The sequence below is a fragment of the Bradyrhizobium sp. 1200_D9_N1_1 genome, from assembly GCF_052075915.1.
Taxonomy (GTDB): Bacteria; Pseudomonadota; Alphaproteobacteria; order Rhizobiales; family Xanthobacteraceae; genus Bradyrhizobium; species Bradyrhizobium diazoefficiens.
In genome coordinates this window covers 282,827-336,825 of sequence record NZ_CP197226.1, presented here as the reverse complement: position 1 = coordinate 336,825, position 53,999 = coordinate 282,827, and the positions used below count along the sequence as shown (strand labels likewise).

The window sequence follows — 53,999 nt, the reverse complement described above, 5'->3', positions numbered from 1 at the left end:
ATCGTCCTCGACGATCAGGACATCGGCGGGGACGTCGGACGAGCCGTCCGGGGAAGCAGGTATCATGATCCTGGCTATCGAGGGCTGCATGTTCTTACCGATCAAGGACAGCCGCATTCCGACGCCTGCGCCCAGCGCATCGGAGGGTTCCCGGAACGAAACTCACCACAGAACAGTTTTGACGTCTGTCCACTTGTGCACACGCCAGCGATCGAGACTCGCTCGTGCTGAAAGGAGAGCAGGGATTTACGATGGACGCGCGTATCGGGAAGGCGACGGAGGTCGGCAGCCGGCCGGCCAACAATCTGCTGCGACGCTTGAGTCCGGCCGACTATGCGCTGCTCGCGCCACACGTCATCGTTGACGATGCCGCGGCCAACGAGCTGCTCTACAGTCCCGGCGACGATGTCCAGGTCGTGCACTTTCCGTGCGGGCCGTCGCTTGCGACCTTTCTCGTTCCCAACGAAGACGGCCGCGACGTCGAGACCATCCTGGTCGGCCGCGAAGGCGCGGTCGGCGGCATCGTCAGCGAGGGATTTCTGCCGGCCTACACCCGCATCTGCGTGAAATTCGGCGGGCCGTTTGCGCGCATCCACGTCGGCAAATTGGAGGCGGCCAAGCTGCGCTCGCCCACGCTGCGCAACATCTTCGCCCGCTATGCCGACTGCATGCTGGCGCAGATCTTCCAGTCCACGGCCTGCAACGCCATCCACTCGATCGAGCAGCGCACGGCGAAATGGATCCTGGCGGCGATGGAGCGGACCGGCGACGAGAGCAGCGTGCCGCTGACGCATGAGCAGCTTGCGACGCTGCTCGGGGTGGGGCGCAGCTATGCGAGCCGCGTGCTCCAGTCGTTCAGGGCCGACGGCATCCTCGACACGCGGCGCGGCTCGATCCTGGTCCGCGACCGCGACCGCCTGCGCCTGCGCGCCTGCCTCTGCAACGAGGCGGTGAAGAACCATTTCGAGGAAGTGCTGCGCGGCGTCTACCCGACGGAGGAGGCGAGCAGCACGGGCTGACCCTCTCCGGCGCGCTCCCGATCCCCCTGACCTCCCGCTCCATGCAGAGCAATCGCATGTGGATTTCACGAGGATTGTCCGCGGGCTTGCTTCGCCTCTCCCGCTTGCGGGAGAGGCCGACGCGCCCCGGGCGATGCGAAGCATCGTCCCGAGCGCGGCGGGTGAGGGCTCTCACCACGCAGGGACGTCCTCCGCAATCCCAGGCAATCCCGACGCGGAGACACCCCACCCCAGCCCTCCCCCGCAAGCGGGAGAGGGAGCCGAGCGCCGGTGCCGCCGCATCGTGCACACCACATGCGATAGCCCTGCGCTCCATGAAAGGATGCCGACGTGCGACACCGCACGTCCGCCGTGCTATACCCGCTCCGCATGAGCGGGGCGTTCCTTCACACTGTCTTCGATGTTGCGGCGTGGCTGGCGGCGGGGGCGGCGGTTTACTGGCTGTCGCGACAAGGCTTGCGGTTTCCGGCGCAATCCTTCGAGCTGCCCTACATCGCCGCGCTGGTGTTCGGCGCCGGCCTTGGCGCCTATCTGTTCGGGTCCGCCAATCTGTGGCTGTCGGGCGAAAGCGGCATTGCGCGCTCGGTCGAGGGCGCGCTTGCCGGCGGCATCGTGGCGGTCGAGCTCTACAAATGGACCGCAGGCATCGCCCTGCGCACGGGCGCGCGGTTTGCGCTGCCGCTGGCCCTCGGCATCGCAATCGGACGGCTCGGCTGCTATTTCGCGGGCCTCGACGATTTCACCTACGGCACGCCGACGGCATTGCCCTGGGGCCATGATTTCGGCGACGGCATTCTCCGCCATCCCGCGCAGCTCTACGAGAGCGCCGCGATGGGCGTGTTCGCGCTGCTCTATGTGCTGGCGGTCTTGAACCGGAACGCATTCGCGATCACCAATGGTTTCTACCTGGTTCTGCTCTACTATGGAGCGCAGCGCTTCCTGTGGGAATTCCTCAAGCCCTATGGCACGCTGATCGGCCCCCTCACGCTGTTTCACCTGCTGTCGCTGTCCATCCTCCTCTACGCCGCAATCATGCTGGCGACGGCGCCCAAAGCGAGACCTGTGCATGAATGCGCCGTTGCGTAAGTCGCGTCCCTACATCTTCTGGGGCCAGACCCAGTCCCTCTGCGAGACCTGCCTGAAGCTGGTGCCGACCAAGATCCAGATCCTCGACAACGAGGTCTGGTACGAAAAGCGGTGCAAGGAGCATGGCGTTCAGTCGACGCTCGTGTCCACCGACGCGGCCTATTGGCGTTTGTGCAAGGATTTCATCAAGCCTGGCGACCGCCCGCTGCAATTCCAGCACCGCACCGAATTCGGCTGCCCCTATGATTGCGGCCTCTGCCCGGATCACGAGCAGCATTCCTGCCTCGCGCTGATCGAGATCACCGAGCACTGCAATCTCACCTGCCCGGTCTGCTTCGCCGAATCCGCGCCGGCGCGAACCAAATTCACCCCGCTCGCGACCGTGGAGAAGATGCTCGACGCGCTGGTTGCCAGCGAGGGCGAGCCCGACCTCGTGCAGATTTCCGGCGGCGAGCCGACGCTGCATCCGGACTTCTTCAAGATCCTGGACGCCGTGCGCGCCCGCCCGATCCGCCATGTCATGATCAACACCAACGGCCTGCGCATCGCCCGCGAAAGGGATTTCGTGGCGCGGCTCGCCGAGAACAAGCGCGGGCTGGAGGTCTATCTCCAGTTCGATTCGCTGCAGCGCGACGCGTTGATCAACCTGCGCGGGGCGGATTTGCGAAAAATCCGCCAGCAGGCGCTGGAGAATCTCGATCATTACGGCGTGTCGACCACGCTGGTGGCGACCATCAAGCGCCGTGTCAATGATGCCGAGATCGGCGACATCGTGCGTCACGCGCTGACCTGGAAATGCGTGCGCGGCGTCACGCTGCAGCCTGTTCAGGATGCCGGCCGCAACGAGAATTTCGATGAGAAAACCGACCGCATCATGCTTTCGGAGATTCGCAACCGCGTGGTCGAGACCGGCGTGTTCGGCGACAAGGACATGATCCCGCTGCCCTGTAACCCCGAGAGCATCTCGATCGGCTACGGTCTGCGCACCGGCGAGAAGGTGCTGCCGCTGACCTCGCTGATCCCGCAGGAGCAGCTGGTTGCGGTGATGCCCAACACCATCAGCCCGGAGAAATATCCGATGCTGCGGGAGAAATTCGTCGATTTGTTCTCACTGTCGTCGGGCCCGCTCAACACCTCCGAGCGCGTTTGCGAGCTCTTGTGCTGCCTGCCGAGCTTCGAGGTGCCGGAAGGACTTTCTTACGAGAACGTGTTCCGCGTCACGATCGTGCAGTTTCTCGACCGCTTCAATTTCTGCGTCGGCAACGTCAAGCGGTCCTGCATCCATTTCGTCACGGAGCAGGGCGCGATCATTCCGTTCGACACCTACAATCTGTTCTATCGCAACGGAAAGATCGACGGCATCCGCGCTGCGCTGGCCGGCGAGACCTATCGCGAGGCACGCCAGAGCGAGGAGGTGCCGCGATGAGCGACACCGGCACGCCTCCTCCGACTCCGACGCCGCAAGGGGACGCGCCTCCGATGGCGCCGCCACGGCGCGACGGGCGCCTGACCGCTTTCATGGTGATCGCCGGCGTGGTGCTGCTTTTCCCCGGCCTGTGCTTCCTGGCATTCGGCGGCCAAGGTGCCCCCTTTGTCCTGATTGGATTGGTCCCGGTCGGAATTGCGATCTTCCTGTTCATCCGCGCGGCGAGCCCGCCTAAGCCCTGACAAGAGTGTCGCCTCCTCATGAGCAACATCGCCCCCCCGCCCCCGCCTCCTCCGGCCGCCCCGCCGCAGCGCGGCGGCTGCCTGACCGCGCTCATGGCGATCTCCGGGGTCATCCTGCTGCTTCCGGGTCTCTGCGCACTCCTGTTCGGCGGAATCTCCATATCCGAGGGGGGCAAGATCGATTCCGACATCGCCCCGCTGGTCTTCCTGGGGCTGGTCGTCGGCATCGGAGGCGTCGTCCTGATCTGGGCGGCGATCAAGGGGCGAAAGGCCCCCGCCCATCCCGGAACCCAGCCCTAAGCTCCGGGAATTCCCGGACAAAATTCAGTCAACCAACCGGCAAAGAACACATTGTTTTTTGGCGGTTTTTGCATATATTGCGCCGCAACGCGCAGGGTGCCCGGTCGATAGACCGGGCTTCCCTTTTTGGGCGGAAAGCGCCCGTTTCCAGTCTTCCAGCGTTGTTTCGAGAAGAGGTCCCGGTCTGGCCGGCGAGATCGCGCTTAACCCATTGTTCGAACGCAAAGAAGCTCACTCATGAACCTCCGCAACGTCGCCATCATCGCTCACGTCGACCACGGCAAGACGACCCTCGTCGACAAACTCCTCCAGCAGTCCGGCACGTTCCGCGAGAACCAGAAGGTGACCGATCGCGCCATGGACTCCAACGATCTGGAGCGTGAGCGCGGCATTACCATTCTGGCCAAGGCGGCCTCGGTGCAGTGGAAGGACACCCGGGTCAACATCGTCGACACCCCCGGCCACGCCGATTTCGGCGGCGAGGTCGAGCGCATCCTCAACATGGTGGACGGCGCGCTGGTGCTGGTGGACGCCGCTGAAGGCCCGTTGCCGCAGACCAAGTTCGTGGTCTCCAAGGCGCTGAAGGTCGGCCTCAAGCCGATCGTCGTCATCAACAAGGTCGACCGCCCCGACGCGCGCCCGACCGAAGTCATCAACGAGGTGTTCGACCTGTTCGCGGCGCTCGACGCCAGCGAGGAGCAGCTCGACTTCCCGATCCTCTACGGGTCGGCCAAGCAGGGCTGGATGGCAGAGACTCCCGAGGGTCCGAAGGACAAGGGCATGGAGCCGCTGTTCGACCTGATCCTGCGCCATGTCGCGCCGCCCACGGTTGAAGAGGGCCCGTTCCGCATGATCGGCACGATCCTCGAAGCCAATCCCTATCTCGGCCGCATCATCACCGGCCGCATCTCCTCGGGCACGTTGAAACCCAACCAGCAGGTCAAGGTGCTGAACGCCGAGGGCAAGCTGGTGGAAACCGGCCGCATTACCAAGATCCTGGCGTTCCGCGGCCTCGAGCGCACGCCGCTGGATGAGGCCGAAGCCGGCGACATCGTCGCCATTGCCGGTCTCACCAAGGGCACCGTCGCCGACACCTTCTGCGATCCGAGCGTGGAGGTGCCGCTGCCGGCGCAGCCGATCGATCCGCCGACCGTGTCGATGTCGTTCATCGTCAACAATTCCCCGCTCGCCGGCACCGAAGGCGACAAGGTGACGAGCCGCATGATCCGCGACCGTCTGCTGCGCGAGGCTGAAGGCAACGTCGCGCTGCGCGTCGTCGAAGCCTCGGACAAGGACGCGATGGAGGTGTCCGGCCGCGGCGAATTGCAGCTCGCGATCCTGATCGAGACCATGCGCCGCGAGGGCTTTGAGCTCTCGGTGTCGCGTCCGCGCGTCGTGTTCCAGAAGGATGAGGCCACCGGCGCCACCATGGAGCCGATCGAGGAAGTCGTGATCGACGTCGACGAGGAGCACTCCGGCGTCGTCGTGCAGAAGATGAGCGAGCGCAAGGCCGAGCTGATCGAGATGAAGCCGTCCGGCGGCAACCGCCTGCGCCTTGTGTTCTACGCGCCGACCCGCGGCCTGATCGGCTACCAGGGCGAGCTGCTCACCGACACCCGCGGCACCGCGATCATGAACCGCCTGTTCCACGGCTACGCCCCGTACAAGGGCGAGATCCAGGGCCGCCGCAACGGCGTGCTGATCTCCAACGACCAGGGCGAGGCCGTGGCCTACGCCATGTTCAAGCTGGAAGACCGCGGCCCGATGATGATCGAGCCGGGCTGGAAGGTCTACAAGGGCATGATCGTCGGCGAGCACACCCGCGACAACGATCTCGAGATCAACGTGCTCAAGGGCAAGCAGCTCACCAACATCCGCACGACGTCGAAGGACGAAGCCGTGCGCCTGACCCCGCCGATCCGCATGACCCTGGAAAAGGCGCTCGCCTATATCGAGGACGACGAGCTCGTCGAGGTCACCCCGAAGTCGATCCGCCTGCGCAAGAAGCACCTCGACCCGAACGAGCGCAAGCGCGCGGAGAAGTCCAAGGAAGCGGTGGCGTAAGCTACCGCACGCCGTTGTGCCGTAGGGTGGGCAAAGCGTAGCGTGCCCACCACTTGAAGTCCCGGTCGGCAATGGTGGGCACGGCGCAAGAGCGCCTTTGCCCACCCTACGGAGCGTCACTCCCGCCTCTGGAATACTGGATCACCCGCTCCAGTGCGCAAGCGCGCACAGGGCGGGTGATGACAGCTGACTTGTGGCGGCTTCAGCACATCCAGCGAACGTGCTAGAGCCCGCCCATGAGCTCCCTTCCCTCCTCCGTTGATGTCGCGATCATCGGCGCCGGTGCTGCCGGGCTCGGCGCGGCGCACGCGCTGGCGGGTTCCGGCCTCTCCGCCATCGTGCTGGAGGCCCGCGACCGGCTCGGCGGCCGGGCGTGGACCGTGCAGGCCTCGCCCGAGGTGACGTTCGACGTCGGCTGCGGCTGGCTGCATTCGGCGGACCAAAACTCCTTCGTCGCAATCGCAAGGCAGCTCGATTTCGAGGTCAACAAGGACCTGCCGCCCTGGCGCGAGCGCGCCTTCGGCAACGCGTTTCCGCAAAGCCAGCGCGACGAGTTCATGCAGGCGATGGACGCGTTCTACGAGCGCCTCTGGCAGGCCGCGCAAAAGGGCAAGGACGAGCCCGCGAGCCTGAGCCTCGAGCCCGGCAATCGCTGGAATCCCATGATCGACGCGATCTCGACCTATATCAACGGCTGCGAACTCAAGGACATGTCGACGCTGGACTGGGACGCCTATGAGGACACCAACCTCAACTGGCGCATTCGCCGCGGCTATGGCGCCCTGGTTGTGGCCTATGGCGCGCCCTGCCCGGTGGCGCTGAACTGTATGGTCACGCTGATCGATCATTCCGGCCCGCGCATTCGTATCGAGACGTCGCAGGGCACGCTGACCGCCGGCAAGGTGATCGTCACCGTGCCGACCAATCTGATCGCCGATGAGGCGATCCGCTTCTCGCCACAGCTCCCGGCCAAGGTCGATGCCGCCGCCGGCCTGCCGCTCGGCGTCGACGACAAGGTGACGCTGGCGCTTAGCGATGCCGAGGCGTTCCCTAGGGAAGGCAACCTGCGCGGCGCCACCATGCGCACCGCGATGGGCACCTACCACATCCGCCCGTTCGGCCAGCCCTGCATCGAAGGCTTTTTTGGCGGCAGCTTCGCAAGAGAACTGGAAGACGCCGGCGACGGCGCCATCGCCGCGCAGAGCATCGACGAGATCGCCAGCTTCCTCGGCAACGACATCCGCCACAAGCTGAAGCCGCTGTGCGAATCGCGCTGGGCGCATGATCCTTTCGCGCGAGGGTCGTATTCGCACGCGCTGCCCGGACATGCCGGCGACCGTGCGGTGCTGGCCGCACCGGTGGATGGCCGGTTGTTCTTCGCCGGAGAGGCGACGTCGCCGACCTTCTTCACCACGGCGCATGGGGCGCGGGACAGCGGGGAACGGGCGGCGAAGGAAGTGCTGGCGGCTCTGCGCAAGCACTAACCTTTAAATATCTTGTCTCTGTGAAACTTCAGAAAGAGAGCATTTGGGTAGAATGCCGTATCGTTTGGAAGATTGATCGTTCGACTGTGATTGAGAAGCCGCAGGGCGTCGTCCGGAACGTGATTTTCTGCAGTTAGGATTTTGTAATCATCTCCTATCGAGATGAGACCTCGATCAAACATCCAGTGTACCGTGCCGGACAACGCTAACCCATTGCGAACCGAGTCCGGTCCTTTCTCTGCGACGGGTTGAATGTGCGCGGCCTGGACCTCAGGGCGACCACCTCCATTGATAAGTCGAAGTCCCGTCATCGCGCATCGGTTCTCGTACGCCGCACGAACGTTGTACATGAATGACCTCTCGCGAAATGGCCGCGAAATTGTCATCTCGATGATCGGACGCTCAAAGGGGACAGTCGGCTCCGATATTTCGAACTGACGCGGCTGGTGGCGGGATGTCTCTTCGCCAAGGATCGGCGCGAACCCAGCCTTCCAAATCTGATCAAACTCAGCATCAGGAATCAGCCGAACAGCACGGCCAAAGGCGCCCTTGTTGGTACTTCCATCTGATTTTCTTAGAGCGCTTTCGTAGTAGTGACCGCCTTCGACGAAAGGGACCGGTCGATCAAAGTCCAAATAGTCATCTACGAGAGCGTAGTAGTGATCTGCTTGGTCCTTGTCTTCGACGAGATCCACCACGCGAGCGACCCCGAAGTACGACTGTCGTCCACCGAAACTCGACAGTTCGACTGTCGTTCGCCTGGGCTCGTAGTAAAGAATATAATCACCGACCGCCTGCCGAACCTGATTGAGATAGGTACGAGGGAAATGGTAGCGGACCTCAGGCAGGTCTTTGTACCCCGGAGTTACTTTTGTTGTGAGGACTGCCTTTGACATTCCTTGGACTTATCGCTCCCGAGGCTTAGCCTCTTATAGCCTGACGTTAGAGTTATCACTCAATCACCCGCGCCCGCAAATCGGCATCTGGCACGAAGCAGGTATTGTACTTTCCGAAGATGCGATAGCGGTTGCGCGCGATGAGGCTGTAGATCGGGTCTCGCAGCGGCCTCGGCACAGCAAACAATACGCTCACCCAGCTCCAGCCGGGGAGCAACGACAACACAGTCAGCGCGGCATCCGACTTCATGAACACCTCGCCGCCGTGAACGACGGCGTTGGTGTCGGGATCCCCAGCGTCGATCCCGAATGTGCGTGCGAGCCGCGCCCCGTAGTCCGACTGGATCGGCGTGAAACGAAAGCGCTTCGCCGTGTCGCGCTTGGCGACGAAGCGCACCCAGCGCGAGCAGAAGATGCAGACGCCGTCGAACAGGATCACATCGTCGTCGGGCCATTTTGGCATCAGCGATTGTCCAGCATCAGCAGCGCAACCAGCATCAGCACGATCGCAGGCCCCGTCTTGACCAGCGCGCCGAGCGGCTCGATCCAGAGATCGGGCGTCAGGATCGCCGCGCCGAGCATATAGCCGAGCGAGGCGACAATGCCCGCGACCAAGCCGACCGCAGCCGTACGTCGGAACGCGATCAGCACGCCGATGCTCATGTCCATCAGGCTGGTGCCGATGGTGATGGGATCGACCAGCGCAGGCGCAAAATTGTGCGCGCTCAAAATGCCGGCGGCGGCGCGGTAGGACACGAACAGCGCGATGAAGCCGGAGACGACCCAGAACGCGGCCAGGCTCGCGAAGATCAGCGCCTTGACCAGGAACAGCCGCGCGAACCATTTGTCCTGGATGGTGGCGGGATGACGTCCGATCACTTCAGCCAGCGTTTTCGGCACGATGCCCGTGGCGGCGATCCAGGCCGAGGGATCACCGCTCACGCCGCGGCGCAGCTCGGCTATGGCGGTGGAGCGCATCGGCGGCATCCAGCCGAGATAATTGGCGAGATCGCCGATTTTCGCGCCGAGATCGAGCATCAAGGTCGGCATCGCGATGCGCGGCCAACCGGCCGTGCCGAATGCGAACCGAAACTGCTTGATGATTCCGGCCATGGTGACCGGCTCCGATAGCATCAGGTCCCAGCACACTGATATCACGGATGCATCGTCGATATCACGCGCGGCGAGCCAGGCGATGGTCGCCGAGATGTCCTCGACCGCGACGGGCTGGAACGGCGTCGCCATCTCCGCACCCGGCAAGTCGAGCGGGAAGGCGGCGAGCGCGCGCAGCATGGCGCTGCCGCCATAGGCTGACGGCGCGACCACGAAGCCGGGCCGCAGGATGGCATGGGCGATGCCGGAGGCCGCGATCAATCGCTCGGCCTCGCGTTTGGTCGTCGCGAAGGCGGTGCGGTCGGCTTCGGCCATTCCCGGAATCGAGATGTGCACCAGCCGGATCGCGCTGTCGCCGATCGCCTGAAGCAGACGCGCGACGAAATCCCGGTGCACGGCGCTTGTGTCGCTGCCGGGCCCATCCTGGAGCACGCCGAGGCAATTCACGACGACATCCACGGCCTGCTCGCGCAGCAGGCGCGTCAGCGCGGCCGCATCGAGCGATAGGATTGGAAGCTCGATATCGAGCGCGCCCATCTTCTGCGCCGGCGACAGGCTGCGCGCCACGCCGACGGCGCGAAAGCCCCGCGCGCGCAGATCGTCGGTGACGAAGCGGCCGATCAGGCCGGAGGCGCCGAGCACCAGGATGGTTCGCTGGTTCATCATTCCCTCAAAACGGCTTGGCGACCATCAGCCAGAGGATGAGCATCGTCGCGCCGAAGCCGGGGAAGCCGAACGCGAACCAGCGGCGGAACAGGACGAAGTAACGCTCCGGCAGCGCGGCGCGCTGCTCGGAAGCCTTGCGCGCGAGATCGCGCATCTCGATCTGCATGAAGACGACAGGGATCCAGAACAGGCCCGCGATGGCATAGAGCGCGAGCGACGCGAGCAGCCAGCGCTCCGTGAACGACGTGGCCGAGAGCATCATCAGCAGGCCACCGCTGACCGGCTGCAAGATCACGGCCGACAGCGTGAAGATCGCGTCGGCAATCACCACCACCGAGGCGGTGCGCGCAATGAAGTCTGCATCGTGCGTGCGATGCGCCATCAGCATGAAGAAGGCGATGCCGGTTCCGGTGCCGAGGATGACGATGGCGCCGAGCACGTGCAGGTATTTGACCAGGAAATATAACGTCATGGTTTCTTCTTCAGCGCACGCTCGAGCTCGCTGCCGGCGGCTTTGACGCCGGCTTCGGTCTCGATCATCCAGTGCCCCTCGCTGCCCACCCCGGGCAGTGCGCGGAAATCGACCTTGCCGCCACCGCCGCGAAATGCATCTGCCAGCGACTTCGAAAATACCGGCGGAAAATAGCTGTCATTGCTCGCAACGAGCCATGTGACGGGAATGCGCGCCGCCTTGCCGAATTCAGCGGCGGCCGCGAGAAGCGCATGGGGCGCGCAGATCCGGTTCGGTTCGTCATTGGCATGGCCGCCGCGCCCCGGCGCAATTACTGTGATCGCCGAGATCGTCTTGGGCTCGGCATTGGCGAGCGCCAGCGCGCCCCAGCCGCCGGCGGAATGGCCGATCACGATCGCGGCATCCTTGCGGATGAAATCCTGCTTTCGCAAATGGTCCAGTGCCAGCGAAATTTCTTCGGCGGTCGCACGACCCGCGCGCGCGTAATCCGCTTCGTCACAGCCGCCCTGGTCTTCGACATAGCGGCCGCCGGTTGCACCGTGGCCGAGCCGTTCCGGCACCAGCACGGCAAAGCCGCGCGCGACGAGGAACGCTGTGAGCGCGCGGTATTCCGGCTGCGGCATTTGTGCACGACGCAGGCCATTCTGCGTCGAAGCATGCGCGATGACCGCGAGTCGAAATGGACCGGCACCGAACGGGCGAAACAGCAGCGCATGCGCGGCAATGTCCGTATCCGGCGACGGCACACGCCACTCCTGCCGGCGAAACGGCTCGCCTTCCTCGCCCGATGCAGCGAACGTGACCTGGGCGCACAGAGGCGGCGCGGTCAGCAAGGCCAGCAGAGGCAGGAGCGCGAAGATGTTGAAGAGCCGCATGAATTGCCGGAGTCGAACACGGACAACGAAGGCCAGACTAACGGGAACGAATCATCCTGGGCGGACTTTCTGCGTTGCCATCGCCATTCATTGGTTGCTGCAACCGAGTTTTGCACCGACGCATGGCAGTTCGTTGCCGTTCAGGGCAGCGCCTTGTCCTCTTTCGGTACAACACAGTTGAAATACTGATGCAGAAAGTCCACAGGTTAACCGATAATTAACGATAGGTCTTGCCGCCGACGCGGCGACTTGGTTTGATCGTCTCCATGAGCACAACCCTGATCGAGGTCCGGCCGGCCAAAGCTGCAGATGCAACTGCGGTGGCGTCAACCCATGACGAAGCCTGGCGCTCGGCCTATCAGGGCATCATTCCCGGCGCCGAGCTGGAGAAGCTGATCAACCGCCGCGGTCCGCAGTGGTGGGACAGCGCGATCCGCAAGGGCAGCCGCGTCAGCGTGCTGGTGTTCGGCGACAAGATCGCAGGCTATGCCAATTACGGCCGTAACCGTGCCCGCAGCCTGCACTTCGACGGCGAGATCTACGAGCTCTATCTGCGCCCCGAATTCCAGGGCCTCGGCTTTGGCCGTCGCCTGTTCGCCGCCGCTCGCCGCGACCTGATGCAGAGCGGGCTGAAGAGCATGGTCGTGTGGGCGCTCTCGGACAACGATCCGGCGACCGAGTTCTACCGGGCCCTGGGCGGCCGCATGGTGGCGCGTTCTTCGGAACGATTCGGGCCGAAGTCGCTCGACAAGGTTGCCTTCGCTTGGACCAATTGAGCTGCTGAAAGTCTAGCCGGCAGCGTTTCCCATCCGTCGATACCGTTGCCGCTTGAGCCGGTGTTCGCCGGATTCATTATTTCAAAAAAACACGATGGATTGGGGGGCCAAGCCCGCGTATGACAGCGCCAAAATCGCTGCCGGGCGCGATTTAACCTCGGCAACAACGGAGCCTTGAATGCGTATCGATGCTATCTCGATCGGGAAAAACGTCCCACAGGACGTCAATGTCATCATCGAAGTCCCCGTGGGCGGCGAACCGATCAAATACGAGATGGACAAGGAGGCCGGCACGCTGGTGGTCGACCGCTTCCTGTACACGCCGATGCGTTACCCCGGTAACTACGGCTTCATCCCGCACACGTTGTCGGACGACGGTGACCCCTGCGACGTGCTGATCATCAACACCCGCGCCATCATCCCCGGCGCCGTCATGAGCGTACGCCCGGTCGGCGTGCTGTTCATGGAAGACGAAGCCGGCGGCGACGAGAAGATCCTGGCGGTGCCGTCGTCGAAGCTGACGCAGCGCTACGACAAGGTGAAGTCGTACTCCGACCTGCCCGACATCACGCTGCAGCAGATCCAGCACTTCTTCGAGCACTACAAGGATCTCGAGAAGGGCAAGTGGGTGAAGATCCTGCGCTGGGGCGGCCCGGAGGACGCGCACAAGCTGATCCTCGAGGGCATCGAGCGCGAGAAGAAGAAGAAGGGCTGAGCTTCTGTGTCCCGGACGCGGCGCGGCATGAAATGACGCGACGCTGAGCCGGGACCCATGCCGCCACTGGGCCCCGGCTCAGCAGCGCCCCGCTGAAGAAGCGCTGCGCTGCGTCCGGGGCACGAGAGTTTACCTACACCGCCGGCTTCGGCAGCCCGGCGATTGCGCAGGCCGCGCGCAGCGTGTTCACGAGCAGGCACGCCACCGTCATCTGGCCGACGCCGCCGGGCACCGGCGTGATGGCACCGGCAACGCCGAGCGCTTCCTGATAGGCGACGTCGCCGACAAGGCGCGTCTTGCCGTCCTCCTTTGGAATCCGGCTGATGCCGATGTCGATCACGGTCGCGCCGGGCTTCAGCCAGTCGCCGCGCACCATCTCCGGCTTGCCGACGGCGGCGTAGACGAGATCGGCGCGCTTCACGAGGCCCGGCAAATCGCGCGAGCGCGAATGCGCGATGGTCACCGTGGCGTTCTCGTTCAGCAGCAATTGCACCAGCGGCCGGCCGACCAGGTTGGAGCGGCCGATGACGATGGCGTTCAAGCCCTCGAGCGAGGGATGGACGCTCTTGGTCAAAATGATGGAGCCGAGCGGCGTGCAGGGCGACAGCGCTTCGAAACCGCCAGCGAGACGACCGGCATTGTTCGGATGCAGGCCGTCGACATCCTTGGCGGGATCGATGGCGTTGATGACGGCCTCGGTGTTGAGGCCCTTCGGCAGCGGCAGCTGGACAAGAATACCGTGCACGGCGGGATCGCGGTTGAGCTTTGCGACGACGGCCAGCAAGTCCGCTTGCGAGACGTCAGCCGGCAGCTTGTGCTCGAAGGAGGCCATGCCGGCCGCCTGCGTCTGGGTGCCCTTGGAGCGGACATAGACCTCGCTCGCCGGGTCGTTGCCGACCAGGACCACCGCAAGGCCCGGCACCAGATTGTGCTCGCGCTTGACGCGGGCAACCTCGTCGGCCACGCGCGCCCGGAGGTCCGCGGCAATGACTTTTCCATCGATGATCTTGGCCGTCATGTCAGTTCCCTCGGTCTTTCGATTTGGCGGATGCGAGTTGGCGCAAGGTCTCGCCGAGCCGAGCCGGATCGCCGTCGACCGCGATCTGCTTCAGCCGCGAGGTCGCTCCGGACAGGAGTCTTACGCTGGCCTTGGGGACACCAAGCGATTTCGCCAGCAGGACCAAAACGGCCTTGTTGGCCTCGCCGCCATCGGCGATCGCGCGCACCCGCACCTTGAGCACGCTGCGGCCATCGGCCAGCTGCTCGATCCCGTCGATGTCGTCGCGGCCGCCGCGCGGCGTCACCCGCAGCGCGATGCTGATTCCTGCAGCCGAGTAACGCCAGGGTTCCTTGAAGGCCTCTTTCGCGACCAAGGCGCTCCTGCCTGCTTAGATGACGTTCGGGTAGATGTAATACAGGATCACCCGCTCGATGAACATGATGAGCAGGATCAGGATGATCGGCGAGATGTCGAGCCCGCCGAGGCTGGGCAGGAAATTGCGAATCGGCGCCAGCACCGGCTCGGTGATCCGGTAGAGGAACTCCGCAACCGCCGAAACGAACTGGTTGCGGGTGTTCACCACGTTGAAAGCGATCAGCCAGGACAGGATCGCGGAGGCGATCAGCAGCCAGACGTAGAGGTCGAGCACGATGATGACGATGTCGAGAACGGCACGCATGGCTTTTGAAGACTCTGGCTTTTGAAAACTCTGGCTGCGGTCGGGATTGACGCCTTTTGCTAGATATCGGTTCCCCCCGGCCCAAACAAGGGAAGTTCGGACGCAGGAATGGCTAAAACCGGGTTACGCCCGTCCTTGACTTGACCTTGGCAGGGACTTAAATGGCGCCCGGTTGTCGGCCGCGTTTACCAGGGCGGCCAACAAACGGGGCCATAGCTCAGCTGGGAGAGCGCGTCGTTCGCAATGACGAGGTCGGCGGTTCGATCCCGCCTGGCTCCACCAGCCTTCGCAGGCTGCGCCTGCTTCGGCTCGGCAAGCCCGCTCGTAGCGAAGGCTGCCACGCCATAGCCCACGGGGCGACGGCGGGCTCCATCCGAAGACCTCTCCCCCCTACCTCCCCGTAAACCTCGGCGGCCGCTTTTCCATGAAGCTTGCCACGCCCTCCCGGAAATCGCTGCCGCCGAGCGCCACCATCATCTCCCGGTTGGCCTCGATCGTTGCCTCGGCCAGCGTCTGGAACGGCACCTCGTAGAGCTGGCGCTTGATCACGGCCATCGCGCTCGGCGAGACGAAGTCGGCGAGGTCGCGCGCATAGGCGTAGGTTTCCTCGCGGAGCTTCTCCGGCGAGCACAGACGGTTGACCAGCCCGATCCGCAGCGCCTCGTCGCTCGAAACACGGCGCGCCGAGAGCAACAGATCCATCGCATTGGCATGGCCGACGATGCGCGGCAGCATCCAGCTGATGCCGTGCTCGGCGATGAGCCCGCGCCGCGCGAAGGCGGTGGTGAACACGGTGTTGTCGGCGGCAAAGCGCAGGTCGCAATAGAGCGCGTGGACGAGGCCGATGCCCGCGGTCGCGCCGTTGAGCATAGCGATGACGGGCTTGCCGATCGACGGATAGAAGCCGTAGCGCGTCTGCCAGTCGGGCCGGCGATTCATGTCGAAGGGCGGCAGGCTCGATGCGCGCCTGACGTCATCGGGGTCGAGCCCTTTCAGCGCATCCATGTCGGCGCCGGCGCAGAAGGCGCGGCCCGCGCCGGTGAGCACGATGACGCGGACATTGTCGTCGGCGCTTGATGCTTCCATCGCATGGCGCACGTCGCGCTCCATTGTCGGCGTCCACGCGTTCATGCGGTCCGGGCGATTGAGCGTGATGGTCGCGACCTTGTCGCGCACCTCATAGAGAATGTGTTCATAGGCCATGACGCTCTCCCTTTGTCTGCCGGCACGCGTTCGCGCGCGCTCGTTGTCAGCGAGCCTAGCATATCCAGGGATGAGGCAAGGGCTTGCGCGAAGGCGCGATCACTCGGCGGCTTGCGCCAGCAGCGGCCGGCGCGCCAGCCAGCCATTGATGAAGTGATCGAGCCAGGCGCGTTCCGCGGCATCGTACACGGCACGGTCCGCGAAATGATGATGCCGCTCGCGCGCACCGGGCGCGCTGAACCCGTCATAGCCGCGCGTGGTCCAGCGATGCATCATGGCGTAGGTCACGTCAGGATGAAACTGCACTCCGAAGGCATGGCCCGCGCGGAACGCCTGCACCGGAAAATCGTCGCCTTCCGCAAGCAGCTCAGTGCCGGCCGGCAGCTCGAAACCCTCGCGGTGCCAGTGATAGACCTGCGCCGGCCAGGCCGGACAGAGCGCGTGGCCCGCGGCCGTCGGGCGGATCGGGTAGTAGCCGATCTGAGTCAGTGCCTCCGCATGCGGCGCGACGCGGGCGCCGAGCTGCATCGCCAGCATCTGCGCACCGAGACAGATGCCGAGGAACGGCCGCTGTTCGCGAAGCGGAATTTCGATCCAGTCGATCTCGCGGCGGATGTAGTCGTCGGGATCGTTGGCGCTCATGGGGCCGCCGAAGACCACGGCGCCGGCATGCTGATCGAGCGTCTCCGGAAGCGGATCGCCAAAGCGGGGACGGCGGATGTCGAGACGATGGCCGAGCGCGCGCAGCGCATTGCCGACCCGGCCGGGCGTCGAGGATTCCTGGTGCAGGACAATCAGAACCGGCAACCGGGCTTCGGGACGAGCAGCAGATGCGCCAAGGGCCCTTCTCTTCGGGAAGGGCACCAATTCCGCGCCACCAAACCTGTCCGTCCGGAACGACATTGCCTTTCCAAATGCTATCGGTTCAGACCGCCAGCATAGCTAAGCGATGGTTAACATCGTGTGAGTTTGCGCACACACGACACCGATCAGGAAAGCAAGCTCCGGGCCACGACAGGCTTCGAGCGTTCTTCAGCGTCTCTGCCGCTGGAATCGACTGGTGGCGGACAGGATGAAGCCGCGCGGGAAGAAACGCAGCGCGAACGGCACAATCTTGATGCCGAGACCCGGCAGCACTGCCCGTTTATTTGCCATCAGCCCACGATAGGCCTCCCGTGCAACATCGGAGGCAGGAACATTGAGAAGGGCCGTATTGTGTCCGGATCCGACGCCGGCGCGCGCCTGGAATTCGGTAGGCACCGGACCCGGGCAAAGTACGGTGACGCGGACGCCGCGCGGCGCGAGCTCCGCCCGCAAGGCCTCGGTGAGAGAAATCACATAGGCCTTGGACGCGTAATAGACCGCCATGCCGGGGCCGGGCAGAAAGCCGGCGACCGAGCCGACATTGAGAAGACCGCCCTTGTTCCTGATGAGCTGATCGGCAAATCGCAGCGACAGATCGGTCAGGGCCCGGACGTTGACGTCGACGATGCCAACCTGCTCGTCGCGATCGCACTCGATGGCATCGCCGAACACGCCGAAGCCGGCATTGTTGACGAGATGGTCGAGCTCGACATCTTCGGCGGCGAGCGCGGCCGCGATCTTCTCGCCGGCATCAGCTTCCTGGAGGTCGCAGGCGATTACGATCGGCTTCTTGCCGCCCTTGGCGGCGAGTTCGTTCGCGAGCGCCTCGAGCCGGTCCGCACGCCGCGCCGTCAGCGCCAGACGGTGTCCATTCGCGGCGAACACCCGCGCCAGCTCCGTGCCGATGCCCGCCGAGGCACCGGTGATCAACGTTACCCGCTCAGTCACGATCGAAGTCTCTTGAATTGAAGTTTTTAGTCCCGCAATGGCGGAACGAGAGCATAGGCCGTACGCGACAGGCAAGCGGCGCTGACAGCATGGCCGCCTGACCGGACATCAGGGAGACCAGAAAACCCGGGGATTTACGGATGAATCCGGGATAACCGCAGCCGGGGGCTACATTAAAGTTTCGTCATGTAGCCTGTACAACCGGCAATCCGCCGTGTTGGACGAAATCAGCCGCCTACGGCGCCGTCCTTCACCTGGTTACCGGCACGGTCCGCCACGGCATGCTTCAGGTCGATCCGGTCGCGCTGGGAAATCCCGAGCAGGTCGGAGGCGCGCCAGACCACGTTGTCCTCGAACTCGGAGACCTGGCCGTCGGCATAGACCAGCTCCCACATCATCTGGACGATGCGCTTGCGGCCCGCTTCGTCGAGCGAGCGCATGATGACGCTGGTGAAGTGATAGAGATCGACCGCCTCACCCTCGACCTGGGTCGCATCGGCGATCAAACGATCGGCAGTGCCGCGATCGAGCCCAAAATGGCTTTCGATCAGGCTGTGCAGCTTGCGCTGCTCGGTCGCCGTCGGCTGGCCGTCCAGCGAGACCACGTGAACCAGCAACGCGGTCGCCGCAAGCCGATAATCGCTGTCGCCGAATGCGCGATCCCCGGCATGGGGAGCAACAATGTCGGCGATGAATTGACGCAGGCCGTCGAGCATGGGGTCCTACCGAAAACGATGACGCCGCGGGGGCGCGGCGTTACCAGCATTATATGTGCGGGAAACTCAACCGGCGCAACGTGCGTCAGTTCCCCGCGCTGCATTACGTTTCGGCAATCTGTTCGCTGTCATTCCGGGGCGCGCGAAGCGCGAACCCGGAATCTCGCGCTACAATCTCGAGATTCCGGGTCTGGCCCTTCGGGCCATCCCGGAATGACGGCGGCTTACGGTATCTCGTACACCACCATCTTGTCGGCGATGCCGCGCAATGCGGCCTGCTTCTGAATCGGCTTGATTTCACGCTGCTTCAGCACTTCCGCCACGGCTGGCGCGTCCAGCACTGACCCGGTGATGTGCATCTCCTGCGCGGTCGACAGGCTCTGCACGCGCGCGGCGATGTTGACGGTCTGGCCGAAATAATCCTGCCGCTCGTTGAGCATCACCGCGAGGCACGGACCTTCATGGATGCCGATCTTGACGATGAGATCGGCGGTGCCGCGCTGCTTGTTGAGCACGTCCATCGCCGCACGCATCCGCAGGCCCGCGACGATCGCGTGCTCGGGACGGACGAAGGTCGCCATCACGGCGTCGCCGATGGTCTTCACCACCGCGCCCTTCTCGGAGGAGATGATCTCGAGCAGCGCATGGAAATGCGCGCGCACGAGATCGAAGGCGGCGAGATCGCCGACCCGCTCGTAGAGCGCGGTCGATCCTTTCAGATCCGTGAACAGAAATGTCAGGGACGTGATCTGGAGCCGCTGATCGACACTGAGATTGTCCGCCTTGAACACATCGCGGAACGTCTGGTTCGACAGCATCCGCTTGGCGGTGAGGAACGGCTTGCGCTTGCCGATGAGGTGATGAAGCGCCTCGGCCGCGATGAACACCGACGGCAGCACGCGTACGCCGGCCTGGTTCTCCAGCGACAGCCGCAGCGGACCCGGCCGCATGGTCGTGGTGCCCGTCGGCGCCTGCACCCTGTTGTACATGATGGCGAGCTGCTGGCGGTCCTTGGTCGGCTCGCCCTGGACGTCGATGAAATGCGCGGCGTGCGTCACCGGCTCGAAGATGATGATGAAGTCGTTCGGCAGTTGCAGCGACATGGTCGCCTTCTCGCCGGCAGGCAGCTCCATCGTATCCAGTGTGACCTCGTTGGCCAGCGTCGCAAACGACTCCTTGTTGAAGTCGACGCCGGAGCTCCAGAACACCTGCTTGAAATACTCCCATACCGGAAGCGTATCCGGGTCGTGCGCCGCGATGCGCCGGACGCGCGGGTTCACGGTGAAGGAGACCTCGACCTGGTCGTCGACGGAGGCCTTGTAACCGCAGGCACAGAGCGCACAGTGATAGTCGTCGGGCTTGAGCGCCTTCAGCGTCGCGTGAGCGCCAAGCACACCGCCGCAGCCCGGACACAGCACGTTCCAGCCGAGATCGAACAGCCCGAGCCGCGCCGAATGCAGGAAGGCGGAGATCGCGCGCTCTTCGTCGACACCATGCTGCCTGGCGAAATCGAGGACATTGACCCGGTTGAGCTCGTGATCCTCGCCGTCCTCGATGAGGCGCGCAATCTCATCGACCGCCTTCGGATCGGCGGTCTGCTTCAGAACGGAAAACTGGGCCTGGATGTCGCTCATGGCGTAACTCTATCTAGGGTGGATCACGCCATCGGCCAGGCGAGCGCCTGTCACCGACGCGTGATTCGGAACATGGGTGAGCGGTCCGGCTGGGTCGTGACGACGCCATGCGGGATCACGGGAACCGTATCGACCAGCTCGACGCGAAACGCACCGATCAGCCGGGCCAGCGCCAGCACGGATTCGGCTTGCGCAAACGGCGCGCCGACGCACACGCGCGGACCCGCGCCGAACGGCAAATAGGCAAAACGGTCGGGTGCTTCGGTCGACATGAAACGCTTTGGAACGAACGCGTTCGGCTGATCCCACAGCTTTTCGTGCCGGTGCAGCAGCCAGGGCGCGATCATGATGATGTCGCCCCTGCCGATCTCGATTCCGGCCGCATTGTCCTTCGCGCGCGCGGCACGCGCGATCAGGAAGGCGGGCGGATAGAGCCGCATGGTTTCTTCGATCACCGCGCGGGTGAATTTCTGGCGATCGATGTCGGCCATGCTGTCGAGATGTTCGCCGCGGGTCTCGGAGGCCACCTCCTCCTGCGTATCAGGATCGAGCGCGAGCAGATAGAGCGCCCAGAACAGCGCGGTCGCCGTGGTCTCGTGGCCGGCGAGAATCATGGTCGCGACTTCGTCGATGAGTTGCTCGTCCGAAAAGCCCTTGCCCGTTTCAGGATCGCGCGCCTCGTCCATGAGATCGAACAGGTCGCGCGGCGGCGCGCCGTCCTTTTTCCCGGCGGCGCGCCGCTCTGCGATCAGCATCGCGACGAATTCGGTCCAGCGCTTGCGGAAACGGGCGCGGGCAAAATCCATCGGGCTCGGCCAGGACACCGGCAGCAGCATGTCGAGGAAATAGGGCCGTCCCAGCCGCTCGCCATATTCCACGACGAAGTTGCGCAAGGTGGGGCCATGCCGGTCCATGCCGAACGAGAACATCGTGCGCCCGGCGATCTCGAGCGTCATGCGCTGCATGGTCTCGCGCAGATCGACGGTCTCGCCGCTGCGCGCATCCAGCTTCGCAATGGTCTCGTCGAGCACCGCAGTCATGTGCGGAACGAGATTTGCGGTGGCGCGCGGCGTGAAGGCCGGCGCGAGCGTGCGGCGCTGAAACGTCCAGGCATGACCTTCCGCAATCAGGAGGCCTTCGCCGAGCACGGGACGCAGCATGCGAATGCCGGCCGGCGTGCGCGTGTAGTTCTCGTAATTGCTGAGCAGGACATGCCGGATCGCGTCCGGGCGGTTCAGGATGAAGCTCTTATGGAGGAAGAAGCGGCCCTCGAGAACGTCTTCCTCATAGGCGCGCTGTCCCCACGTTGCGATCATGTTCTGCCTGATCACAGCGACCCGTCCGAGGAACGACATGTCGTCGGGGGCACGCGGCGGCGTCGGGGGGACGATGGGCCGCCGCACGCTGGCGATGTTCATGGCTCTCTCCCGCAGATGTGACGCAGGCAAATAGCTAGTAAGTCAGCTCGGCAACCGCAATCCTGTTCTCGGCGGCAGGCCAGAGGCGTGCCACGATCCGTTCTTCGCCGAACTGGGCCACGATGTTACGCCCGATCTCGCCGGCCGGAAGCCGCAATGTTGCTGTCGCATCCGTGGGTACGCCCGGTTTGACGTCGGCCGGCTCCTTGCCGTCGAGCAGAACCACGTCCCGCGGCAGGCCGAAATAGCCGCGCGGACGTGACATGATCACGACTGCGCCGGCATCCTTGTCCGCCGGCCCGAGCGGGCGCGCGGCACGCAGGTGGACGACGTCGGACGAGCGCGGGAAGGGCGAGCGATAGATATGCGTGGTCGGCGCATCCGGCGACGCGAGGACGAATTCGAGCGGCCAGGAGGGTTCGACCTGCGCCGGCCCCCAGCGGCCGTCAGCACCGGTCTTCGCGCTGTGCACGGCATTGCCGTTGCGCTCACCGGTATCCGGATCGACGCGGAAGATATCGACGGTTGCGCCCGCCACCGGCCGATTGGTGGACACGCCGCCCGGCGTTCCCGTGACGAGGCCACTCAGCCTGACGCTCGGTTCCGGCACGATCGCGATGCGCGCGGGCTCGCGGCCGGCGATGAACTTGTAGATCTCGCGGAAGGCGCGCGGGTGAAACGCCACCTCGCGATGATCGAGCGCACCGAGCACGAGATTGGTGGCCCCCCGCAGCTCCGGCCCCTCGGCGGTGACACCGGTCGGCGTGCCGGGCTTGCCGATGAAGCGGCCGTCGGCTTGCGCGTATTTGTCCATGCCATCGCTGCGCAGGGTGAGGAAAGCCGTGCCCGGCGTCACCTCGCTCTCGCCCCCGTTCAACCCGCGCAGGAAAACGCCGCGGCCGTTGAACTCGTTGTTGGGCTGGTCGTCGCTCGCGAACACGCCGTGATTGGGCGTGCCGCACAGGACAGCGTGGCTGACGTCAGCCACACCGCCGTTCCTGACGACATTGCGGATCGCATAGCCGCCGCGAGAGCTGCCGACCAGTGCCACGCGCGCCGCACCGGTACGGCGCTTCAGCTCGGCGATGGCGGCGGCAAGCTCACGGCGCTGGTCCTCGGTCGAGGAGCGGTTCGCCTGCTCGACCGTGTCGTCGCTCCGCGCATTGGGATCGGTGAAGTTGATCGCCAGCATGCGATCGCGCGCGATGCCATTGGATTCCATCCGCCACATCGTGGTCATCCAGAGCGCGTCGTAGTCGCCATTGCCGTGGACGAACAGGATCGGCGGCACCTCGGCGCCCTGCGCCGCGGGCGCGGTTTGCGCGAAAGCATCCATCCGGACGCTCGCAAGCGCAAAAGGCAATGTGCCGGCACCTTGCAGGATCGTCCGTCGCGACAGCTTCATCTGTTCCTCCCCGGCAAAACCGCCTCTTTGCACCGCTTATAGCGTCCTAACCACTGGACAGCGAAGGACTTTCGCGGGCATCACTGAATCCGCCGGAATCGCCAGGACCACTTCTGCCAGCCCATATGGAAGGGGATATGACCGAGCAGCCGAACCGTCAGAGAATCGCAGCCGACGGCATCGCCGCGCCGCTGCGATACACCGTGTTCCGGCGCATCTGGCTCGCCAGCCTGCTCTCCAATCTCGGCCTGCTGATCCAGGGCGTCGGCGCCGCCTGGGCGATGACGCAGATGGCGGCCTCGGCCGACAAGGTGGCGCTGGTGCAGACCGCGCTGATGCTGCCGATCATGCTGATCTCGATGCCGGCGGGCGCCATCGCCGACATGTATGACCGCCGCATCGTCACCCTGGTCTCGCTCATGATCGCGCTGACCGGCGCGACTGCGCTCACGATCCTGGCCGGGCTCAAGCTGATCACGCCGGAAGCGCTGCTCGCCTTCTGCTTCGTCGTGGGCAGCGGCAACGCGCTGTTCGGCCCGGCCTGGCAATCCTCGGTCAGCGAGCAGGTGCCGCCCGAAGCACTGCCGTCGGCCGTCGCGCTGAACGGCATCAGCTACAACATCGCGCGTAGCTTCGGTCCCGCGGTCGGCGGTGTCATCGTCGCCGCGCTCGGCGCGGTGGCGGCGTTTGCCTGCAACGCGATCCTCTATCTGCCGCTGCTGGTCGTGCTGCTGCTGTGGCGGCGCAGCACCGAGCCCTCGCGCCTGCCCCGCGAGAAGCTCAACCGCGCCATGGTTTCGGGCTTCCGCTACATCACCAATTCGCCGCCGATCAAGATCGTCCTGCTGCGCACGCTGGTGATGGGCCTGATCGGCGGCGCCATCATGGCGCTGATGCCGCTGGTCGCGCGCGACCTCTTGCATGGCGGCGCGCAGACCTACGGCATCATGCTCGGCGCCTTCGGCATGGGCGCGGTCATCGGCGCGCTCAACATCCACGAATTGCGCAAGCGCATGAGCGGCGAGTCCGCGATCCGCGCCTGCACCATCTCGATGGCCTTTGCGATGGCCGCCCTTGCCGTGAGCACAGAACCGGTGCTGACGGCGACCGCGCTGGTGCTGGCCGGCGCGGTCTGGATGGCCGCCGTCGCGCTGTTCAATATCGGCGTGCAGCTCTCGGCACCGCGCTGGGTCGCAGGCCGGTCGCTGGCAGCGTTCCAGGCCTCGATCTCCGGCGGCATCGCGATCGGCGCCTGGGGCTGGGGCCATCTCACCGACTATGCCGGCGTCGAGGTCGCGCTTCTGGTCGCGGCAGGCCTGATGCTGATCTCACCGCTGCTCGGGATCTGGCTCACGATGCCGCGCGTCGGCGCCCGCAACGAGGACGCCGAGGTGCTGGCCGATCCCGAAGTCAGGCTGTCGCTCACCGGCCGCAGCGGACCGCTGGTGGTCGAGATCGAATACCGGGTGTCTCAGGAGAACGCGCGCGCCTTCCACAATGTGATGCAGGACGTGCAGCTCTCAAGGCAGCGCAACGGCGCCTATGGCTGGTCGATCGCGCGCGACATCGCCGACCCCGAATTGTGGACCGAGCGCTATCACTGCCCGACCTGGTTCGACTATCTTCGCCAGCGCAACCGCTCGACCCTATCCGAACGCGCGCTGCATCAGCAGGCGATCGATTTCCACATCGGCCCCGAGCCGGTGCGCGTCCGCCGCATGCTGGAGCGTCCGTTCGGCTCGGTGCGCTGGAAGGAAGAGACGCCGGACCAGGGAGCAAGTGAGGTGCTGCCCGTGGTCGCGACCGCGGCGGGGAGCAGCACGTAGGTTCTGCCGTCGTCCCGGCGAAGGCCGGGACCCATAACCACAGGCAAAAGTTTGGCGAAGACTCGGAGTTGCGACCGAGTCCTGTACAGCTAGTCGCGCTCTATCGATAGATCACGCGGTATGGGTCCCGGCCTTCGCCGGGACGACAAGCACGTTTACTGCCCGTGCTCCGTCAGCACCTTGTCGCAGCCCTTGCTCAGCCGCGTGCGGTTCTGCTTCAGGCAGGCGAGCACAGCCTGGTCGCCATTGTTCATCACGGGGCGGCAGAAGCGCGTGACGTCGCGCGCGCAGGCGTCGTGTCCGGGCTGTTGTTGCGCGGAGGCGCCAGATGCGCACAGGAGCAAGGAAATAACGAAAAGAAATCTGGTCATCGCGTAATGCCTCTTACCCGGAAGATGTGCGGGCGAAGCTAGTGCGACGATCCCGGAGCCGCAACGGCTTTATTGACAGGCTGCATCGCGCCACAGCGTGGCCCCGGCTTGACGCCGGGGCACAACGCGAGGGGAGCTAACCGACGCAACGATCGCTGTGTGCTCTTACTGGTTGCCCTGAGCGTCAGCGACCTTGCGTGACGCGCCCTTGGCGAGGTCCTTGTCCATCACCGCGCGGCAGCCGGCGCTCAGATCCGAGCGATGCTTCATCATGCACGCGGTGATCTTCGGGATGTTGGGGATCTCCGACGAGCACAGGCGGAAGGCATCGCCGGTGCACTGCTGCTGCGCCTCGGCCGAGAAGGCGAAGCTCGAAGTCGTCGAGACGATCGAGACGATGGCGGCGAAGCCCAGAGCCAGGCTGGTGTCGCGGATCTTGCTGCTCAAGGACTTGGAGGTGAGCGACTTGGCCGTAAACGACTTGGTCATTTGAAGCTCCCATTGGCGCCGCTGCAAGCGGAGCCCGTTGTTGATGGGAACTACGATGCTCCAGCAAAACAGTTTCCACTGTGATGACGGTCACGGGGCGCACCCAAACTGTGACATCGGTCACATTGGCGCACCTCGCTGAAAATCCGGCGCAAACGCCGTCGCGTTGGTGTCACGTTAACTGTTCCTTCGCATTAATGGCTCGTCGCGCGGGAAATTCCGCAGGTTTGGTTGCGTAATTGGAAAGAGTAGCGATGCGTAATGCGTTGGGCCTGATGCTGGCCAGTGTAGTTGCGGCGGTCGTGATCGCCGCCGGCGGTTGGTTTTATTATTCCGCGAGCGCCGATCCGGGCGCCCCCAAGACAGTTGCCGCCCGTGCCGCCGACCCGTTGCCGGCACAGACGAAAATCGCCGCCAAGGACGACGTCGCGACCACCGCGGCGATCGCGGCGAAGCCGACGGCCGTTGCCCAGGCATCCGCGCCTACGCCCGCCCCGGTCGCGCCAGTTCAACCGAAGCAGGCCTGCGCCAATCCAAACGCCCTCGGCGTCGCCCGCGTGGTCGAGATCGACACCACCGGCGGTCCCGGCTTCGGCTTCGAGCACTTCAAGCAGTTCGATTTCCTCACCGACAAGGAGGTCGTGCTGACCTTCGACGACGGTCCGTGGCCGGTCAACACACCCGCGGTGCTGAAGGCGCTCGCGGATGAATGCACCAAGGGCCTGTTCTTCTCGGTCGGCAAGCACGCGACCTACCACCCGGAAATCCTGCGCCAGGTTCTGGCCCAGGGCCACACGGTCGGCACGCACACCTGGTCGCATGTCAACCTGAACAGCAAGAAGATGACGGAGCAACAGGTCAAGGACGAGGTCGAAAAGGGCTTTAGCGCAGTGAGGTTCGCGCTCGGCACCAATCCGGCGCCGTTCTTCCGCTTCCCGCAGCTTCAGCACAATCCGGCGATGGTGACCTATTTCGGCACCCGCAACGTCGCGATGTTCTCGACCGACATCGATTCCTTCGACTTCAGGAAGGGCGCGACGCCGGAGAAGATCGTCGAGACCGTGATGGGCAGGCTCGACAAGCTCGGCAAGGGCATCATCCTGATGCACGACTTCCAGAAGCACACCGGCGAAGCCATGCCGGCGCTGCTCGCGCGGCTCAAGGCCGGCGGCTACAAGGTCGTGCAGATGAAGGCCAAGACCACCTTCCAGACGCTGCCGGAATATGACGAAGCGCTGCTGAAGGACCTGAAGGTGCCGACCTCGAGCGCGCGTCCGATCGGAAGCGTGGTGCAGACGGTTTCGCAGTAGCGCGTTCGACCGGATCGAAAACTCTTGCGTGATGGCCGGGCTTGTCCCGGCCATCAACGTTCTTGGGCCTGCGTGGAAAGGTCATGGATGCCCGGGACATCTGGCGCGAACACGCGCCTCGCGTTTGCCTGAGGCGTGACGGCGAGGGTGGGGCGCAAAGACCGCTTACCAATAGATGCCGTGGCGATGCAGCTCGCTGATGATGCGGCCTTCGGTCCAGGTACGCTTGTGCTTCGGCTTGTTGACTTTCGCCGTGGTCTTCGTTGCGGTCGCGGCGGGCGCTGAAGTCGTCGTGGCTACGGCGGGTGCCGCGGCAGGCGCAGGCGCCGAGATCGCCGGCGGACGGTCGACATATTTCGGTGCTTCGGTGACGGGTGCGGCTTCACTCACTTGCGTCGTCACGGCGATTGTCGCCGTCGCTTGCGGCGCCGAGGCCTGTTCGCTCGCCGTGGCCAGCGAGAGGCTGCGTGGACCGGCCGCCTGAGCAGATGCTGAAGCCAGGACCATGGCGGCCACCAGAATGATCTTGCGCATGTGAAATCTCCCCGTGTTGGCGTGACCGGGACGCTATGGGAGATACACGCGACATTATGTGATCACGATCACGCAGGCGACTGGGCGATCCTGAACCCGCGCACTCATGCCGGCTGTACGCGTCGGTTGAGACGCTTGTCTGTGATGATGGGATGAATTCGGGGCGCTGGTGCCGCAAGAGGGATTCGAACCCCCGACCCCGTCATTACGAATGAAATTTAATCCGCTCTGCGAGGCATCGCGAACGGTCGCGTCGCGTCGCACGGAGTTGCAGAATCAGCTTTTTTTGCAGGCTTTCGGCGCGCGCAGGCCCACGTGACCCGCAGCCGCCCATTGCGCCCAAGCGCGTGCGCGAGTACCTAGCTAGGTACGCAAGGTACGGAGCCGCCATGCCGCGACGAACGCTCACAGACCGATTCTGCATCCACGCCAAGGCGGCGGAGGGCGAGGCCCAGACGGACTATTTCGATGAAGGCCGGCCCGGCTTGGCGCTGCGGGTCTCGCGGGCCGGCTCCAAGTCCTGGACTTACCACTTCACCCTTGGCGGCCGGCGCGTGCGGATGACCTTCGGGACCTACCCCGCCACCAGCCTCGCCAAGGCCCACACGCGCGCCGATGAGGCCCGCGCTGCTCTTGAGGAAGGCGGAGACCCCCGGACGGCGCTGGCCAAGCCCGCGAGCCTCAAGGCCATCTGCGACGAATGGGCAGATCGCGAGGGCGCCGGGCTCCGCACCGGGGATGATCGGAAGGCGACGCTAGAGCGGCTGGTCTATCCGGCGCTCGGAGGCCGATCCGTTGGTGACATCCGCCGCAGCGATATCGTTGGGTTGCTGGACGGGATAGAGGATGAGAGCGGCCCGGTGATGGCGGACCAAACTCTCGCGTTCCTCCGCCGCGTCTTCAACTGGCACGCGTCGCGCGATGATGACTTCCGCTCGCCGATCGTCCGGGGGATGGCCCGCACCAAACCCAAGGCTCGCGCTCGCAAGCGCATCCTTGCCGACGATGAAATTCGCGACGTGTGGGGCGCGCTCGACACCGCACCCGATCTCCCGGAGTGCTACGCGCGCTATGTCCGGACGATCCTGCTAACCATCACCCGGCGCACCGAAGCGGCCGGCATGCATTCGACCGAATTCGAGGGCGACAACTGGACCATCCCGGGCGAGCGATACAAGACCAAGCTTGACCATGTCATCCCTCTCACTGCCGCCGTGAAGGCGCTCATCGGAGGGAAGCCCAAAGGCGTCAATGGCAATTCGTGGTTCGTGTTCTCCACCACGCACGGCGCCAAGGCGTTCTCGGGCTTCTCCAAAGCCAAGCGCGCGCTGGATGCTGAGATCGCGCGCCGTCGCGAGGCCGATGGCAGGGACCCGATGCCACGTTGGACCCTGCACGACCTCCGCCGCACGGGCCGCTCGCTTATGTCCCGCGCCAAGGTCCCCGCCGATCACGCGGAACGCTGCCTTGGCCACGTCATTGGCGGGGTCCGCGAGACTTACGACCGATACGAATACCTTGATGAGAAGCGGGCGGCCTTTGCCGCGCTGGCCGGCTTGGTGGACCGGATCGTGAGCGGCCGCCCGCTGGCGCTGAAGCTGGTGCGAGTGACGCGCGAGGCCGAAGCGACGGCTTAGACCGATCACGTTCGGGTGAGGTCTCTAGTGGTGCTCTGGCGAGGGGATTGACTTCGCCATTCCGTTTCCTGCGACCGCATGCAATTGTTCTCGCAGATGCCCTAAGGCAAAAGCAGCCACCATCCGAAGTACGCTTCGGAATTAAGTAGGGCTCACCACCGTAGAATGGAGAGTGCCTATGCACACGCTTGACCAGCGTGGGGCAATTGCTGCCTTGCGCCATGATGAACTGCTAGACCTTCGGGCCGTTCGCGCTTTCTTTGGCGGGCTCGATGCTTCCACCATCTATCGCGGCATAGCCGCAAAGCGCTACCCGGCGCCGATCAAGGTTGGACCGAATGCGTCGCGATGGCTCCGCAGTGAATGCGAGGCGGCGTTAGCTGCCATGATCGCGCGGAGGGCTGCGCAATGAGCGAAACCCTTAAGCGCATCATTAGCGCCGCGATGCCGATCGCTGTGCCACAGCAACGCGAGCTTGTCGTGGTGTCCCCACCACCGCCAACGCTCGCCGACTTGGCAGCCGAGATCAACGCGGACTATGCGGAGATCACAAGGGCCGCGCTGACCGCTGTTGAAAAGGCAATCAACATCGGGAAGCGATTGAACGAAGCAAAGGACAAACTAAACCACGGCGAGTTCGGCGGCTACATCACTAGCAACTTCCCCTTCACGATGCGATGGGGGCAGCAGTGCATGAAGCTAGCGAATCATGAAGCCGAGGTTCGGCAACGGCTTGAGGAATTGCGAAGCATCAGTTCGCATTTGTCTCTCGCTGAAGCGTTCAAGCTGATCGGTTCGCTGAACCCGCGACCAAAGCCAAAGCGCCGAAAGCTAAAGGCTGCAACCTAACCACAATCAACATCCGCCAATGAGGGCGCTGGGGCAATTCGCTCTGGCGCCCTTTTCGTTCGGCGCCACGTGTTCGGCCTTATGCGAAAAACGCCAACGCGATTGACTTATCGCATCTCTGCCTGAATTCTCTTTATCAGAAAATGGAAAGGAGTGCCTATGCTCAAGAAATGCGAACGGTGCGGCGATGACTTCGTGCCATATGTAGGTCGGCAGCGCTTTTGTTGCCGTGAATGTTCGGATGCTTGGTTCGCCGAAGAGCGTAGGACGGCCGTGCGTCGGCTGCGTGAGAGCGAAGGCGATGCCGCGCCTCAATCCTACTTCGCCATGGAGCAAGCTCGCTCCGACGCGAACGCGACACTGATCGGCTCCGCATACACGCCGCCGCTGACCGTGCCACAGTGGTCCCTCGATGCCGCAGCGCTGCCAAAAGAAGAGCCCCTAGGCTGGCGTGTTGACGAGGTGCCCGAGTGCTCCGGAGTGGGGCAGCCCATCGATGAGGCAAGGGAGGCGTAGATGTCAAACTTCGTTTGGCAACTCACGGAGCGCGAGCGTCATCAATTCGAACGGCTGGCACGGCGCTACAGCCTAACTGTCGTGGAGATCATGGGCATCATGAGCGAGTTGGCGACCGAGGGCTTTGACCCGGTTGAGGCCGAAGGGAAAGCGTTTGAGTTCACCAGTTCGCACCTGATCGGCCCCGACTATTTCGAACATCGCAACGTGCCCGAACCCGACGCGAATGTGGATTTGTTCGTCGCTTGGGATCAAACCAAGTTCGATGCAGACATCGGGCGGTATCTCCTCGACAACCATCCGTCGAAAGCGACCGCTGCGAGCGTCTTCAAGAACACGCTCGCTTGGTTTCGATTTTGGGCGGTGCGGTGGCCGATCCCCGAAGGACGGGCTCGGTTCAAGGGCCTGGCTGACGCTCTGAGCGCACGCCTCTTCCGCGTCATCGACGGAGGGAATGCGCGATGATGTTCCAACTTCTCGGTGATTGGCCCGTGCAAGGCGGCGCCGTTGTGGTCCCGGTTGGCGCTGTGATTGACGGAACCCCGGCCGTGGCTGCTGGCGGCGCGGGCTACGCTGTGAACGATTCAGTGACCCTCACTAATGGCGTGGTGCTGATCGTAGCGGCGGCCTTCAAGGGCGCCGTCACCGCGTGGAAAGTCATCGACCCCGGTCAGATGATCGCTCGCCCGGCCTCGGCGCCCCCGGTGGCACAGGCCAAAACCACCGGAGCAGGCGCGGGCGCCACTGCCATCTTCCCGCAGTGGAATGGCGTGCCGCTTCCTATGCCCATGCCGCTCAATGCGAAGTGCCTCGACCAAGAGGCCTATGACGCAATGGTGCGCTGGTACGAGCCCGAGAGCGACCAGCTCGTGCGAGTTCTCCACTTTTCCCCGAACGTCAAACCTAAAGGAGCAATCAATGGCTGACGTGAAGCAAGCAACGACTGAAGCAACGAAGATCAACGATCGACTGCGTACCGCGCCGCTGGGCCGCGAGCCCGCCGCAGTGGTGACGACGCAACCGCTGCGAACGGTCACGACCGTCTATCACAGCGGTTCGCAAAGCCAACATGGCGACCAGCCGAAGGGAGGCCGCAACAATGGCTAAGCGCAGTGGTGGTGGGGGCGGCGGCCCCGGCATGAATAAGAACGTCTCGGTAGGCGTTCGCGCGGGTAAACCTGCGAAGGGCGTCGCGCCGTGCGGCACCATCGGCCTGCAACGCGTGACCACTAGCAGCTACCGCGAGCCCAAGGTGGGGCAGCCCATATCGGTCCCGCTCGGAAACGAACTCTCAACGAACGTCGGCAAGGGCGGCCCGGGCGCCGGCCGCTCGGTCCACCCGACCGGCTCGCAGAGCGCAACGCCCAAAGCATCCTCAACCACAACCCCGGCCGGCTGGCCCTGGACGAAAGGAGACTGAATCATGTGGGAATATGACACGAACGAATGGCGCAAGGACCTCCAGCGCGGAGTGAGCGATCAGACCATCCGCGATATCGTGGCGGACGGTCGCCGGCCCAATCCCAATCAGCTTTCGAGCCCAGTGCAACAGGACGCGGGGACCTCGCGCGCAGCGACGGGCCAAGACATCCGCGATTGGCGGCCGCCCGGATTGGCCGTGGCCGACCGGATCATTGATCGGTTCGCGCCGCCAAGTGCAGCGGAGCTTGAGGCCCGGGAGCGCAGAGCGCGGGCCACGCAGGCGGCCAATCGAATCCCGCTGGTGCCGGAGGCCAAGCGATGACCCCCGAGCGGAAAGCCGAAGTGGAGGCGCTGCTAGATGACATCCTCGGGCCAGAGCCGAAGCCCCAACCGCCAAAGCCGATGGTGGTGGTTGATGCTGGCGCCGTGGTTCGTGATGCTGATGTTGTCGTGTCACCCCGTGACGTGAATGCGGAGCGCCGGGGCGGGGATACTGGCGTAGTGGTGCGAAGGCCCGGGCCGCTGGCCGAACCACCGCTGCCCCCGATGCGCCCGGGTGAAGTCCGGATCGATCTCGGAGCAGCCCAACGCCAGTGGGAAATCAATCGCGCTGATCGGCTCACGGATAGTGCGCGGCGACGCCAGCTTGACCCGTGTAACCTTGGAATCTGGGGACCTCACGATGACTGAGAGTGCAGCGGCCAAGGTGTGGCAGCGAGACGTGGAGCGCGTGGTTGGGGCGCTCCGCGATGCCGGGCCGGAGGAACAGCGGCTTGCCCTTGATCGGCTGGGCAAGCGGTATGGGCCAGAGGCCAGAGTGGCGGCGGCGGAGGGGCTGGCGCCAAAGCGCGCCCCGGCGCCCGAGCCGATAGCGAAGCCTGAGCCACCCCCGCAGCCGCAGCCCGAAGTGAAGGCCCGGCCAGCCGATGCTTCGCCAGTGCTCAACCCCAGCGCCCCATACGACAACGCGAGTGAGTTTATTCATCGGACCGCGCTGGTGGATGGCCATTGCACGGTGTGGTTCTGGCAAGACGTGTTCTATCGTTGGAGCGGCCGGGTGTATGAGCCGGTGCCGCATGAAGTGATGCGGCAACAGGTTTACCGATTCCTCGATGGCGCTCGGCGGCGATCGGGGGAGCAGTTGTTGCGCTTTCAACCGACCCCGCGCCACGTGAACGAAACGATTGATGCGCTCAAGAGCCAGCTTGCGCTCGGGCTCGAATGTCACCCGCCGATGTGGCTGGAGCGTCGCGAAAGCGCAAAGGATTGGGTGGTGTTTCAGAACGGCATCGTGAACATGCTCACCGAAGAGGTTCGGCCGCTGACCCCGGATCTTTGGGTGCACAATGCGCTCGGCTTCAATTGGGACCCAGATGCGGAGTGCCCTGCATGGGAAACGTTCCTCGCCGAAGTATTCCCCGACGATCCCGAGAGCGTTGACTTCGCCGAGCAGTGGATGGGCTACAACATGACCGATGAAACGCGCTTCCAAAAGGGCGCGATGTTCATCGGCGAGAAGCGAAGCGGCAAGGGCACCATTGCACACGTGATGCAGCACCTTGTCGGCGATGCGAGCTACGTCGGCCTCAGCTTCGCGAATTGGACCCGTGGCGAGAACTCGCAGCAGTCGCTGATTGGCAAGCGGGTGGGAGTGTTTCCGGATGTTCGGTTGCCGAAGGGCCGCGCGTTCGGCAAGAGCTATGACCCGGGCGGGCTTAGCCACGCCAGCGCAGAGCTATTGCTCAACATCATCGGTGAGGACTCAATCACCATTGGCCGGAAATATCTGGGGCCATGGCAAGGCACGTTGCCGATTAAGCTCACGCTGATCAGCAACGAAGTCCCCAACCTCAACGATCCGGGCGGGGTACTGCCATCGCGATTCATCAAGCTGCATTTCCCGGTAAGCTTCTTCGGCCGAGAGGACCCCGACTTGCGGGTCAAGCTCCGGGGCGAATTGTCCGGTATCGCGGTTCGTTGCGTGCGGGCCTATGGCGACCTTTGCCGCAATCGCCGCTTCATCCAACCCGCCGCGTCGCGGGTGCTTGAACTCGACTTGCTCGCCGCTAGCGATCCCTTCACCGCGTTCGTGCTCGAAGCATTCGAGGTGGATCACTCGGGAATGGTGGTGAAGACCAAGGCCTACGCACTCTTTCAAAGCTGGTGCGCCCGCAACGATCGGCAGGACGTGCTCCGCAGCGTGAGCGATAAGAAATTCGGCGAGCGGCTGAAGGGCGTTGAGGGCTTCGGCCACGTGACCGGCTGGCGCCAGACCGGCTCCAGCCCGCGCGTGTGGCTCGGTCTCCGGCCGAAGGCCCCGAAGAAAGACGAAGAGTGACCACGTTGTTCCACCTTTTCCAGCGAATTCCACCTTTTGAGTGGCACTGGCCAACAATCCCCCGGTGATAGGACCTATGGAGTCAAGAGTTGGTAATTTGATGGAATTGCTGGAACTGATGGAAGTAAATGGAAAAGGTGGAACGTGATGTCTAACGTTGATGATGACGATCCCGACCCGGGGCACCGATATCGGTTCAAGCCGGTGCTAGACTGGCCGGTGGTGGAGGTGATGGAGGACACGGCGCCCGAGGTGGAGGGCAACACCTCGCTCGACTTCCTCCAAGCCGTCTATCGCTGTGCCGATCAACCGATGCATCGCCGGATGCGGGCCGCCGTGGCCGCACTGCCATTCGAACATCCCAAGCTAGCTGTCACTGCCGTAGTGAATGGCGAGGGCTTCGGGGCCAAGCTAGAAGCCGCCCGAGCGCGCGCTGCTAATGTAGTCTCATTCCGAAATGTAGAGGTTTTGAAAGAAAAGGATTGAAGCGCCAAAATATGCGGCTTGAATATACTGTCGCAGCACTGGCATTTAGCGACATCGGGGGGTGACATGGATCAGAGCCGCCTATTTGAAACGTATCAGGCGAATAAGCAGCGAACTATTGGCTTGTCGAAGGTGGAGGCAAGTTGGTTTTCGAAACTAAAGGCATCAAAAATCGGGTTAAGTGTAGTCGCCCTGGCAGCCATACTTACGGGCATTGCCGCCTTCACAGAAACGCTGGACAAAATCGCAACTTCGACGCACCTAAAGCCTGATGCCCTTCAAATAGCGAAAGCTGATGAAAAGGAGAAATTTTCAAGAGAGCTCACGAAAGCAATTTGGTACCGGCTTCATTTATCTCGCACCGTGCTAATTGCCTTGACTAACCCTGATGTTCCAGAAGCAGAAAAAACCAAAATTTGGGATCGCTATCAGACTACTTTTGACGAATGGAATCGCGATTTCATGGTCAACATCCTCTCGTTAGGTCAGTACTACTCGCAGTCCAAACGCGCCCAATTTGAGCATTTCTTGGAGCCTAAGTTTGACTTGATAGATCGTTGCCTCCGTGCGCTCCGGCGCTCTTCCGATAATGACGGATGCGGTTCGTTCTACCTAGAGAAGAAAGACGCACTCTATAAAAACGAACTCTATAAGCAAATCTATGAACTCAAAGAGGGCGCATACTGCTTTATCTCGGGTCTGCCCGACAAAAAAGACAATCTGTGCTTCTTTGACAGGACCAGCATAAGCTCTCGGCGAGGATAGTCCGAACGAGTCTCGGGGACCAACTTTCCATTAGGAGCACAGCGTAGCTGAGCCTGCGTCCATACGAGAAAACTACCTATCGCTCATGCGAAGCCTGCTGATTGTCGTGTGACTGACCCCGAACGTCCGGGCGATATCAGTCAACGGCTCCCCAGCCTCCCGCCGTACCAGCGCCTCTCTTCGCTGATCCCGATTGAGCGCCGCAGGTCTGCCCATGTGCACCCCACGGGCCTTCGCTCGCTGGCGCCCCTCGCCAGTACGGGCTTTGATCAACTCGCGCTCGAACTCAGCTAGCCCGCCCAGTACCGTCAGCATCAGCCTCCCGTGGGGCGTAGTGGTATCGGCCCAGGTATCGGCTAGACTCTTGAAGCCCGCGCCAGCCTTGGCGACCGAGTCCAGCACATTGAGTAGGTCCCGCGTACTGCGCGCCAGCCGATCAAGCCGTGTCACCACCAGCACATCGTCGGGACCCAGCACCTTCAGCGCCTGCGCTAGGGCCTTCCTATTGCCCGCGCTCGCACCGCTGATCTTCTCAGAGAACACCTTGACCGCGCCGGCCTCGGCTAGCTGCGCCTCTTGGCCCGCCAGTGTCTGCCCCTCAGTGCTCACCCTCGCATACCCGTAAACCGTCATCCCCGCGCTCCACTTTCGTGCAAGACTTTCGCACAGTGTAACGCATTGACGAATCAACCTCAACGAGATCGTGCGTAAGTCCTAACTTTCGTTCAGGCGGAGCGATTTCGTCCGGAAGCAATTAGTGACCGAAGCCAGCGTGCATGCTTGAGCGCGGCAAGGCGTCGATGCGATGGATCACCCGGGCTAGGGGAGTCACGCCCCCGGGGTAGGCCCAAAAGCAAGGCACGGGACTTCGCCATAGGGCGATCAGACATTGCGTTGAAAATTTCCAAAATTAGTGGTCCCTATAAAAACTCAGGTGGCTAGTCCAGTATTTGCTCGCGCGACTTGGGTCCTTGGTCTTTAATTGAAATACTGAAACGCGTTGCGCGTTTTCCGACTTATGTGAGGATGCGGTGAACCTTGTCGATCAGCTCCGTGAGATTCTGGCAAATGAGAGCATCTTGCCCGACGATCCAAATTCCGCGAAGTCGGGTACAGATCTCTTGGAAATCGTTCGCCCGCTTCTCAACGGCACGTACAGCGACAATTCTCTTAGACAAACGTTTTCTGTATTATCTGCCGATCCTACTTCGCCGATCGCCCGAGCGGAACGTGGCTACGGGTATTATCGCCGGCCCACTAACCAACGCGCCTCTATCGCAGACTCTGTTCAAGCGAGCCCTGAGGCGAAAACTCAAGAAGCAGAGTTAGGTAGAGAAAATCAGCGCGAGGAGAAATTCAGGGCTTTTTATCTGCGGCGATTAAGGTTGGACAACCTATTTCCAGTTCGGATTGATCACGTAACCGCGCTTCGCCAACAAGCCGGCGTAAACAAGTGGAAGTTTCCAGACGCCGTGGTTCTGACTTGGGATGTAGGAGAAAGTTCGGAAACAGGATTTGCCCTCGATCAGGCAGCCCTGGAAGTCAGACGAGGTTTGGGCGAGCAGCCATTTCGACTTACTAGCGTTGAGCTCAAGGTGGACCTTTCTTTGACGACCTTCCGAGAATATTTCTTTCAGTGTGTCAGCAATTCTATGTGGGCACACTCCAGTCTCTTAGCTATTGCTTGTCCTGTTCTGGATGCCTTGCTCGCGAATGAGTTGCGACGGCTTGGCACATCATACGGCGTCGGCATCTCCGCCTTTGATTTCACCCGCGAGCAATTAGATGAGTTGCCTCCAGCGTCCAAAATTGTATCGATGCCGGATAGCGACTTTGAGGCCTTGGCTGCAAAACAGCGTGAAACGACGATAACGTCGGGAGCACTTAGATCGCAGTTAGATTGGGAGCACATCAAGGACTTGAAGGTACAAAGTTACGAGTTCTCGGACATGTTTGCCTGGATTGCCCGCTGCCTCAAGGACGGCAAGGCGTACACCATCGAAAATTATCTCAGTCTTCGCAACATCGAAGCTGCTTCAGGTTGAATTGTTGTCGCCTCCCAGTGTGGGGCGACAAATCTCAGGCAAGTTTGTTTTCCATCCAGCGATGGCAGCTTACTGGAAGATGTATGATGCTCCTTCGCCCGAGCACACCGAACGGAGGCGCGGATGCCAAAGGGGAAACTCACACCAGAAAACGAAGTTATCGCCGCTTATGGCGCCGCTATGGTCGCGGCATTCCAAGTGCTGATCAATTGCCTGGAGGAAAGTGACGCGCTGCTGCCGGGACAGTTTCCTGAGGCTCTTGGGGTCTACATGGAAATGGTGAAGAGCCGTACGGGCGGCGTGAACGACATGACGCTTGCGGTGCTCCACGACATTCGGACGGCTACACTGGATTAGCGGCCTAGGGGATATGGCCAACCCTGGCGCGGGTAGCCGGGGTATAATGCTTTTGATCGCGCGTAAAAATTTCCGAGCTTTGGATGCGGCCGAACACAGTTAAGATCATACGGTAAGGCTCAGACCCTGGGGGCTCAGAATGTTCTATCTAATTGCCGGCCTAGTGCTCCTTCTTGCGGCTTATTGGCTTTGGGGCATGCGCAAGATGGTCCGAATGAACAACGATCCGGCTCAGATTGCGATGGTAAACTTACTCGTACGGGCGGGGGCCGGCGACGAACACGAGCTATTACTCCTCATCAACCGGCAGCAGTGGTCTCGGGTCCAAATAGCCGACCGAGTTGCCCATGCACTTACTCTGGCCGAGAAGCTGCTTCCTCGTGGCGATTATTTTAGCGCAAAGCTTTATGCGGACGCCTTGCAAGATCGCTATGAGGTATTTCAAACTGAGCTGCGTTTGAGTTCTTTGACCAAACTCGCACCTCGGCCAAGCCATCCTCAGGACCAAGGCGTTCGGAATGCGGAGGGTGAGAGATCATTTTCAGCGGTTCAGGATATCCAAAGTCACGTAGCGCAGGCGCCCCCGGTTCGCGAGCGGCTAGGGTTTAGGACGAACGAATTTATCGTTTATCCCGCATATGGGGTGGGCCAAATATTTGCAATCGAACAGCAGGAGATCGCGGGAGCACGGCTTGAGCTATTCGTGATCAACTTTGTGAAGGCCAATATGACTTTACGGGTACCCGTTGAGAAGATTGCAAACGTCGGAATGCGAAAATTGTCTTCTTCTGACACTATCCAACGCGCTTATGCCACGCTCTCCGCGCGACCTTACCTTGCAGAAGGCAGCTGGACGCGATTGGCGAAAGAATATGAAGCCAAGATCAACTCCGGCGACATCATCGCACTGGCCGAAGTGGTGCGTGACTTATATCGGCCCGCGGTGAATCCAGGCCAGAGCGTGTCAGAGAAGCAGCTTTATTCGACCGCGCTCGATCGATTGGCCGGCGAGGTGTCTGTTGTTCAGCACATCACTGGCGAGGACGCCCTTCGGGATATCGAAACGCTTGTGATTGCTGGGGCGTCGCAAAGGCGGACTTGATCTCCATGCGCGAACCTATTGAGCAAAAGTCAGTCTGGGATTTGCTCGCTGTCTGGGAAGCAAATAGAAATCCCGTATCGACAGAGCTTCAAATGTTGGGCATTCGGCAGATGCCGCCTTGGGACCAAATTTGTCGGGTCATGTCATGGCAGCACTATCTCTTGGGAGGAGGATACTTCGGCCGCAAAGAATTTGGGTATTCGGGTGTCTACAGAGTATTCGCTCTCGAAATCAAGGATGACATCTCGAGGCCCGCGACTCTCAACCGCCTCTGCGGTCAAGATCCGAGCGGCACCCTCTACATCGGCGAAGCCGTAGACTTATCCCGCCGCCTCAATCAGCTTAGGCGAACCGCCGAAAATCATCGGGAGCGTTCACACGGCGCCGCGATCATGCTTCGGCAAATCACCGGGTTGGACTATCCGCCCGCCAGGCTTGGAGTCGCAGTTCTGTTCACCGGCTCCCGCACCAGGGAAATAGAACGCGACCTGTTGTGGGCTTACATCAACACGTTTGGCGACACACCGCCACTCAACTACCGGCTTTGAAGGTCGCCAATGGCCGAGCAAGAAATCGAACGAAATCCCAACTGGACTCCCAACGAACTCATTTTGGCACTGGACCTCTATCGACGCTATGAAGGCAACCCGCCCGGTAAAGGCAGCAAAGAGGTTGTGGAGCTTTCGAAGCTCTTGAACAAAATGGGCGCCCAGCTCTCAATTGGACGGGAAGACTTCCGCAACCCCAATGGGGTTTACATGAAGGTTATGAATTTCAGACGCTTCGATCCCGTTTACAAGGCTCAGGGCAAGAAGGGGTTAGAAAGAGGTGGCAAGCTTGAAGCTGTCATCTGGAGCAGCTTCGCCGACGATGAACGTTTGCTCTTTGACACCGCGAGCGCCATTCGCGCAAACGTTGATGCGGGTTTACCCATTGGGCTGTCTCGTGAGTTAAATGAAACGTTTGAAGCGGAAGAAGGTCGCATCCTAACGCGCGTGCATCTATCACGTGAGCGCAACCGCAAGCTCGTTGAACAAAAGAAGCTCGCTGCGATCAAGGCGGCCGGCAAGCTAGCCTGCGAAGTATGCTCATTCGATTTTGAGGCCGCTTACAGCGAGCATGGGACGGGGTTCATCGAAGTTCATCATCTCAAGCCGGTTCACACGCTTCTGCCCGGCCAGAAAACGAAGCTAGACGACCTGGCGCTGCTCTGCGCCAACTGTCATCGCATGATCCACGCCCGCAAACCTTGGCTGACACTTGAGCAGCTGCGGCAAACCTTGCAGCGGTAAGCTGGGTCGTGCTGCCGAATGGTAGCAATTGTTATCGAATCCCCACATCCTGCAACCTCTAGTTAAAAGCGTGTCCGGATCATTTTTGATGCATGGGATGCCCCCCTTGCATCGGCGCCTTGAAATTGGCGAGCGATTTCACGCCCTTCTCTTTCAAATTGGCTCAACCTCGTTGCTAACTTTCCGAGCTGAGCGGTGTCGAACGACACGCGCAGGACGGTCCCCTCGAAGGGCAATATGCTCAGTTCTCGAACCCAATGAGATGCGATGCCTAAGGCGCTGTCACCGCTCATAAGCCAAAAGCTTCCGCCGAACGTTGCGAGGCGGCTAGTCATGTAAAGACCGTACCCGGTGTTTTGCCAGATATCGTGCTTATTGCGGCGGACACCTTTGTACATTCGGCCCGAAACTCCTGGCATTAATGCCAACTTTAGAGCAGCAAGGTCGGAGTCCATTTCCAAGTAAGGGTTACGGGATAGGCTTGCTCGAATTCCCCGCCCTCTATCAAGCAAAGCAAGGTGTACACGACTCTTAGTGGGCCAATGCTGAGCACAGAAGTGCACCTGCCCAAAGCCACTATGCTCAAGCACATTTCTAATCACTTCGCGCAGAGCGTATGTCAGCGCGTCGCAAAGGTCGCCATCTGACTGGCGCGCCAAAATCTGAGACATGCGATTGGCATGCTCCTCAATTACGGTTCCGACGGAGAGCGAACGTTCCTCGGCCTCAAGTTTTAGGTCATCCACCTCCAGGTGCGTGATCGGCAAGTAGTTGGGTCCACCGGGAGCCTGCCCTGGCGCAAGCCCAAAGCTGAAACCTGCAGCACGAAAGAACCCCATCGTGCGTTGGTAGCCAAGATGATCGTGATTGATACAATCAGAGCTGCCAAAGCACTGTTGCGATTGGAAGCGAGAGATGGTGTCTGACACCAGCAACAGCCCAATTGGGTCTGTATGCCCAACGGCTCCAAAGTCAAACACGTAATCAAGATCAGGATCGCGCTGGCTGAGCAGTCGTCGAAAGCGTAGGGCTCTCGGAAGGTTTAAGATCGGCGGCAGCGAAATTCTTGGCATAGTCCGTCCCAGCGGATTGCGCTTCCACGCAACCCGGATGATGGGCCTTCACAGCGTAGAAAATTCCGGAATATGGGCAGCCTGCCTAAAAGCCCTTAGGCGGCGGGCTCGGAGAAATACCGTTTAGAACGCGAATGCAGTGTAAGCGGTGTGTCTCCCACACCTTGTTTGGCGTGAGCTGATCGGCAACATGCGAGCCGTCATATACAGTAAGGTTCGCATATATGGTTGACCATATAGTTGACGCTTCAGAGCCACGGGGCCGGGTGGATATCCAGGTCGGAGCGGGGCGTCGGCGGCGGTGGAGCGCCGTGGTCAAGGGGCGGATCGTGGCGGAGTCATATGCGCCGGGCACAGTTGTGTCCGAGGTGGCGCGCCGGCACGACCTCTCACCGCAACACCTGTTTGCTTGGCGCAAGGCCGCGCGTGCCGGTCTGCTGAGCTTGCCGGCGGAGGATGCACCGCTCTTCGTTCCGGTGGTGTCGGAGCTTCGCCCCGCTGGGATGTGCGTGGAAGCGGCAACGCGGAACGGGATAACGATCAGCATCGAGATTGGCGATGCGGTAGTTCGCGCAGCGGCGGGGGTCGATCCGACCTGGCTGCGCGATGTGCTGCGGGCCGTGAGGGCGACGACATGATCGCGGCTTCGGCGGGCGTGAAGATCATGGTCGCGACGCGGCCGGTCGACTTTCGTAAAGGTGCCGATGGTCTCGCCGCGCTGGTGCGCGAGCAACTCCACCATGATCCGTTCGCGGGAACGATTTTCGTCTTCCGTTCAAAGCGAGCGGACCGTTTGAAGATTTTTGCCTGGGACGGGTCCGGGCTCGTGCTGCTGTGGAAGCGGCTGGAGCATAGCGCGTTCCGCTGGCCGCCGATCAGCGATGGCGTGATGCGTTTGTCTGCCTCACAGCTCGCCGCGCTGATGGACGGCCTGGATTGGTCGCGCCTGCATGCCCGCGACATTGGTCAGCCGAGCGCAACGTCGTGAACCCTGTGACCAATTGAATCATGTCGGCTGCAGTCTTCCACAAGGGCCCGCGAATCAGCTTGAGTACCGGGCGTGAGCGAGACCACGGATCAACTTCCGACCGATATCGAGGCGCTGCAGGCGCTGGTTGCGGCGGCACGCGCGGAGCGCGACGCGGCGATCGCAAAGTGCGACGCGGCGATCATCGAACGCGATCAGGCGCTGTCGCAAATGGATCGCCTTCAGCATCTCTTGCGCCAGCTGCAACGCGCGCAGTTCGGTCGCCGCTCGGAGAAGCTCGACCCTGAGCAGTTGCAACTGGCGATCGAGGACATCGAGCAGGCCATTGCCGGCGATGAAGCGGTCCAGGACAGGAAGGACACGGCAGGCGCACGCCAGCGTGCTGAACGGCGCCGCGCCAGCCGTGGTGCGCTTCCGGCCCATCTGCCGCATATCGACGTCACGATTGCCCCGGAGGATACCAACTGTCCGTGCTGCCGCACGCCTCTGCATGTGATCGGTGAGGAGACCTCACGGCGGCTCGACGTCGTCCCGGCGCAGTTCCGCGTGATCGTCACCCATCGTCCCAAATATGCCTGTCGGGCCTGCACGGATGGCGTGGTTCAGGCGCCGGCACCAGAGCGGCTGATCAAGGGCGGCTTGCCGACCGAGGCGATGGTCGCCCATGTTCTGGTCGCCAAATTTGCCTGGCACCTGCCGCTGTATCGGCAGGCTCAGATGCTGCTGGCGCAGGGTATCGACATCAAGCGCTCGGTTTTGGCGTTCTGGGTGGGCTATGCAGGCGCAGAGCTTCGTCCGCTCTGGCTCAGGCTGCGCGAGATCATTTTGACCGCGAACAAGATCGCGGTGGACGAGACCACAGCGCCTGTGCTCGATCCCGGCCGCGGCCGCACCAAGAAAGGCTTCTTCTGGGCGATCGCGCGCGACGATCGGCCGTGGGGCGGGGCCGATCCGCCGGCAGTGGCCTACACTTATGCGCCTGGTCGCGGCGCCGTCCACGCGCTCAAGCTGCTCGACGGTTATCGCGGCATCGTGCAATGCGACGGCTACACCGTCTACAAGACCATTGCCGACACCGCGCCTGACGCGGCGATCACGCTCGCCTTCTGCTGGGCTCATCTGCGGCGGCGCTTCTTCGACGTTGTCCAGGACGGTCCTGCCCCGATCGCGAGCGAAGCGCTCGAGCGTATTGCCGCTCTCTATGCGATCGAGAAGACGATCAGGGGCCGCAGCGCCGATGAGCGTCGTGCCATCCGCCAGGAGCGCAGCAAGCCGCTGGTGCTGGCGCTCAAGGCCTGGTTCGAGCAGCAACTCACCCGCGTCTCGGGCAAAGCGACAATCGCCGAGCACATCCGTTACGCCTTGAACCACTGGGTTGGCCTGATGCGCTTCCTTGACGACGGCCGCATCGAGCTCGACACAAATATTGTCGAGCGAAGCATCCGTCCTCTTATCCTCAACCGCAAGAACGCACTGTTCGCGGGGCATGATGAGGGCGCGGAGAACTGGGCCTGCATCGCTTCGCTGATTGAGACCTGCAAGCTCTGCGGCGTGGAGCCGCAGGCCTATCTGACCGACGTCCTCACCAGACTCGTCAACCTCTGGCCGGCCTCGCGTCTGGACGAACTCATGCCCTGGGCGTGGAGCGCCGAGCAAGCTAAAAGCCTCGCCGCTTGATGAACTCGCTTCCTGGATCGCGACCGCTCCAGCCGGCCTCGTCGCCACCGGCTCCGTGTGTTCCGACAACGTCAACAACCCGTCGCGCACCGCCTTGCGCCAGGTCGACAAATGCTGCGGCGATAGACCGTGGCGCCGCGCGACGTCCGAGACGACCGCGCCGGGAACAAAGGATTCCGCGACGATCCGTCCCTTGACCTCGCCACCCCAGCGCCGCCGAACCCGTAGCTCCGATGCGTCGACAACACGCTCGATCATATATGCAAACCGTCCTCTTCAAGACGGAACGCATATTGCCGGTCTGCTCAACAGCAACAAGGTGCGGGAGACACGCCGCTTACAATGCAGTCGTAGACAGTCTTCAAGAATTGTTCGCGCGTCGGCCCCTTGCCCTCCAGTGCGAATATGTACTCTGCCATGTTGTAAGCAACTTCGTATTTCGATTTGCCGCCAATCTCTACATTCACGTTATCGGTCATGACCTTCTCACAGTTGTTTAGGCCTCGCTCGACAACTGAGATGAGTCCTGACGTTTGTAAAGAGCTTGCGGACTACGGTGGCAACTTAGTGACGTGATCCCCAATCAATCCCCAAAATTCGACTTCGATGGGTGACACCCAACGGCGGCAGATACTGATCAATAGCCAGCCATGCTGCAGGCAAACGATTCGGAGCGTCGGGCTCCCTTGCCAACATTCGGAGCGCCTTCATCAGGCCATCGAGCCGATCATTCATTCGGCAGCCACCGCGTTATGCCGGTAAATCGTGGGGAACTGCCCTGCAATCCCTTGAAACCGGGGCCTTTCTCCCGGAGAGTCCTAGGGCGAGTCGGCAACCCCGATTCGCATTCGTGGCGGCAGAGCCGGTCAACTGCCAAGTCCGATCCGGCTCCGCTCGCCCGTGGCGATCCACGTCAGTAACCTGACGGGACCAGCAAACGGCTCGTTGGAGAAATCCTTCGGGCCGTTTGTTTTTCGCATTAGGACGATTCGTCCTAAGCCTTCGCGTACACTAGGCGTACAGATTTTTCTGTAAAGCGCTCGTTGTAACCAACTCGGCAACATCCACTGCGGCGCGCGATAATTCAAAATCACTTTGTAAAATCTTCATCGAAATGACTATCGCAATCGCACCCGTTAAGAGCACACGCGTACCTTTAGCGTACCTGTAGAAGCGGCCGCGTTGCATCGATGTAAGCTAAGTGCTTGAAAAGGCTGGTGCCGCAAGAGGGATTCGAACCCCCGACCCCGTCATTACGAATGACGTGCTCTACCGACTGAGCTATTGCGGCGAACCCTGCCGGGCTCGGACGATGCCGGTCCCGATACGCGCGCTCCTGATATCGGGCATGGCCCGAATTGGCAAGAACAAGCCGGGTGCGAAATGCGGCTTAGGCGCCCCAGCGGGACCAGAATCCGCGCCAGCCGCCGGCCTGGGCCTTGGGCGTGCCGATTTGTTCCGTAAATTCATCGCTCGGGCCCTCGTCATCGATCCCGGGATCATCCGGGGCGCGGACGATCGGGATGACGGCGGGGATCGGGACGGGTGCGGGCTTGCCGAGGTCGGCACGGGTCCGGAACACCGGCGTTGCCGCCGCCGGCGATGATTCGGCCGGCTCGGGGGCCGGCGTGACCGGCTCCGCAGACGTCATCGCAGGCTCTTCCTTCGGCTCTTCCTTGGCCGCCGGAGGCGAATTGTCCTGCTCCGCCGGGACCGATGCAGCCGGAGCCGGTTCCATCAGGGTGTCATTCGCAGGCGCCGTCACCCGCTTCGGCGGCGGGGCCGCCAGCATGGCTTCCTCGAAGGCCGAGGATTCGATCAAGTCGCCCTTGTCGGAAGGAAGGCTCGCGACCGGCGTCTGCCACTGGAAGGCGTCGAGGCGGCCGGTGACCGGGGAAACCGGGCGCCAGCGATCGCTGACATAGCCGTCGGCGGTCCAGGCCGGATCGTGGCGAGCGCGCACCGCGCGCAAGGTCCAGGCGCGGGCGCGGCCGCCGTCGCCGTGCTCGGTGCGCTCGATCTCGGCCATCAGCAGTGCGACCCGCTGGGTCGGATCGTTGACATAAGGCGCCAGCACCGCCCGTGCGCGGCTGAATTCGGAGGCATCGATCGCGGCGCGTGCGAGCGCGAGCTGGCCTTCAATATGGCCGGCCTTGTCGGCAGGCGTCTTGGCCGCAAGCGTCTCGACCCGCTGCAAGCGCTGCCGCGCGGAATCGCCGAGCTTCACATGTGCATAGGCCTCGGCGAGATCCGGATGCGGATTGGCGAGCCAGGCGGCCTCGACCAGCTTCATGGCGCGGCGCACCTGATGCGCCTCGCTCTCGAATTTTGCGGCGAGCACGGCGGCCGGCACCAGGGTCGGTGCGAGCTTGATCGCCTCCATCACGCTCTCGCGCGCGACATCGCGGTCCATCGTTTGCAATTCCAGCGCGCGTGCGGTGAGCAGCACGCCGCGCTGGCGACGATAGGCCGGCTTGTCGATCAGCCCCGCGGACAGGTTCGAATCGAGGATCGCCAGCGCGCCGCTCCAGTCGCCGCGCGCGCAGCGGAAGCCGAGCACCGCATGCGAGGCCCAGGTTGACGACGGCGACAGCTTGATCGCTTCCTCCGCGATCATGACGGCGCCGACCGCATCGTCGGCGCGCTGCGCCTCGATGAACAGGCCGCGCAGGCCGAGCAGCCGCGTATCCTCGCGCTCGGCCATGGCACGGAAGGCGCGCTGCGCCTCGTCGCGATTGCCTTCGAGCTGCGCCGACTGCGCATGCAAGAGAAGCGCGAGCGGATCGTTCGGCGCATGCCGCCGCGCCGTCTCGGCATGACGGCGGGCGAGCGCGGTATCGCCATGGCCGATCGCGAGCAGGCCGTGGGTGATGGCGTGGCGGCCGCGCGCGTGGCGCTTTTCGTGACTGCGGCGGCGCAAACGCCCCGGCGTCCGCCAGATCGTCGTCAGGATGCTCCAGACCAGCACGACTGCCGCGGCAAAGAGGCCAAGCAAGAACACGAACCTGGGCAACGTCGTTGAGGCGCGGAAGCCGCCCGCCGTCAGGACGAGATCGCCGGGCTGATCGGCAACCCAGGCCGCGCCGGCCGCCGCCAGCGCAATCAAGACGAGGAAAAGGACGATGCGAAGCATGGCGATCCCTATACGCGCTGATTGTTGCGCGAAGCTTTATTGAGCAGGCTTGACGAGATCCGCCATGGCATCGTCGGCGAATTTGCGGGAGGCGGCGAGCGCGGCATCGCGGGCATTGGCCTTGTCGAGCCAGGCCTGCGCCGGCGCGCGATCGGCATCGGGCAGCGTCTTCAACTCGCGCCGCGCCTCGACGAAATCATTGCGGAGCGCAGCAGCCGTCACCCGCGCCACGATGGCGCCGCGATCATTGCCGACCCCGTCGGTTCGCTCGATGCGGACGAGCTTTGACGCTCCGGCCTGGAGGCGCTCGACGATGCCGCCGCCGCTGGACTGGGCATCCGCCGGCGGCGACAGCTTTGACACGATGTTGAGGAGCTCGCGGCTGAGCGCGACCGGGGTCGGGATGCCCGACGATGCAAAGGTGTCGAGTGGCTTCAGCATCTCGGGCTTGGCCGCCAGCGACCGCGCCGCGGCGAGCTGCGCCTCATAGGGATCGCCATGGCGCACGGCGACGTCGAGCAGGGCCGCCGCCACCACATGGCGCAGCGGCTTGTCGTCCATCGTCCTGGCGTCGGCGATCTTCTCGCCCTGCTGCGCAAGCTCGGCCCGCTCCGTCTTGCCGGCGCGCTCGAGCTGCGCGATGCGGTCGTAGAGCGCGGCAAGATCAGGCGAAGCGGCGCCCGGGGCAGATTTCGCGTCGTTCAGTGCGCTCGCGGTCTTGTCGGACTGTGCGCGCAGATTGGCGATGTCGCTGCGCAGGCTGCCCACGGATTTTTCCAGCGCATCGATCCGCGCCACCATGGCCGGATCGGCGGCGGGCTTGCCAGCCTTGGCTTCAACCGCGGCAACGCGACCGCCCAGAGCATCGACCGTCGCGCTCGTCACTTGTGGCGCGGCAGGCGGCGCCTGCACGGCGGGCCAGCCCAGCATCCAGCCGACCGCGATCACGACGGCCGCCGCCACCGCACCGGAGAGCGGTGCAATGACCCAGGGCGAAACCGGAGGCGACGCGGGAGCGGGCGCAACCGCGGCCTGCGCCTCGGCGCGCTCCGGCTCGGCGTCAGCCTGCTCGGATTTTGCCTGCTCGGGCTCGGTGTGCTCGCTCACCGGCGGAGCCTCGGGCTCGCCCGCCACCTCCTGCGGCTGGGTCGAGACATCGGTCGCCTCGAGGTCGATGGTCGGCGGGGGGCGCTTGGCACGACCGGACTCCGGGGCCAATCCTGCGTCTTCAGGCTTGTCGTCGGCCATCGTGACGGTTCCTCACACTTCCATACCTTGCACAGATCCCTGGCGTAGATCTTGGGCAGACCCGATCGCGTCGGATTCGGCCCGACCTCTTACGCCAAACGGGTCTGCAAAGCACGCTCCAAGGTGTCAAATAAGGCATTTTCGTCCGGTTTCGCGGCCACCAGAACCTGCGACGCACCGGCATCGCGCAGCACGCTTGCGACCGTCTCGGACAGGCAGCATTGCGGGATCGCCAGCGCCGAGATTTCGACGCCTTCGTCCCGCGCTGCATCCAGGAAGGCTCGCGCGCTGCGCCGGGAGTAATGAAGCACCGCCTCGATCCCATGCGCGGCAAAACCCTCGCAGACATCGCGCGGGAGAACCTTGACCGGCGCCATGCGATAGGTGGTCTGCGTCACCACGTTGAAGCCTTCGGTGCCGAGTTCGCCGCCGAGATCGCGCGACAGATCCGCGCCGGCGAGATAAAGCAGCGTGCTTTTCTTTTTCAGCACCTTGTCGCGCGCACTCCGGACGACCGTGTCGCGCAGGGCCGCGGAATCGCCGCCGGCGATAATCACCTCGGCAAAGCCGGCGTCTCGCGCGGCAGTCGCGGTGTGCTCGCCGACCGCGAACAGCGGCAGCTTCAACAGGCCGAGATCCTGCAATTGCGGCGCGACGGCACGGATCGCATTGGCCGATGTGACGATGATGGCGCTATAGTTCGCCTCGCTCTCGTCGTGGAAAGCGACCGGCTCGAATTTGAGCACCGGCGCGAGCAGCACCACGTGTCCCCGCGCGCGCAAATTGTCCGCCGTCGCCTCATTGTCGGGATGCGGCCGTGTGACAAGAATGGACATCGCTCGTGTTCCCGAACCGCGTGACGGTGACGCATTCGCAAAGACGGCCGCGCGTGACGATTGCGCAAGCCGACCCCGGAATGCTACCGGACGTACCAGAACTCTGCTTTCCGGATGAGCGCAAGGGCGCAAATTGGATAACAATTCGCCAATGCTGGTATTGGGCATCGAAACCACCTGCGACGAGACCGCCGCGGCCGTGATCGAGCGCGCGCCCGACGGCATCGGCAAGATCCTGTCCAACATCGTGCGGTCGCAGGTCGATGAGCATGCCCCGTTCGGCGGCGTGGTGCCGGAGATTGCCGCCCGCGCGCATGTCGACCTGCTCGACGGCATCATCGACCGCGCCATGCGCGAGGCCGGCATCGGCTTCGCCCAGCTCAATGGCGTCGCGGCGGCCGCGGGACCGGGCCTGATCGGCGGTGTCATCGTCGGGCTCACCACCGCGAAGGCGATCGCTTTGGTGCACGACACGCCGCTGGTCGCGGTGAACCATCTGGAGGCGCATGCGCTGACGCCACGGCTGACCGACGGAATCGAATTCCCGTACTGCCTGTTCCTCGCCTCCGGCGGCCACACCCAGATCGTCGCGGTCACCGGCGTCGGCCAATATGTGCGGCTCGGCACCACCGTCGACGACGCCATCGGCGAAGCCTTCGACAAGGTCGCGAAGATGCTGGGCCTGCCCTATCCCGGTGGCCCGCAGGTCGAGCGCGCGGCGGCCGGCGGCGATGCCGCGCGCTTCGCCTTTCCGCGGCCGATGCAGGGCAGGCCGGACGCCAACTTCTCCCTGTCGGGATTGAAGACCGCGGTGCGCAACGAAGCGAGCCGGATCGCCGAGATCACGCCGCAGGACATCAGCGATCTCTGCGCAAGCTTCCAGGCCGCCGTGCTGGAGGCGACGGCCGACCGGCTGAATGTCGGCTTGAGACTTTTCCGCGAACAGTTCGGCGCGCCGCGCGCGCTCGTGGCCGCCGGCGGCGTCGCCGCCAATCAGGCGATCCGCGGCGCGCTGCATGACGTCGCTCGGCAGGCCAAGACGCAACTGATCATGCCGCCGCCTGCGCTCTGCACCGACAACGGCGCAATGATCGCCTGGGCCGGCGCCGAGCGCCTCGCGCTGGGAATGACCGACACGATGGAAGCCCAGCCCCGCGCCCGCTGGCTGCTCGACGCGAATGCGACAGCGCCCGCGGGCTACGGCAAGACGCGAGCGGGATTCTAAATGGAGAGGCGTCTCCACGAGCTCCACTTCACCTCGCCCCGCTTGCGGGGAGAGGTCGGATTGCATCGTAGATGCAATCCGGGTGAGGGGGACTCTCCGCGAATCCAGCTGCCACCTCCCTTGCGGAGACTCCCCCTCACCCCAACCCTCTCCCCGCAAGCGGGGAGAGGGAGCGGAGGGAGCGAGCGATGACCGCGTTCCACTCCGTTGCGGTGATCGGAGCGGGCGCCTGGGGCACGGCGCTGGCGATGGTGGCAGCGCGGGCCGGGCGGAGCGTCACGCTCTGGGCGCGCAATGCCGAGCATGCGACGCGCATCGCGTCGACCCGCGACAATCCGCGGCTACCCGGCGTGCGGCTTGCGCCGGACATCGTCGTGACGAGCGAGCTGGCGCTCGCCGCGCGCGCGGACATGCTGCTGATCGCAACGCCGGCGCAGCATCTGCGCGGCGCCGTCAACATGCTGGCCTCGCACATCGCAAGACCGACACCGGTCGTCGCCTGTGCCAAGGGCATCGAGCACGGCACCCATAAATTCATGACCGAGGTGATCGCTGAAGCCGCGCTGCACGCGCAGCCGGCGATCCTGTCGGGCCCGAGCTTTGCCGACGACGTCGCGCGCGGCCTGCCGACGGCGGTGACGCTGGCGGCGAAGGAGGAAGAGCTGGCCAGCAGCCTCGTGCAGGCGTTGGGCTCGCCGACGTTCCGGCCCTATCACTCCACCGACGTCCGCGGCGTCGAGATCGGTGGCGCCGCCAAGAACGTGCTGGCGATCGCTGCCGGCATCGTGGTCGGCCGCAACCTCGGGGCCTCCGCGCTCGCCGCGCTGACCACGCGCGGCTTCAGCGAGCTGGCACGGCTCGGCCGCGCCTGCGGCGCGCGCCCGGAAACGCTCTCGGGCCTCTCCGGCCTTGGCGACCTGCTCCTGAGTTGTTCAACCGCGCAATCGCGCAATTTCGCGCTCGGCATTGCGCTCGGCCGTGGTGAGGCGTCGCCGGCGGGCAAGCTTGCGGAAGGCGCATTCACCGCGCCGGTGCTGGTCGAGCTCGCGGCCGCACGGAACGTCGACATGCCGGTCTCGCAGGCCGTCGCTGCCATCCTCGACAACAAATTGACGATCGACGCAGCGATCGAGGGGCTGCTGACGCGGCCGTTCAAGGCAGAAGAATAACATCTTCCGTCATGCCCGCGCTTGTCGCGGGCATCGACGTCTTGGTATTGAACACGGAAGCAGAGACGTGGATGGTCGGGCATAGGCGAGCGAAAGCGACGCCGTCCTTCGGACGGCTATGCCCGGCCATGACGAACGGATAGGGCGCGCGATGAACTACTGGCTGGTGAAATCCGAACCGTCGGTGTGGTCCTGGGACCAGCAGGTGGCGAAGGGCGCCAAGGGCGAAGCCTGGACGGGGGTGCGCAATTACACCGCGCGCCAGAATCTCGTCGCCATGAAGAAGGGCGACAAGGCGTTCTTCTATCATTCCAACGAGGGCAAGGAGATCGTCGGCATCGCGGAGATCGTCAAGGAGGCCTATCCGGATCCGACCGACAAGACCGAAAAATTCGTCTGCGTCGACATCAAGGCCGACAAGCCCTTGAAGACGCCGGTGACGATGGCCGCGATCAAGGCCGAGAAGAAGCTCGCCGACATGGCGCTGGTGAAATATTCGCGCCTGTCGGTGCAGCCGGTGACGGCGGAGGAGTGGAAGCTCGTCTGCAAGATGGGCGGGATGTAGGAGTTATCCCATCTACGCTGTCCGACTTACGTCTCCGGCAGCGCAAAGACCTCGCATGGCGCGGCAATGCCGCGCAGCGGATGCGATCCGAGCGCAACGAGAGCCATGTCCGTCTCGGCGGCGAGCGCGCCCGACACCAGCACGGTCTCGCGAAGCGGCTTGCACAATCCCTCGAGCCGGCTGGCGAGATTGACGGCGGGACCGATCGCCGTGAAATCGAGCCGGTTGGCGGCGCCGATATTGCCCCACAGCATCTCGCCGAGATGGAGCGCCGCGCCAAACGAGAGCGGCGGCAGGCCCTGGTTGCGGCGCTCGTCGTTGAGGTGGGCCATCCCCGCCCGGGCCGCGCCTGCGGCGCGCAAGGCCGCATCGCAGGCGCGGCGCGGTGATGCCTCGACCACCGGAAAGATCGCGAGCACGCCGTCGCCGATGAATTTCAGCACCTCGCCGCCAAAGGCGTGAACGGCACCGGCGATGCGGTCGAACCAGGCGTCGAGCGCCGCGATCACCTGGGCCGACGGCGTGGTTTCCGACAGGATCGTGAAATTGCGCAAGTCCGCATAGAGTAGCGCGGCCTGAATGGTTTCGCCGAGATCGCGCCGCAGCGGTGCCGCCAGCACCCGTTCCGCGCTGCGTTTGCCGAGATAGGCATCCAGCGTCGCCCGCAACGTGGCGCGCGCGGCGAGCACGGCAAGGGGCGTCGCGGCAAATCGCGCAGCCTGGCGCAGTTGTTCGATTTCATCCGCCGTGAACGGACGCGGCCCGATCCAGCCGAGCACCGGTCCATCGGGCCGACCGACGATGTCTTCGTGCACCTCGCCGTCCGCAATGCCGCGGAGCCAGCGGCGACCGGCATCGTTGGGCGGGTCGGGCGCCAATCCGCCTGGTGCAAAGCCGAGCGCTTCGATCACCGTGCCGGTCCCGGCGCGCCACAGCCAGGTCCGCTTCGCGATCAGCGGGTGCGGCACCTCCAGCGTCAGGGCGCCTGCCGCAAGCGGCACGCCGTCGGCGACCAGATGCGCGCCGAGGTCCGCAAGCAGGCGGTCGGCCCCCTGACTATCGGAGGCGGCATCGACGAGCCAGGCGAGGGTCGGGGCGAGGTGCATGGCCCGATGATGACGAAGCAGGCCCGTCTTTGTCACGGGCAATCCTTGACGGAGCGCAGGGCCGCCGCCATGTCCCGAGGGCAGCCCAAGGGCAGCTCAAGGCAAGACGAGGATGATCGCCGATGACCGAACCGTTCATAGTGCGACGCGAGACCCAGATCGCAGCCCCGCGTGCCACCGTCTTCGCCTATTTGACCGATCCCGAGAAGATCTTGAGCTGGATGGGTTCCGACGCGACGACGGAACCGCATCCCGGCGGGCTCTATCTGCTCAAGGGTATCGGCCCGCGCGGCGCCGCCGCCCGCGGCGCCTTCCGCGAGGTCGTGCCGGTGCATCGTCTGGCCTACACGTTTGGCTGGGAGGGCGGCCAGGAAGTACCACCCGGATCGAGCCTGATCGAGATCGACCTGATCGAGCGCGACGGCGGCACGCTGCTGCGCATGACCCATAGCGGGCTGCCGACCGAGGAACAGGCCGCCGCACACGCGAAGGGTTGGGCGCACTATCTGGAACGACTCACCACCGCAGCCGCGGGCAACGATCCCGGTCCGGATAACGGCGTCTCGACCAAGTCGTAGCTCTTGTGGGGTCGTTACACCGCCGCGGTCGCGACCACCTGCGCCAGAAGCTGCTCGCGCC

General features: G+C 63.4%; 62 protein-coding genes, 2 tRNA genes and 1 pseudogene (2 of these 65 running past the window's edge). 36 read left to right on the top strand and 29 right to left on the bottom strand.

Going from position 1 to position 53,999, the window contains the following annotated elements:
- Positions 1–66 carry the 5' end (the start) of a response regulator gene (locus AB5K84_RS01625; RefSeq protein ID WP_028174928.1) on the bottom strand. It extends 318 nt beyond the left edge of the window, so 66 of the gene's 384 nt are visible here — the first part of the coding sequence; the start codon lies at positions 64–66; its stop codon lies off the left edge, out of view.
- A gap of 185 nt (positions 67–251) precedes the next feature.
- On the opposite strand from AB5K84_RS01625, the gene AB5K84_RS01620 reads away from it, so the two are divergent.
- From AB5K84_RS01620 to AB5K84_RS01590, 7 genes are all read left to right on the top strand, one after another.
- Positions 252–1,019 carry a Crp/Fnr family transcriptional regulator gene (locus AB5K84_RS01620; protein ID WP_051000234.1) on the top strand — a complete coding sequence of 256 codons (768 nt, stop codon included), beginning with the start codon at positions 252–254 and terminating at the stop codon, positions 1,017–1,019.
- A 369-nt stretch (positions 1,020–1,388) separates the two neighbouring features.
- The gene (locus AB5K84_RS01615; RefSeq protein ID WP_038965098.1) at positions 1,389–2,105 is read left to right on the top strand and encodes a prolipoprotein diacylglyceryl transferase; all 717 of its coding nucleotides are present in this window, start codon (positions 1,389–1,391) and stop codon (positions 2,103–2,105) included.
- Positions 2,086–3,531: a radical SAM protein gene (locus AB5K84_RS01610; protein ID WP_011083369.1), complete on the top strand. Its 1,446-nt coding sequence runs from the start codon at positions 2,086–2,088 to the stop codon at positions 3,529–3,531. Before AB5K84_RS01615 ends, AB5K84_RS01610 begins: the two co-directional genes overlap by 20 nt.
- Complete coding sequence (locus tag AB5K84_RS01605) at positions 3,528–3,773, top strand: hypothetical protein (protein ID WP_038965099.1); 246 nt, start codon at positions 3,528–3,530, stop codon at positions 3,771–3,773. The genes AB5K84_RS01610 and AB5K84_RS01605 overlap by 4 nt, the downstream gene beginning before the upstream one ends.
- An 18-nt stretch (positions 3,774–3,791) precedes the next feature.
- The gene (locus AB5K84_RS01600; RefSeq protein WP_011083370.1) at positions 3,792–4,073 is read left to right on the top strand and encodes a hypothetical protein; all 282 of its coding nucleotides are present in this window, start codon (positions 3,792–3,794) and stop codon (positions 4,071–4,073) included.
- A gap of 237 nt (positions 4,074–4,310) precedes the next feature.
- On the top strand, positions 4,311–6,137 hold the full coding sequence (gene typA / locus AB5K84_RS01595; protein ID WP_011083371.1) for a translational GTPase TypA: 1,827 nt from the start codon (positions 4,311–4,313) through the stop codon (positions 6,135–6,137).
- A gap of 236 nt (positions 6,138–6,373) precedes the next feature.
- Positions 6,374–7,621, top strand: a complete 1,248-nt coding sequence (locus AB5K84_RS01590; protein ID WP_011083372.1) for a flavin monoamine oxidase family protein — start codon at positions 6,374–6,376, stop codon at positions 7,619–7,621.
- Here the strand turns inward: AB5K84_RS01590 and AB5K84_RS01585 are convergent.
- The 5 genes from AB5K84_RS01585 to AB5K84_RS01565 are packed head-to-tail and all read right to left on the bottom strand — an operon-like array spanning position 7,618 to position 11,643.
- The gene (locus tag AB5K84_RS01585) at positions 7,618–8,517 is read right to left on the bottom strand and encodes an HNH endonuclease (RefSeq protein ID WP_011083373.1); all 900 of its coding nucleotides are present in this window, start codon (positions 8,515–8,517) and stop codon (positions 7,618–7,620) included. The two genes, AB5K84_RS01590 and AB5K84_RS01585, sit on opposite strands and share 4 nt — an antisense overlap.
- 55 nt (positions 8,518–8,572) lie before the next feature.
- Entirely contained in the window at positions 8,573–8,980 is a 408-nt protein-coding gene (locus AB5K84_RS01580) for a thiol-disulfide oxidoreductase DCC family protein (RefSeq protein ID WP_011083374.1), read from the bottom strand.
- Positions 8,980–10,293 (bottom strand): SDR family oxidoreductase, encoded by a 1,314-nt coding sequence (locus AB5K84_RS01575; protein WP_028174936.1) that lies wholly within the window; start codon positions 10,291–10,293, stop codon positions 8,980–8,982. The genes AB5K84_RS01580 and AB5K84_RS01575 overlap by 1 nt, the downstream gene beginning before the upstream one ends.
- Positions 10,294–10,300: 7 nt before the next feature.
- Positions 10,301–10,768 carry a DUF2269 family protein gene (locus tag AB5K84_RS01570; protein WP_011083376.1) on the bottom strand — a complete coding sequence of 156 codons (468 nt, stop codon included), beginning with the start codon at positions 10,766–10,768 and terminating at the stop codon, positions 10,301–10,303.
- Complete coding sequence (locus AB5K84_RS01565) at positions 10,765–11,643, bottom strand: dienelactone hydrolase family protein (protein ID WP_011083377.1); 879 nt, start codon at positions 11,641–11,643, stop codon at positions 10,765–10,767. Before AB5K84_RS01565 ends, AB5K84_RS01570 begins: the two co-directional genes overlap by 4 nt.
- 266 nt (positions 11,644–11,909) lie before the next feature.
- Here AB5K84_RS01565 and AB5K84_RS01560 point away from each other — a divergent pair, with 266 nt between their 5' ends.
- On the top strand, positions 11,910–12,419 hold the full coding sequence (locus AB5K84_RS01560) for a GNAT family N-acetyltransferase (RefSeq protein WP_008136728.1): 510 nt from the start codon (positions 11,910–11,912) through the stop codon (positions 12,417–12,419).
- Between the two features lie 178 nt (positions 12,420–12,597).
- Positions 12,598–13,134: an inorganic diphosphatase gene (ppa, locus tag AB5K84_RS01555; RefSeq protein ID WP_011083378.1), complete on the top strand. Its 537-nt coding sequence runs from the start codon at positions 12,598–12,600 to the stop codon at positions 13,132–13,134.
- A 133-nt stretch (positions 13,135–13,267) separates the two neighbouring features.
- On the opposite strand, the gene AB5K84_RS01550 is transcribed toward ppa, so the two are convergent.
- The 3 genes from AB5K84_RS01550 to AB5K84_RS01540 are packed head-to-tail and all read right to left on the bottom strand — an operon-like array spanning position 13,268 to position 14,813.
- Positions 13,268–14,152, bottom strand: coding sequence for a bifunctional methylenetetrahydrofolate dehydrogenase/methenyltetrahydrofolate cyclohydrolase (locus tag AB5K84_RS01550; protein ID WP_011083379.1), 885 nt, complete (start codon positions 14,150–14,152; stop codon positions 13,268–13,270).
- 1 nt (position 14,153) lies between these two features.
- Positions 14,154–14,507, bottom strand: a complete 354-nt coding sequence (locus AB5K84_RS01545; protein WP_028174939.1) for a DUF167 domain-containing protein — start codon at positions 14,505–14,507, stop codon at positions 14,154–14,156.
- A 15-nt stretch (positions 14,508–14,522) separates the two neighbouring features.
- Positions 14,523–14,813 carry a YggT family protein gene (locus AB5K84_RS01540; RefSeq protein WP_007598721.1) on the bottom strand — a complete coding sequence of 97 codons (291 nt, stop codon included), beginning with the start codon at positions 14,811–14,813 and terminating at the stop codon, positions 14,523–14,525.
- A 206-nt stretch (positions 14,814–15,019) separates the two neighbouring features.
- Here AB5K84_RS01540 and AB5K84_RS01535 point away from each other — a divergent pair.
- A tRNA-Ala gene (locus tag AB5K84_RS01535) sits at positions 15,020–15,095 on the top strand.
- 108 nt (positions 15,096–15,203) lie between these two features.
- Here the strand turns inward: AB5K84_RS01535 and AB5K84_RS01530 are convergent.
- The 7 genes from AB5K84_RS01530 to AB5K84_RS01500 all read right to left on the bottom strand — a co-directional run bounded on the left by AB5K84_RS01530 (position 15,204) and on the right by AB5K84_RS01500 (position 23,001).
- Positions 15,204–16,016 carry an enoyl-CoA hydratase gene (locus tag AB5K84_RS01530; protein WP_011083381.1) on the bottom strand — a complete coding sequence of 271 codons (813 nt, stop codon included), beginning with the start codon at positions 16,014–16,016 and terminating at the stop codon, positions 15,204–15,206.
- A gap of 99 nt (positions 16,017–16,115) precedes the next feature.
- Positions 16,116–16,919 carry a glutamine amidotransferase gene (locus AB5K84_RS01525; RefSeq protein WP_011083382.1) on the bottom strand — a complete coding sequence of 268 codons (804 nt, stop codon included), beginning with the start codon at positions 16,917–16,919 and terminating at the stop codon, positions 16,116–16,118.
- Between the two features lie 129 nt (positions 16,920–17,048).
- Complete coding sequence (locus AB5K84_RS01520) at positions 17,049–17,828, bottom strand: SDR family NAD(P)-dependent oxidoreductase (protein WP_011083383.1); 780 nt, start codon at positions 17,826–17,828, stop codon at positions 17,049–17,051.
- 227 nt (positions 17,829–18,055) lie between these two features.
- On the bottom strand, positions 18,056–18,544 hold the full coding sequence (locus AB5K84_RS01515; RefSeq protein WP_011083384.1) for a TerB family tellurite resistance protein: 489 nt from the start codon (positions 18,542–18,544) through the stop codon (positions 18,056–18,058).
- A gap of 224 nt (positions 18,545–18,768) precedes the next feature.
- Positions 18,769–20,178 (bottom strand): adenylate/guanylate cyclase domain-containing protein, encoded by a 1,410-nt coding sequence (locus tag AB5K84_RS01510; RefSeq protein WP_011083385.1) that lies wholly within the window; start codon positions 20,176–20,178, stop codon positions 18,769–18,771.
- Positions 20,179–20,228: 50 nt separating this feature from the next.
- Entirely contained in the window at positions 20,229–21,596 is a 1,368-nt protein-coding gene (locus AB5K84_RS01505) for a cytochrome P450 (protein ID WP_011083386.1), read from the bottom strand.
- Between the two features lie 34 nt (positions 21,597–21,630).
- Positions 21,631–23,001, bottom strand: coding sequence for a hypothetical protein (locus AB5K84_RS01500; protein ID WP_063921598.1), 1,371 nt, complete (start codon positions 22,999–23,001; stop codon positions 21,631–21,633).
- A gap of 137 nt (positions 23,002–23,138) precedes the next feature.
- Between AB5K84_RS01500 and AB5K84_RS01495 the strand changes: the two genes are divergently transcribed.
- On the top strand, positions 23,139–24,827 hold the full coding sequence (locus AB5K84_RS01495; protein WP_011083388.1) for an MFS transporter: 1,689 nt from the start codon (positions 23,139–23,141) through the stop codon (positions 24,825–24,827).
- 155 nt (positions 24,828–24,982) lie between these two features.
- Here the strand turns inward: AB5K84_RS01495 and AB5K84_RS01490 are convergent, their stop codons facing one another.
- Together AB5K84_RS01490 and AB5K84_RS01485 are read right to left on the bottom strand one after the other, a co-directional pair.
- Entirely contained in the window at positions 24,983–25,198 is a 216-nt protein-coding gene (locus AB5K84_RS01490) for a hypothetical protein (protein ID WP_011083389.1), read from the bottom strand.
- A gap of 165 nt (positions 25,199–25,363) precedes the next feature.
- Complete coding sequence (locus tag AB5K84_RS01485; protein WP_011083390.1) at positions 25,364–25,687, bottom strand: hypothetical protein; 324 nt, start codon at positions 25,685–25,687, stop codon at positions 25,364–25,366.
- 254 nt (positions 25,688–25,941) lie between these two features.
- On the opposite strand from AB5K84_RS01485, the gene AB5K84_RS01480 reads away from it, so the two are divergent.
- Positions 25,942–26,997, top strand: a complete 1,056-nt coding sequence (locus AB5K84_RS01480) for a polysaccharide deacetylase family protein (RefSeq protein ID WP_011083391.1) — start codon at positions 25,942–25,944, stop codon at positions 26,995–26,997.
- Positions 26,998–27,162: 165 nt separating this feature from the next.
- On the opposite strand, the gene AB5K84_RS01475 is transcribed toward AB5K84_RS01480, so the two are convergent.
- A complete protein-coding gene (locus tag AB5K84_RS01475; RefSeq protein WP_011083392.1) occupies positions 27,163–27,531 on the bottom strand; it encodes a hypothetical protein in 369 nt (122 codons plus the stop codon).
- A 389-nt stretch (positions 27,532–27,920) separates the two neighbouring features.
- Between AB5K84_RS01475 and AB5K84_RS01470 the strand changes: the two genes are divergently transcribed.
- The 12 genes from AB5K84_RS01470 to AB5K84_RS01415 all read left to right on the top strand — a co-directional run bounded on the left by AB5K84_RS01470 (position 27,921) and on the right by AB5K84_RS01415 (position 35,544).
- Positions 27,921–29,168 (top strand): tyrosine-type recombinase/integrase, encoded by a 1,248-nt coding sequence (locus tag AB5K84_RS01470; protein WP_110115817.1) that lies wholly within the window; start codon positions 27,921–27,923, stop codon positions 29,166–29,168.
- A 178-nt stretch (positions 29,169–29,346) separates the two neighbouring features.
- On the top strand, positions 29,347–29,580 hold the full coding sequence (locus AB5K84_RS01465) for a helix-turn-helix transcriptional regulator (protein ID WP_110115818.1): 234 nt from the start codon (positions 29,347–29,349) through the stop codon (positions 29,578–29,580).
- Positions 29,577–30,017, top strand: coding sequence for a DUF3102 domain-containing protein (locus AB5K84_RS01460; RefSeq protein WP_162603459.1), 441 nt, complete (start codon positions 29,577–29,579; stop codon positions 30,015–30,017). Before AB5K84_RS01465 ends, AB5K84_RS01460 begins: the two co-directional genes overlap by 4 nt.
- 159 nt (positions 30,018–30,176) lie before the next feature.
- The gene (locus AB5K84_RS01455) at positions 30,177–30,533 is read left to right on the top strand and encodes a hypothetical protein (protein ID WP_182869555.1); all 357 of its coding nucleotides are present in this window, start codon (positions 30,177–30,179) and stop codon (positions 30,531–30,533) included.
- Entirely contained in the window at positions 30,534–30,998 is a 465-nt protein-coding gene (locus AB5K84_RS01450) for a hypothetical protein (protein WP_110115821.1), read from the top strand. It abuts the gene before it with no gap.
- Positions 30,995–31,459, top strand: coding sequence for a hypothetical protein (locus AB5K84_RS01445; protein ID WP_110115822.1), 465 nt, complete (start codon positions 30,995–30,997; stop codon positions 31,457–31,459). Before AB5K84_RS01450 ends, AB5K84_RS01445 begins: the two co-directional genes overlap by 4 nt.
- On the top strand, positions 31,452–31,640 hold the full coding sequence (locus tag AB5K84_RS01440; protein ID WP_110115823.1) for a hypothetical protein: 189 nt from the start codon (positions 31,452–31,454) through the stop codon (positions 31,638–31,640). Before AB5K84_RS01445 ends, AB5K84_RS01440 begins: the two co-directional genes overlap by 8 nt.
- A gap of 31 nt (positions 31,641–31,671) precedes the next feature.
- Complete coding sequence (locus AB5K84_RS01435; RefSeq protein WP_162603460.1) at positions 31,672–31,953, top strand: hypothetical protein; 282 nt, start codon at positions 31,672–31,674, stop codon at positions 31,951–31,953.
- Between the two features lie 3 nt (positions 31,954–31,956).
- On the top strand, positions 31,957–32,277 hold the full coding sequence (locus tag AB5K84_RS01430; RefSeq protein ID WP_110115825.1) for a hypothetical protein: 321 nt from the start codon (positions 31,957–31,959) through the stop codon (positions 32,275–32,277).
- Between the two features lie 360 nt (positions 32,278–32,637).
- Positions 32,638–34,293: a DNA primase family protein gene (locus tag AB5K84_RS01425; RefSeq protein ID WP_162603461.1), complete on the top strand. Its 1,656-nt coding sequence runs from the start codon at positions 32,638–32,640 to the stop codon at positions 34,291–34,293.
- A gap of 147 nt (positions 34,294–34,440) precedes the next feature.
- Positions 34,441–34,779: a hypothetical protein gene (locus AB5K84_RS01420; protein ID WP_110115827.1), complete on the top strand. Its 339-nt coding sequence runs from the start codon at positions 34,441–34,443 to the stop codon at positions 34,777–34,779.
- A 66-nt stretch (positions 34,780–34,845) separates the two neighbouring features.
- Positions 34,846–35,544 (top strand): hypothetical protein, encoded by a 699-nt coding sequence (locus AB5K84_RS01415; protein ID WP_110115828.1) that lies wholly within the window; start codon positions 34,846–34,848, stop codon positions 35,542–35,544.
- 72 nt (positions 35,545–35,616) lie between these two features.
- On the opposite strand, the gene AB5K84_RS01410 is transcribed toward AB5K84_RS01415, so the two are convergent.
- Positions 35,617–36,177 carry a recombinase family protein gene (locus AB5K84_RS01410; protein ID WP_110115829.1) on the bottom strand — a complete coding sequence of 187 codons (561 nt, stop codon included), beginning with the start codon at positions 36,175–36,177 and terminating at the stop codon, positions 35,617–35,619.
- Between the two features lie 398 nt (positions 36,178–36,575).
- Here AB5K84_RS01410 and AB5K84_RS01405 point away from each other — a divergent pair, with 398 nt between their 5' ends.
- The 5 genes from AB5K84_RS01405 (at position 36,576) to AB5K84_RS01385 (ending at position 40,340) form a co-directional block, all read left to right on the top strand.
- Positions 36,576–37,589 (top strand): hypothetical protein, encoded by a 1,014-nt coding sequence (locus AB5K84_RS01405; protein WP_162603462.1) that lies wholly within the window; start codon positions 36,576–36,578, stop codon positions 37,587–37,589.
- A gap of 123 nt (positions 37,590–37,712) precedes the next feature.
- The gene (locus AB5K84_RS01400) at positions 37,713–37,946 is read left to right on the top strand and encodes a hypothetical protein (protein ID WP_162603463.1); all 234 of its coding nucleotides are present in this window, start codon (positions 37,713–37,715) and stop codon (positions 37,944–37,946) included.
- Between the two features lie 139 nt (positions 37,947–38,085).
- A complete protein-coding gene (locus AB5K84_RS01395) occupies positions 38,086–39,048 on the top strand; it encodes a CarD family transcriptional regulator (protein ID WP_244647714.1) in 963 nt (320 codons plus the stop codon).
- A 5-nt stretch (positions 39,049–39,053) separates the two neighbouring features.
- Complete coding sequence (locus AB5K84_RS01390; protein WP_162603464.1) at positions 39,054–39,596, top strand: hypothetical protein; 543 nt, start codon at positions 39,054–39,056, stop codon at positions 39,594–39,596.
- A 9-nt stretch (positions 39,597–39,605) separates the two neighbouring features.
- Complete coding sequence (locus AB5K84_RS01385) at positions 39,606–40,340, top strand: HNH endonuclease (RefSeq protein ID WP_110115834.1); 735 nt, start codon at positions 39,606–39,608, stop codon at positions 40,338–40,340.
- 62 nt (positions 40,341–40,402) lie between these two features.
- Here the strand turns inward: AB5K84_RS01385 and AB5K84_RS01380 are convergent, their stop codons facing one another.
- A complete protein-coding gene (locus tag AB5K84_RS01380) occupies positions 40,403–41,413 on the bottom strand; it encodes a hypothetical protein (protein WP_171463728.1) in 1,011 nt (336 codons plus the stop codon).
- Positions 41,414–41,742: 329 nt separating this feature from the next.
- Between AB5K84_RS01380 and AB5K84_RS01375 the strand changes: the two genes are divergently transcribed.
- The 3 genes from AB5K84_RS01375 to AB5K84_RS01365 all read left to right on the top strand — a co-directional run bounded on the left by AB5K84_RS01375 (position 41,743) and on the right by AB5K84_RS01365 (position 44,078).
- Positions 41,743–42,051, top strand: coding sequence for a transposase (locus AB5K84_RS01375; protein ID WP_158516560.1), 309 nt, complete (start codon positions 41,743–41,745; stop codon positions 42,049–42,051).
- Entirely contained in the window at positions 42,048–42,401 is a 354-nt protein-coding gene (gene tnpB / locus AB5K84_RS01370) for an IS66 family insertion sequence element accessory protein TnpB (RefSeq protein WP_011084591.1), read from the top strand. Before AB5K84_RS01375 ends, tnpB begins: the two co-directional genes overlap by 4 nt.
- Before the next feature lie 72 nt (positions 42,402–42,473).
- A complete protein-coding gene (locus tag AB5K84_RS01365) occupies positions 42,474–44,078 on the top strand; it encodes an IS66-like element ISBj7 family transposase (RefSeq protein WP_011084592.1) in 1,605 nt (534 codons plus the stop codon).
- Positions 44,079–44,195: 117 nt separating this feature from the next.
- Here AB5K84_RS01365 and AB5K84_RS01360 read toward each other — a convergent pair.
- The 6 genes and pseudogenes from AB5K84_RS01360 to AB5K84_RS01335 form a co-directional block, all read right to left on the bottom strand.
- A pseudogene (locus tag AB5K84_RS01360) lies at positions 44,196–44,336 on the bottom strand (transposase); the annotation flags it as partial.
- Positions 44,337–44,383: 47 nt separating this feature from the next.
- Positions 44,384–44,557, bottom strand: coding sequence for a hypothetical protein (locus AB5K84_RS01355; protein ID WP_441232368.1), 174 nt, complete (start codon positions 44,555–44,557; stop codon positions 44,384–44,386).
- Positions 44,558–45,293: 736 nt separating this feature from the next.
- Positions 45,294–45,369 (bottom strand) — tRNA-Thr (locus AB5K84_RS01350).
- A gap of 99 nt (positions 45,370–45,468) precedes the next feature.
- On the bottom strand, positions 45,469–47,211 hold the full coding sequence (locus tag AB5K84_RS01345; protein ID WP_011083393.1) for a heme biosynthesis protein HemY: 1,743 nt from the start codon (positions 47,209–47,211) through the stop codon (positions 45,469–45,471).
- Positions 47,212–47,247: 36 nt separating this feature from the next.
- Positions 47,248–48,459 (bottom strand): COG4223 family protein, encoded by a 1,212-nt coding sequence (locus AB5K84_RS01340; RefSeq protein WP_011083394.1) that lies wholly within the window; start codon positions 48,457–48,459, stop codon positions 47,248–47,250.
- An 89-nt stretch (positions 48,460–48,548) separates the two neighbouring features.
- Entirely contained in the window at positions 48,549–49,295 is a 747-nt protein-coding gene (locus AB5K84_RS01335) for a uroporphyrinogen-III synthase (protein WP_011083395.1), read from the bottom strand.
- A 151-nt stretch (positions 49,296–49,446) separates the two neighbouring features.
- Between AB5K84_RS01335 and tsaD the strand changes: the two genes are divergently transcribed.
- From tsaD to AB5K84_RS01320, 3 genes are all read left to right on the top strand, one after another.
- Positions 49,447–50,520, top strand: a complete 1,074-nt coding sequence (gene tsaD, locus AB5K84_RS01330) for a tRNA (adenosine(37)-N6)-threonylcarbamoyltransferase complex transferase subunit TsaD (protein ID WP_011083396.1) — start codon at positions 49,447–49,449, stop codon at positions 50,518–50,520.
- A gap of 188 nt (positions 50,521–50,708) precedes the next feature.
- Entirely contained in the window at positions 50,709–51,689 is a 981-nt protein-coding gene (locus AB5K84_RS01325) for an NAD(P)H-dependent glycerol-3-phosphate dehydrogenase (protein ID WP_441232367.1), read from the top strand.
- Between the two features lie 151 nt (positions 51,690–51,840).
- Positions 51,841–52,254, top strand: coding sequence for an EVE domain-containing protein (locus AB5K84_RS01320; RefSeq protein ID WP_028174950.1), 414 nt, complete (start codon positions 51,841–51,843; stop codon positions 52,252–52,254).
- A 26-nt stretch (positions 52,255–52,280) separates the two neighbouring features.
- Here AB5K84_RS01320 and AB5K84_RS01315 read toward each other — a convergent pair whose 3' ends face one another.
- Positions 52,281–53,360: an adenylate/guanylate cyclase domain-containing protein gene (locus AB5K84_RS01315; protein ID WP_038965106.1), complete on the bottom strand. Its 1,080-nt coding sequence runs from the start codon at positions 53,358–53,360 to the stop codon at positions 52,281–52,283.
- A 122-nt stretch (positions 53,361–53,482) separates the two neighbouring features.
- Here AB5K84_RS01315 and AB5K84_RS01310 point away from each other — a divergent pair, with 122 nt between their 5' ends.
- Positions 53,483–53,938 carry an SRPBCC family protein gene (locus AB5K84_RS01310; RefSeq protein WP_011083400.1) on the top strand — a complete coding sequence of 152 codons (456 nt, stop codon included), beginning with the start codon at positions 53,483–53,485 and terminating at the stop codon, positions 53,936–53,938.
- Positions 53,939–53,952: 14 nt separating this feature from the next.
- Here the strand turns inward: AB5K84_RS01310 and AB5K84_RS01305 are convergent, their stop codons facing one another.
- Positions 53,953–53,999: the 3' portion of a DNA topoisomerase IB gene (locus AB5K84_RS01305; protein ID WP_011083401.1), read on the bottom strand. Its footprint extends 1,123 nt past the window's final position; 47 of the gene's 1,170 nt are visible here — the last part of the coding sequence; its start codon lies off the right edge, out of view; its stop codon occupies positions 53,953–53,955.

Bases quoted from the DNA above. Each gene is read 5' to 3' on its own strand.
- AB5K84_RS01585 (WP_011083373.1), bottom strand. From the start codon at position 8,517: ATGTCAAAGGCAGTCCTCACAACAAAAGTAACTCCGGGGTACAAAGAC.
- AB5K84_RS01425 (WP_162603461.1), top strand. From the start codon at position 32,638: ATGACTGAGAGTGCAGCGGCCAAGGTGTGGCAGCGAGACGTGGAGCGC.
- AB5K84_RS01500 (WP_063921598.1), bottom strand. From the start codon at position 23,001: ATGAAGCTGTCGCGACGGACGATCCTGCAAGGTGCCGGCACATTGCCT.
- AB5K84_RS01460 (WP_162603459.1), top strand. From the start codon at position 29,577: ATGAGCGAAACCCTTAAGCGCATCATTAGCGCCGCGATGCCGATCGCT.
- AB5K84_RS01310 (WP_011083400.1), top strand. From the start codon at position 53,483: ATGACCGAACCGTTCATAGTGCGACGCGAGACCCAGATCGCAGCCCCG.
- AB5K84_RS01440 (WP_110115823.1), top strand. From the start codon at position 31,452: ATGGCTGACGTGAAGCAAGCAACGACTGAAGCAACGAAGATCAACGAT.
- AB5K84_RS01420 (WP_110115827.1), top strand. From the start codon at position 34,441: ATGTCTAACGTTGATGATGACGATCCCGACCCGGGGCACCGATATCGG.
- AB5K84_RS01410 (WP_110115829.1), bottom strand. From the start codon at position 36,177: ATGACGGTTTACGGGTATGCGAGGGTGAGCACTGAGGGGCAGACACTG.
- AB5K84_RS01325 (WP_441232367.1), top strand. From the start codon at position 50,709: ATGACCGCGTTCCACTCCGTTGCGGTGATCGGAGCGGGCGCCTGGGGC.
- AB5K84_RS01345 (WP_011083393.1), bottom strand. From the start codon at position 47,211: ATGCTTCGCATCGTCCTTTTCCTCGTCTTGATTGCGCTGGCGGCGGCC.
- AB5K84_RS01465 (WP_110115818.1), top strand. From the start codon at position 29,347: ATGCACACGCTTGACCAGCGTGGGGCAATTGCTGCCTTGCGCCATGAT.
- AB5K84_RS01355 (WP_441232368.1), bottom strand. From the start codon at position 44,557: ATGACCGATAACGTGAATGTAGAGATTGGCGGCAAATCGAAATACGAA.
- AB5K84_RS01510 (WP_011083385.1), bottom strand. From the start codon at position 20,178: ATGAGCGACATCCAGGCCCAGTTTTCCGTTCTGAAGCAGACCGCCGAT.
- AB5K84_RS01505 (WP_011083386.1), bottom strand. From the start codon at position 21,596: ATGAACATCGCCAGCGTGCGGCGGCCCATCGTCCCCCCGACGCCGCCG.
- AB5K84_RS01570 (WP_011083376.1), bottom strand. From the start codon at position 10,768: ATGACGTTATATTTCCTGGTCAAATACCTGCACGTGCTCGGCGCCATC.
- tsaD (WP_011083396.1), top strand. From the start codon at position 49,447: ATGCTGGTATTGGGCATCGAAACCACCTGCGACGAGACCGCCGCGGCC.
- AB5K84_RS01400 (WP_162603463.1), top strand. From the start codon at position 37,713: ATGCCAAAGGGGAAACTCACACCAGAAAACGAAGTTATCGCCGCTTAT.
- AB5K84_RS01335 (WP_011083395.1), bottom strand. From the start codon at position 49,295: ATGTCCATTCTTGTCACACGGCCGCATCCCGACAATGAGGCGACGGCG.
- tnpB (WP_011084591.1), top strand. From the start codon at position 42,048: ATGATCGCGGCTTCGGCGGGCGTGAAGATCATGGTCGCGACGCGGCCG.
- AB5K84_RS01485 (WP_011083390.1), bottom strand. From the start codon at position 25,687: ATGACCAAGTCGTTTACGGCCAAGTCGCTCACCTCCAAGTCCTTGAGC.
- AB5K84_RS01490 (WP_011083389.1), bottom strand. From the start codon at position 25,198: ATGACCAGATTTCTTTTCGTTATTTCCTTGCTCCTGTGCGCATCTGGC.
- AB5K84_RS01610 (WP_011083369.1), top strand. From the start codon at position 2,086: ATGAATGCGCCGTTGCGTAAGTCGCGTCCCTACATCTTCTGGGGCCAG.
- AB5K84_RS01560 (WP_008136728.1), top strand. From the start codon at position 11,910: ATGAGCACAACCCTGATCGAGGTCCGGCCGGCCAAAGCTGCAGATGCA.
- ppa (WP_011083378.1), top strand. From the start codon at position 12,598: ATGCGTATCGATGCTATCTCGATCGGGAAAAACGTCCCACAGGACGTC.
- AB5K84_RS01615 (WP_038965098.1), top strand. From the start codon at position 1,389: ATGAGCGGGGCGTTCCTTCACACTGTCTTCGATGTTGCGGCGTGGCTG.
- AB5K84_RS01430 (WP_110115825.1), top strand. From the start codon at position 31,957: ATGTGGGAATATGACACGAACGAATGGCGCAAGGACCTCCAGCGCGGA.
- AB5K84_RS01475 (WP_011083392.1), bottom strand. From the start codon at position 27,531: ATGCGCAAGATCATTCTGGTGGCCGCCATGGTCCTGGCTTCAGCATCT.
- AB5K84_RS01450 (WP_110115821.1), top strand. From the start codon at position 30,534: ATGTCAAACTTCGTTTGGCAACTCACGGAGCGCGAGCGTCATCAATTC.
- AB5K84_RS01525 (WP_011083382.1), bottom strand. From the start codon at position 16,919: ATGTCGTTCCGGACGGACAGGTTTGGTGGCGCGGAATTGGTGCCCTTC.
- AB5K84_RS01435 (WP_162603460.1), top strand. From the start codon at position 31,672: ATGAATAAGAACGTCTCGGTAGGCGTTCGCGCGGGTAAACCTGCGAAG.
- AB5K84_RS01575 (WP_028174936.1), bottom strand. From the start codon at position 10,293: ATGAACCAGCGAACCATCCTGGTGCTCGGCGCCTCCGGCCTGATCGGC.
- AB5K84_RS01530 (WP_011083381.1), bottom strand. From the start codon at position 16,016: ATGGCCTATGAACACATTCTCTATGAGGTGCGCGACAAGGTCGCGACC.
- AB5K84_RS01480 (WP_011083391.1), top strand. From the start codon at position 25,942: ATGCGTAATGCGTTGGGCCTGATGCTGGCCAGTGTAGTTGCGGCGGTC.
- AB5K84_RS01470 (WP_110115817.1), top strand. From the start codon at position 27,921: ATGCCGCGACGAACGCTCACAGACCGATTCTGCATCCACGCCAAGGCG.
- AB5K84_RS01395 (WP_244647714.1), top strand. From the start codon at position 38,086: ATGTTCTATCTAATTGCCGGCCTAGTGCTCCTTCTTGCGGCTTATTGG.
- AB5K84_RS01495 (WP_011083388.1), top strand. From the start codon at position 23,139: ATGACCGAGCAGCCGAACCGTCAGAGAATCGCAGCCGACGGCATCGCC.
- AB5K84_RS01540 (WP_007598721.1), bottom strand. From the start codon at position 14,813: ATGCGTGCCGTTCTCGACATCGTCATCATCGTGCTCGACCTCTACGTC.
- AB5K84_RS01565 (WP_011083377.1), bottom strand. From the start codon at position 11,643: ATGCGGCTCTTCAACATCTTCGCGCTCCTGCCTCTGCTGGCCTTGCTG.
- AB5K84_RS01605 (WP_038965099.1), top strand. From the start codon at position 3,528: ATGAGCGACACCGGCACGCCTCCTCCGACTCCGACGCCGCAAGGGGAC.
- AB5K84_RS01590 (WP_011083372.1), top strand. From the start codon at position 6,374: ATGAGCTCCCTTCCCTCCTCCGTTGATGTCGCGATCATCGGCGCCGGT.
- AB5K84_RS01445 (WP_110115822.1), top strand. From the start codon at position 30,995: ATGATGTTCCAACTTCTCGGTGATTGGCCCGTGCAAGGCGGCGCCGTT.
- AB5K84_RS01380 (WP_171463728.1), bottom strand. From the start codon at position 41,413: ATGCCAAGAATTTCGCTGCCGCCGATCTTAAACCTTCCGAGAGCCCTA.
- AB5K84_RS01320 (WP_028174950.1), top strand. From the start codon at position 51,841: ATGAACTACTGGCTGGTGAAATCCGAACCGTCGGTGTGGTCCTGGGAC.
- typA (WP_011083371.1), top strand. From the start codon at position 4,311: ATGAACCTCCGCAACGTCGCCATCATCGCTCACGTCGACCACGGCAAG.
- AB5K84_RS01620 (WP_051000234.1), top strand. From the start codon at position 252: ATGGACGCGCGTATCGGGAAGGCGACGGAGGTCGGCAGCCGGCCGGCC.
- AB5K84_RS01600 (WP_011083370.1), top strand. From the start codon at position 3,792: ATGAGCAACATCGCCCCCCCGCCCCCGCCTCCTCCGGCCGCCCCGCCG.
- AB5K84_RS01415 (WP_110115828.1), top strand. From the start codon at position 34,846: ATGGATCAGAGCCGCCTATTTGAAACGTATCAGGCGAATAAGCAGCGA.
- AB5K84_RS01385 (WP_110115834.1), top strand. From the start codon at position 39,606: ATGGCCGAGCAAGAAATCGAACGAAATCCCAACTGGACTCCCAACGAA.
- AB5K84_RS01550 (WP_011083379.1), bottom strand. From the start codon at position 14,152: ATGACGGCCAAGATCATCGATGGAAAAGTCATTGCCGCGGACCTCCGG.
- AB5K84_RS01455 (WP_182869555.1), top strand. From the start codon at position 30,177: ATGCTCAAGAAATGCGAACGGTGCGGCGATGACTTCGTGCCATATGTA.
- AB5K84_RS01340 (WP_011083394.1), bottom strand. From the start codon at position 48,459: ATGGCCGACGACAAGCCTGAAGACGCAGGATTGGCCCCGGAGTCCGGT.
- AB5K84_RS01315 (WP_038965106.1), bottom strand. From the start codon at position 53,360: ATGCACCTCGCCCCGACCCTCGCCTGGCTCGTCGATGCCGCCTCCGAT.
- AB5K84_RS01515 (WP_011083384.1), bottom strand. From the start codon at position 18,544: ATGCTCGACGGCCTGCGTCAATTCATCGCCGACATTGTTGCTCCCCAT.
- AB5K84_RS01390 (WP_162603464.1), top strand. From the start codon at position 39,054: ATGCGCGAACCTATTGAGCAAAAGTCAGTCTGGGATTTGCTCGCTGTC.
- AB5K84_RS01580 (WP_011083374.1), bottom strand. From the start codon at position 8,980: ATGCCAAAATGGCCCGACGACGATGTGATCCTGTTCGACGGCGTCTGC.